This is a genomic window from Pseudomonas sp. DF11 (assembly GCF_058148565.1).
The window spans coordinates 1-56,649 of sequence record NZ_JBYVYN010000009.1; the positions used below are offsets into that span (position 1 = coordinate 1).

At 60.5% G+C, this 56,649-nt stretch carries 54 protein-coding genes and 2 pseudogenes; 30 read left to right on the forward strand and 26 right to left on the reverse strand.

The features are described 5' to 3' along the window. Positions 1-175 precede the first annotated feature (175 nt). From AC30D9_RS23390 to AC30D9_RS23405, 4 genes are all read left to right on the forward strand, one after another. Entirely contained in the window at positions 176-1,231 is a 1,056-nt protein-coding gene (locus AC30D9_RS23390; protein WP_134923855.1) for a DNA topoisomerase IB, read from the forward strand. Between the two features lie 116 nt (positions 1,232-1,347). Continuing rightward, positions 1,348-1,911: an ATP-dependent Clp protease proteolytic subunit gene (locus AC30D9_RS23395; protein WP_057450977.1), complete on the forward strand. Its 564-nt coding sequence runs from the start codon at positions 1,348-1,350 to the stop codon at positions 1,909-1,911. Positions 1,912-2,036: 125 nt separating this feature from the next. Further along, entirely contained in the window at positions 2,037-2,216 is a 180-nt protein-coding gene (locus AC30D9_RS23400) for a con-10 family general stress protein (protein ID WP_109755208.1), read from the forward strand. Between the two features lie 141 nt (positions 2,217-2,357). Further along, positions 2,358-2,828, forward strand: coding sequence for an arsenate reductase ArsC (locus tag AC30D9_RS23405; protein WP_134923854.1), 471 nt, complete (start codon positions 2,358-2,360; stop codon positions 2,826-2,828). Positions 2,829-2,832: 4 nt separating this feature from the next. Here the strand turns inward: AC30D9_RS23405 and AC30D9_RS23410 are convergent, their stop codons facing one another. Beyond that, complete coding sequence (locus tag AC30D9_RS23410) at positions 2,833-3,366, reverse strand: DUF3087 family protein (RefSeq protein WP_134923853.1); 534 nt, start codon at positions 3,364-3,366, stop codon at positions 2,833-2,835. 217 nt (positions 3,367-3,583) lie between these two features. Between AC30D9_RS23410 and ppnN the strand changes: the two genes are divergently transcribed. Then, entirely contained in the window at positions 3,584-4,957 is a 1,374-nt protein-coding gene (gene ppnN, locus AC30D9_RS23415; protein ID WP_025213122.1) for a nucleotide 5'-monophosphate nucleosidase PpnN, read from the forward strand. Positions 4,958-5,084: 127 nt separating this feature from the next. On the opposite strand, the gene AC30D9_RS23420 is transcribed toward ppnN, so the two are convergent. Together AC30D9_RS23420 and AC30D9_RS23425 are read right to left on the reverse strand one after the other, a co-directional pair. Next, the gene (locus AC30D9_RS23420) at positions 5,085-5,741 is read right to left on the reverse strand and encodes an HAD-IA family hydrolase (protein ID WP_490144945.1); all 657 of its coding nucleotides are present in this window, start codon (positions 5,739-5,741) and stop codon (positions 5,085-5,087) included. A 173-nt stretch (positions 5,742-5,914) separates the two neighbouring features. Continuing rightward, entirely contained in the window at positions 5,915-7,261 is a 1,347-nt protein-coding gene (locus AC30D9_RS23425; protein WP_490144946.1) for an MATE family efflux transporter, read from the reverse strand. 614 nt (positions 7,262-7,875) lie between these two features. Between AC30D9_RS23425 and AC30D9_RS23430 the strand changes: the two are divergent. The 14 genes and pseudogenes from AC30D9_RS23430 to AC30D9_RS23495 form a co-directional block, all read left to right on the forward strand. Beyond that, positions 7,876-8,814, forward strand: a pseudogene (locus AC30D9_RS23430) (methyl-accepting chemotaxis protein); the annotation flags it as partial. An 11-nt stretch (positions 8,815-8,825) separates the two neighbouring features. Continuing rightward, complete coding sequence (locus AC30D9_RS23435; RefSeq protein ID WP_003203044.1) at positions 8,826-9,194, forward strand: response regulator; 369 nt, start codon at positions 8,826-8,828, stop codon at positions 9,192-9,194. A 15-nt stretch (positions 9,195-9,209) separates the two neighbouring features. Beyond that, on the forward strand, positions 9,210-9,494 hold the full coding sequence (locus AC30D9_RS23440; RefSeq protein WP_490144947.1) for an STAS domain-containing protein: 285 nt from the start codon (positions 9,210-9,212) through the stop codon (positions 9,492-9,494). Positions 9,495-9,530: 36 nt separating this feature from the next. Next, entirely contained in the window at positions 9,531-11,633 is a 2,103-nt protein-coding gene (locus tag AC30D9_RS23445; RefSeq protein ID WP_490144948.1) for a chemotaxis protein CheA, read from the forward strand. Positions 11,634-11,666: 33 nt separating this feature from the next. Next, entirely contained in the window at positions 11,667-13,325 is a 1,659-nt protein-coding gene (locus tag AC30D9_RS23450; RefSeq protein ID WP_490144949.1) for a methyl-accepting chemotaxis protein, read from the forward strand. Between the two features lie 39 nt (positions 13,326-13,364). After that, positions 13,365-13,901, forward strand: coding sequence for a chemotaxis protein CheW (locus tag AC30D9_RS23455; RefSeq protein ID WP_134923847.1), 537 nt, complete (start codon positions 13,365-13,367; stop codon positions 13,899-13,901). Beyond that, on the forward strand, positions 13,898-14,734 hold the full coding sequence (locus AC30D9_RS23460; RefSeq protein WP_167659311.1) for a CheR family methyltransferase: 837 nt from the start codon (positions 13,898-13,900) through the stop codon (positions 14,732-14,734). The genes AC30D9_RS23455 and AC30D9_RS23460 overlap by 4 nt, the downstream gene beginning before the upstream one ends. Next, positions 14,731-15,228, forward strand: a complete 498-nt coding sequence (gene cheD, locus AC30D9_RS23465) for a chemoreceptor glutamine deamidase CheD (RefSeq protein ID WP_109755217.1) — start codon at positions 14,731-14,733, stop codon at positions 15,226-15,228. Before AC30D9_RS23460 ends, cheD begins: the two co-directional genes overlap by 4 nt. Positions 15,229-15,230: 2 nt before the next feature. Then, positions 15,231-16,304, forward strand: coding sequence for a protein-glutamate methylesterase/protein-glutamine glutaminase (locus tag AC30D9_RS23470; RefSeq protein WP_134923845.1), 1,074 nt, complete (start codon positions 15,231-15,233; stop codon positions 16,302-16,304). 836 nt (positions 16,305-17,140) lie between these two features. Further along, positions 17,141-18,889, forward strand: coding sequence for an ABC transporter permease (locus AC30D9_RS23475; RefSeq protein WP_490144950.1), 1,749 nt, complete (start codon positions 17,141-17,143; stop codon positions 18,887-18,889). Between the two features lie 10 nt (positions 18,890-18,899). Beyond that, entirely contained in the window at positions 18,900-20,204 is a 1,305-nt protein-coding gene (locus tag AC30D9_RS23480; protein WP_134923842.1) for an ABC transporter ATP-binding protein, read from the forward strand. A 77-nt stretch (positions 20,205-20,281) separates the two neighbouring features. Beyond that, complete coding sequence (locus AC30D9_RS23485) at positions 20,282-21,325, forward strand: sensor histidine kinase (protein WP_490144951.1); 1,044 nt, start codon at positions 20,282-20,284, stop codon at positions 21,323-21,325. Further along, complete coding sequence (locus tag AC30D9_RS23490) at positions 21,312-21,953, forward strand: response regulator transcription factor (protein WP_490144952.1); 642 nt, start codon at positions 21,312-21,314, stop codon at positions 21,951-21,953. Before AC30D9_RS23485 ends, AC30D9_RS23490 begins: the two co-directional genes overlap by 14 nt. 79 nt (positions 21,954-22,032) lie before the next feature. Beyond that, positions 22,033-22,575 carry a hypothetical protein gene (locus AC30D9_RS23495; RefSeq protein WP_307571103.1) on the forward strand — a complete coding sequence of 181 codons (543 nt, stop codon included), beginning with the start codon at positions 22,033-22,035 and terminating at the stop codon, positions 22,573-22,575. A gap of 229 nt (positions 22,576-22,804) precedes the next feature. Here AC30D9_RS23495 and AC30D9_RS23500 read toward each other — a convergent pair whose 3' ends face one another. Continuing rightward, positions 22,805-23,002 (reverse strand): antitoxin Xre/MbcA/ParS toxin-binding domain-containing protein, encoded by a 198-nt coding sequence (locus tag AC30D9_RS23500; protein ID WP_490144953.1) that lies wholly within the window; start codon positions 23,000-23,002, stop codon positions 22,805-22,807. 211 nt (positions 23,003-23,213) lie between these two features. Continuing rightward, positions 23,214-24,131, reverse strand: a complete 918-nt coding sequence (locus tag AC30D9_RS23505) for a DMT family transporter (protein WP_490144954.1) — start codon at positions 24,129-24,131, stop codon at positions 23,214-23,216. Between the two features lie 110 nt (positions 24,132-24,241). Between AC30D9_RS23505 and AC30D9_RS23510 the strand changes: the two genes are divergently transcribed. Together AC30D9_RS23510 and AC30D9_RS23515 are read left to right on the forward strand one after the other, a co-directional pair. After that, positions 24,242-25,108: a LysR family transcriptional regulator gene (locus tag AC30D9_RS23510; protein ID WP_307571105.1), complete on the forward strand. Its 867-nt coding sequence runs from the start codon at positions 24,242-24,244 to the stop codon at positions 25,106-25,108. A gap of 165 nt (positions 25,109-25,273) precedes the next feature. Then, on the forward strand, positions 25,274-25,825 hold the full coding sequence (locus AC30D9_RS23515; RefSeq protein WP_307571106.1) for an HIT family protein: 552 nt from the start codon (positions 25,274-25,276) through the stop codon (positions 25,823-25,825). Here the strand turns inward: AC30D9_RS23515 and AC30D9_RS23520 are convergent. After that, positions 25,779-26,654, reverse strand: coding sequence for a LysR family transcriptional regulator (locus tag AC30D9_RS23520; RefSeq protein ID WP_490144955.1), 876 nt, complete (start codon positions 26,652-26,654; stop codon positions 25,779-25,781). The two genes, AC30D9_RS23515 and AC30D9_RS23520, sit on opposite strands and share 47 nt — an antisense overlap. A 186-nt stretch (positions 26,655-26,840) precedes the next feature. Between AC30D9_RS23520 and AC30D9_RS23525 the strand changes: the two genes are divergently transcribed. Beyond that, entirely contained in the window at positions 26,841-27,710 is an 870-nt protein-coding gene (locus tag AC30D9_RS23525; protein ID WP_307571108.1) for an NmrA family NAD(P)-binding protein, read from the forward strand. Between the two features lie 55 nt (positions 27,711-27,765). Here the strand turns inward: AC30D9_RS23525 and AC30D9_RS23530 are convergent, their stop codons facing one another. After that, positions 27,766-28,398 (reverse strand): pyridoxamine 5'-phosphate oxidase family protein, encoded by a 633-nt coding sequence (locus tag AC30D9_RS23530; protein ID WP_490144956.1) that lies wholly within the window; start codon positions 28,396-28,398, stop codon positions 27,766-27,768. Positions 28,399-28,433: 35 nt separating this feature from the next. Then, on the reverse strand, positions 28,434-29,387 hold the full coding sequence (locus AC30D9_RS23535) for a hypothetical protein (protein ID WP_490144957.1): 954 nt from the start codon (positions 29,385-29,387) through the stop codon (positions 28,434-28,436). A 596-nt stretch (positions 29,388-29,983) separates the two neighbouring features. On the opposite strand from AC30D9_RS23535, the gene AC30D9_RS23540 reads away from it, so the two are divergent. Next, on the forward strand, positions 29,984-30,256 hold the full coding sequence (locus AC30D9_RS23540; RefSeq protein ID WP_107322763.1) for a hypothetical protein: 273 nt from the start codon (positions 29,984-29,986) through the stop codon (positions 30,254-30,256). An 11-nt stretch (positions 30,257-30,267) separates the two neighbouring features. After that, entirely contained in the window at positions 30,268-31,320 is a 1,053-nt protein-coding gene (locus tag AC30D9_RS23545; protein ID WP_245150916.1) for a GIY-YIG nuclease family protein, read from the forward strand. 340 nt (positions 31,321-31,660) lie between these two features. Here AC30D9_RS23545 and AC30D9_RS23550 read toward each other — a convergent pair whose 3' ends face one another. Together AC30D9_RS23550 and AC30D9_RS23555 are read right to left on the reverse strand one after the other, a co-directional pair. Further along, on the reverse strand, positions 31,661-32,131 hold the full coding sequence (locus AC30D9_RS23550) for a hypothetical protein (protein WP_134923820.1): 471 nt from the start codon (positions 32,129-32,131) through the stop codon (positions 31,661-31,663). 204 nt (positions 32,132-32,335) lie between these two features. Further along, the gene (locus AC30D9_RS23555; RefSeq protein WP_025569634.1) at positions 32,336-33,229 is read right to left on the reverse strand and encodes a LysR family transcriptional regulator; all 894 of its coding nucleotides are present in this window, start codon (positions 33,227-33,229) and stop codon (positions 32,336-32,338) included. A gap of 94 nt (positions 33,230-33,323) precedes the next feature. Between AC30D9_RS23555 and AC30D9_RS23560 the strand changes: the two genes are divergently transcribed. Continuing rightward, complete coding sequence (locus tag AC30D9_RS23560) at positions 33,324-34,490, forward strand: MFS transporter (protein ID WP_490144958.1); 1,167 nt, start codon at positions 33,324-33,326, stop codon at positions 34,488-34,490. 668 nt (positions 34,491-35,158) lie between these two features. On the opposite strand, the pseudogene AC30D9_RS23565 reads toward AC30D9_RS23560, so the two are convergent. The 4 genes and pseudogenes from AC30D9_RS23565 to AC30D9_RS23580 form a co-directional block, all read right to left on the reverse strand. Next, a pseudogene (locus AC30D9_RS23565) lies at positions 35,159-35,392 on the reverse strand (transposase); the annotation flags it as partial. Between the two features lie 73 nt (positions 35,393-35,465). Then, the gene (locus AC30D9_RS23570) at positions 35,466-36,083 is read right to left on the reverse strand and encodes a LysE family translocator (protein ID WP_116832070.1); all 618 of its coding nucleotides are present in this window, start codon (positions 36,081-36,083) and stop codon (positions 35,466-35,468) included. A gap of 221 nt (positions 36,084-36,304) precedes the next feature. Further along, on the reverse strand, positions 36,305-36,691 hold the full coding sequence (locus AC30D9_RS23575; RefSeq protein ID WP_490144959.1) for a hypothetical protein: 387 nt from the start codon (positions 36,689-36,691) through the stop codon (positions 36,305-36,307). Positions 36,692-36,936: 245 nt separating this feature from the next. After that, on the reverse strand, positions 36,937-37,812 hold the full coding sequence (locus AC30D9_RS23580; protein ID WP_490144960.1) for a LysR family transcriptional regulator: 876 nt from the start codon (positions 37,810-37,812) through the stop codon (positions 36,937-36,939). A 125-nt stretch (positions 37,813-37,937) separates the two neighbouring features. On the opposite strand from AC30D9_RS23580, the gene AC30D9_RS23585 reads away from it, so the two are divergent. Beyond that, the gene (locus AC30D9_RS23585) at positions 37,938-38,546 is read left to right on the forward strand and encodes a short chain dehydrogenase (protein ID WP_490144961.1); all 609 of its coding nucleotides are present in this window, start codon (positions 37,938-37,940) and stop codon (positions 38,544-38,546) included. A gap of 259 nt (positions 38,547-38,805) precedes the next feature. Here the strand turns inward: AC30D9_RS23585 and AC30D9_RS23590 are convergent, their stop codons facing one another. From AC30D9_RS23590 to AC30D9_RS23630, 9 genes are all read right to left on the reverse strand, one after another. Next, positions 38,806-40,224, reverse strand: a complete 1,419-nt coding sequence (locus AC30D9_RS23590) for an aldehyde dehydrogenase family protein (protein WP_490144962.1) — start codon at positions 40,222-40,224, stop codon at positions 38,806-38,808. Positions 40,225-40,238: 14 nt separating this feature from the next. Continuing rightward, the gene (aptA, locus tag AC30D9_RS23595; protein ID WP_490144963.1) at positions 40,239-41,564 is read right to left on the reverse strand and encodes an omega-aminotransferase AptA; all 1,326 of its coding nucleotides are present in this window, start codon (positions 41,562-41,564) and stop codon (positions 40,239-40,241) included. After that, complete coding sequence (locus AC30D9_RS23600) at positions 41,561-43,075, reverse strand: serine hydrolase domain-containing protein (RefSeq protein WP_490144964.1); 1,515 nt, start codon at positions 43,073-43,075, stop codon at positions 41,561-41,563. Before AC30D9_RS23600 ends, aptA begins: the two co-directional genes overlap by 4 nt. 67 nt (positions 43,076-43,142) lie before the next feature. Next, a complete protein-coding gene (locus tag AC30D9_RS23605) occupies positions 43,143-44,423 on the reverse strand; it encodes an OprD family porin (RefSeq protein WP_490144965.1) in 1,281 nt (426 codons plus the stop codon). Positions 44,424-44,552: 129 nt separating this feature from the next. Further along, complete coding sequence (locus AC30D9_RS23610) at positions 44,553-46,184, reverse strand: ABC transporter ATP-binding protein (protein ID WP_490144966.1); 1,632 nt, start codon at positions 46,182-46,184, stop codon at positions 44,553-44,555. Between the two features lie 2 nt (positions 46,185-46,186). Then, the gene (locus AC30D9_RS23615) at positions 46,187-47,056 is read right to left on the reverse strand and encodes an ABC transporter permease (protein WP_109755233.1); all 870 of its coding nucleotides are present in this window, start codon (positions 47,054-47,056) and stop codon (positions 46,187-46,189) included. Then, entirely contained in the window at positions 47,053-47,994 is a 942-nt protein-coding gene (locus tag AC30D9_RS23620) for an ABC transporter permease (RefSeq protein ID WP_116832059.1), read from the reverse strand. The genes AC30D9_RS23615 and AC30D9_RS23620 overlap by 4 nt, the downstream gene beginning before the upstream one ends. 11 nt (positions 47,995-48,005) lie before the next feature. Beyond that, on the reverse strand, positions 48,006-49,574 hold the full coding sequence (locus tag AC30D9_RS23625; protein ID WP_490144967.1) for an ABC transporter substrate-binding protein: 1,569 nt from the start codon (positions 49,572-49,574) through the stop codon (positions 48,006-48,008). A gap of 126 nt (positions 49,575-49,700) precedes the next feature. Continuing rightward, positions 49,701-50,567, reverse strand: a complete 867-nt coding sequence (locus AC30D9_RS23630; RefSeq protein ID WP_490144968.1) for an alpha/beta hydrolase — start codon at positions 50,565-50,567, stop codon at positions 49,701-49,703. 131 nt (positions 50,568-50,698) lie between these two features. On the opposite strand from AC30D9_RS23630, the gene AC30D9_RS23635 reads away from it, so the two are divergent. Beyond that, positions 50,699-51,577, forward strand: a complete 879-nt coding sequence (locus AC30D9_RS23635) for a LysR family transcriptional regulator (RefSeq protein ID WP_116832056.1) — start codon at positions 50,699-50,701, stop codon at positions 51,575-51,577. Between the two features lie 244 nt (positions 51,578-51,821). On the opposite strand, the gene AC30D9_RS23640 is transcribed toward AC30D9_RS23635, so the two are convergent. Continuing rightward, positions 51,822-52,586, reverse strand: a complete 765-nt coding sequence (locus tag AC30D9_RS23640; protein WP_134923818.1) for an SDR family oxidoreductase — start codon at positions 52,584-52,586, stop codon at positions 51,822-51,824. A 26-nt stretch (positions 52,587-52,612) separates the two neighbouring features. Beyond that, on the reverse strand, positions 52,613-53,413 hold the full coding sequence (locus AC30D9_RS23645; protein ID WP_490144969.1) for an SDR family NAD(P)-dependent oxidoreductase: 801 nt from the start codon (positions 53,411-53,413) through the stop codon (positions 52,613-52,615). Positions 53,414-53,522: 109 nt separating this feature from the next. Between AC30D9_RS23645 and AC30D9_RS23650 the strand changes: the two genes are divergently transcribed. Beyond that, entirely contained in the window at positions 53,523-54,473 is a 951-nt protein-coding gene (locus AC30D9_RS23650; protein ID WP_490144970.1) for a GlxA family transcriptional regulator, read from the forward strand. A gap of 81 nt (positions 54,474-54,554) precedes the next feature. On the opposite strand, the gene AC30D9_RS23655 is transcribed toward AC30D9_RS23650, so the two are convergent. After that, positions 54,555-55,115: a TetR/AcrR family transcriptional regulator gene (locus AC30D9_RS23655; protein ID WP_490144971.1), complete on the reverse strand. Its 561-nt coding sequence runs from the start codon at positions 55,113-55,115 to the stop codon at positions 54,555-54,557. A gap of 81 nt (positions 55,116-55,196) precedes the next feature. Here AC30D9_RS23655 and AC30D9_RS23660 point away from each other — a divergent pair, with 81 nt between their 5' ends. Next, on the forward strand, positions 55,197-55,862 hold the full coding sequence (locus AC30D9_RS23660) for a DJ-1/PfpI family protein (RefSeq protein ID WP_490144972.1): 666 nt from the start codon (positions 55,197-55,199) through the stop codon (positions 55,860-55,862). Between the two features lie 117 nt (positions 55,863-55,979). After that, positions 55,980-56,510, forward strand: coding sequence for a DUF2867 domain-containing protein (locus AC30D9_RS23665; protein ID WP_459160340.1), 531 nt, complete (start codon positions 55,980-55,982; stop codon positions 56,508-56,510). The last annotated feature ends 139 nt before the right edge of the window (positions 56,511-56,649 follow it).

Sequence of the window (56,649 nt, forward strand, 5' to 3'; positions counted from 1 at the left end):
AGCCTGCTCGCGATAGCGGTGGTTCAGTCAACATTGATGTGGGCTGGTCTGACGCCATCGCGAGCAGGCTCGCTCCCACAGGGGTTCCTGTCCCCTTCAGAAACTTGGCACGTCCGCAACAGCCTGCGGTCAATGAATTCACAGGCCACCGGATTCGCTGCCAAGGACTTTTTTCATGCCCGACACCCTGCCCCCGGACGCACTGCCGGCCGACCTGCATTACGTCGACGACACCGCCCCCGGCATCACCCGGCGCAAATTGCGCGGCAAGTTCTGCTACTTCGATCCGCAGGGCCAACGCATTACCGACGCCGCCGAAATCCAGCGCATCAACGCCTTGGCGGTACCGCCTGCCTACACCGATGTGTGGATCTGCACCGACCCGCGCGGCCATCTCCAGGCCACGGGTCGCGATGCCCGGGGCCGCAAGCAATACCGTTACCATGCGCGCTGGCGTGAAGTGCGCGATGCGGACAAATACTCGCGCATGCTCGAATTCGGCCGCACCCTGCCGCGCTTGCGCAAGCGCCTGGAAGAGATCCTGGCCCAGCCCGGTTTCAGCCGCGACAAGGTCATGGCCACGGTCATCACCTTGCTGGACGTGACCCTGATCCGCGTCGGCAACACCCAGTACGCCCGGGACAATCGCTCCTACGGCCTGACGACCCTGCGCAGCAAACATGTCGAGGTCAACGGCAGCGCCATCGCCTTCCAGTTCCGAGGCAAGAGCGGCGTCGAACACCAGATCACCGTGAAAGACCGGCGCCTGGCACGGATCATCAAGCGCTGCCAGGAGATCCCCGGGCAAAACCTGTTCCAGTATCTGGACGAACACGGCGAGCGTCACTCCATCAGCTCTTCGGACATCAACGCCTACCTCAAGACCCTCACCGGCGCGGACTTCACCGCCAAGGACTACCGCACCTGGGCCGGCAGTGCGGCGGCCTTGGCCGGGCTGCGGACGCTGCGTTGGGAAACCGAGACCGAGGCCAAGAAACACGTGGCCGAGATGGTCAGGCAGGTCGCCCGGCAACTGGGCAACACGCCGACCGTCTGTCGCAAGTGCTACATTCATCCTGCGGTGGTCGAGGGTTTCCTGCTCGGCGCCCTGGAGGAACTGCCCAAACCCCGGGCACGCAAAGGCCTCAGTGAGGAAGAAGCCGGGTTGACGCTGTTTCTACAGCGCATGACAGACGCTGCCCAGGCGTGCGAACAGCAGCAACCGGCTTGATGCGTCCATGGGCTGCGAGCCCTGGATGAGGAACATCCGCAGACCGCTGGACTCCCAACTGTACAGCGCCACCGTTGCGCAGGCACGTCAACGGATGAAGTCGACAGGAGTTTCAGATGTCCGAACACATTGTCCATTTCCATTGCCAGATCGATCAGGGCACCACGGAGCGCTTCCGGGACAATTGCCTGGAAGCCATCGAAAAAGGCGCCGACTCGCTGATGCTCAATCTCTCCACGGTCGGTGGCAGTACCAATTTCGGTTTCACCCTCTACACCTTCATCAAGTCCCTTCCAGTACCGGTACGTGCGGTGAACGCCGGCAACATAGAGTCGATGGGCATTGTCATGTACCTGGCCGCCAGCGACCGCACCACCACCCCTCACTCGCGTTTTCTGATCCATCCGATGAACTGGTACTTCGGCCAGAAATCGGTGGACCACTCACGCTTGCGCGAATACCTGTCCAGCCTGGACAACGACGTGGCGCGTTATGTGGAAATCTACGTCAAGGAGACCGCCGGCGCCGCGACACAGCTGGATATCTTCAAATGCCTGTGCGCCGAGGAACGGGTCATTCCGGCGGAGAACTCCCTGGCGTTCGGCATTGCCCATCGGGTCGAGCAGGTGGTTTTTCCGACAGACGCCAAGCATTGGAAAGTCAGCGGCGGCGAGGATTAGAAGTGCACACCGGCGGCTGACCATTCGTCGCCAGCCAGAGAGTTTTTTTAAACTTCCCCCGGCCATTTTCTTTCCCAAATAATGCGAGGCACGTTGCTCGCTCAACCAAAATGAGGATTCTCGAGATGGCCAGTAGCGGAAACAAAAACCCAGGCAACTTCGCAAACGATCGTGAAAAGGCATCTGAAGCCGGCAAGAAAGGCGGACAAGCGTCGGGCGGCAACGTTGCCAACGACCGGCAAAAAGGTACTGGCGCCGGTAACAAAGGCAGTGAACGCGGCCAAGGCGGCGGCAGAAAATCGTAACTCTCCCAACCGCTGGGGCGCAGGCATCCTGCGCCCTGGCGCTATCTGCTCACTCCCTCATCACAAATACGAAATTCCATATATTCGATTGTCCGCATATACTCCGGCGCAGCCCTACCTTGCGCTTATCGGAGCCGATCGATGAAAGTCCTCTTCATGTGCACAGCCAACAGCTGTCGCAGCATTCTCAGCGAAGCGATGTTCAACCACCTGGCTCCCGTCGGATTCGAAGCCGTCAGCGCCGGCAGCTTCCCCAAGGGCCAGGTGCTGCCGCGCAGTCTGAGTACCTTGCAGGAGGCCGGCATCAGCATCAACGGCTTGCGCAGCAAGGGCAACGACGCCTTCGAAAGTAACCCGCCGGACATCGTCATCACGGTGTGCGACAACGCCGCCAATGAAGCTTGCCCGGTGTACTTTGGCCCGGCGATCAAGACCCATTGGGGCCTGGCGGATCCGTCGGAAGTCAAAGGCAGCGACGACCAGATCGGCCAGGCGTTCCACAGCACGCTGGACCGTATCGAAACCCGCTGCCGGGCCTTTTTCGCCCTGCCCTTCGACCAGCTCGACGCCCAGGCCTTGAAAGCCGAGCTCGACCGCATCGGCACCCTCTGACCGATCAACCTGCGCGATAAGCCTGCTTCAGCGTCTCGATCCAGCTCGGGTCCAGGCGCGACTGCTCGGGGTCCAGGCCCAGCGCCTGCATCTGCGCCAAGTGCGCGTCGGCCTCTCGGGCCAGTGAGCCCTGGGCGCTGGAGTTGGCGTCCAGCTGATGCATCTGGGCCAGCCCCAGGTGGTAGAAGCGCAGCAACTTCATGGCAGTGGGGTCCTGGGCCTGCACGCCGGCGGTCACCTGGTGCATCACGTTGGTGATTTTCATCAGGCTGCGCTTGAGCTGCCAGCCGTACACCGCCGCGGCCATCCACGGTTGCGACCAGAAATACAGGCGCATCAGCGCCGCCATCGCCAGCACCGCGACCATCACCCCGCCGAGATTGAAACGAAAGTTATCGCCCCCCGGCGTACCGAACAGCATCACCGCCAGGCTGGACAGCAGCATCGCCAGGGCCAGGAACACCACCGCGATGATCAGGGTGCTGCGGCGGGTCTGCTTGCGGTAGGTGTCGCCATCCCACGGTTTGATCTCGAACATCGCAGTGCAATTTCCTTGTACGGCATCAAAAGAGTCCCGCATTATCGCCTGCCCGGTCGATTTAGCTATGCTGGGGCTCATTTTGTAGCGCAACCGACTCGCCGGGTCCGGATCAAAGTCCATGGCGATAGCGCAAGGATCGTGCGATCTTTCTGCGTGGACGTTTTTTTCAAGATGCCGTCGTTGTGTGCATGGCATCGTTTTCAAGGAAAGCTGAATGACTCAAAGACATGTAATCAACGCCTCGGTAAGCCCCAAGGGCAGCCTGGAGACCTTGTCCCAGCGCGAAGTCCAGCAACTGAGCGAAGCCGGTTCCGGCAGTATCTATACCCTCTTCCGCCAGTGCGCCCTGGCCATCCTCAATACCGGCGCCCATGTTGATAACGCCAAGACCATCCTGGAAGCCTACAAGGACTTCGAGATCCGTATCCACCAGCAGGACCGCGGCGTGCGCCTGGAACTGCTGAACGCGCCGGCCGATGCGTTCGTCGACGGCGAGATGATCGCCAGCACCCGCGAGATGCTGTTCAGTGCCCTGCGCGACATCGTCTACACCGAGAACGAACTGGACAGCCAGCGCATCGACCTGAGCTCGTCCCAGGGCATCAGCGACTACGTGTTCCACCTGTTGCGCAACGCCCGCACCTTGCGCCCCGGCGTGGAGCCGAAAATCGTCGTGTGCTGGGGCGGCCACTCGATCAACACCGAAGAATACAAATACACCAAGAAAGTCGGCCACGAACTGGGCTTGCGCAGCCTGGACATCTGCACCGGTTGCGGCCCCGGCGTGATGAAGGGGCCAATGAAAGGCGCCACCATTGCCCACGCCAAGCAACGCATCCATGGCGGTCGCTACCTGGGGCTGACGGAGCCGGGCATCATCGCCGCCGAGGCGCCGAACCCGATCGTCAATGAGCTGGTGATCCTGCCGGACATCGAGAAGCGCCTGGAAGCCTTCGTGCGCGTCGGCCACGGCATCATCATCTTCCCGGGCGGCGCCGGTACGGCGGAGGAATTCCTCTACCTGCTGGGCATCCTGATGCACCCAGCCAACCAGGACCTGCCCTTCCCGGTGGTCCTCACCGGGCCGAAAAGCGCCGCGCCGTACCTCGATCAGTTGCATGCGTTCGTCGGTGCGACCCTCGGCGAGGCGGCGCAGAAGCACTATCAGATCATCATCGACGACCCGGCCGAAGTGGCGCGGCAGATGACCCAGGGGCTCAAGGAGGTCAAGCAGTTCCGCCGCGAACGCAACGACGCCTTCCACTTCAACTGGCTGCTGAAGATCGACGAAGGCTTCCAGCGCCCGTTCGACCCGACCCACGCCAACATGGCCAGCCTGGGCCTGAGCCGCGACCTGCCCGCCCACGAACTGGCGGCCAACCTGCGCCGGGCGTTCTCGGGCATCGTGGCGGGTAACGTCAAGGACAAGGGCATCCGCCTGATCGAGGAACACGGCCCGTACGAAATCCACGGCGACGCCGCCATCATGGAACCCCTCGACCGCCTGCTCCAGGCCTTCGTCGCCCAGCACCGCATGAAACTGCCGGGCGGCGCGGCGTATGTACCGTGCTATCGCGTGGTGACCTGACCTTCAAAATCCTCGCTCCCCCTGTGGGAGCGAGCCTGCTCGCGAAGGCGTCGGCACATCCAGTATTGATGCAAGCTGACCCACCGCTATAGCGAGCAGGCTCGCTCCCACAGGGGTTCTGCTGCGGTCACAGAGTCGGGTTCAGTCGTATCAGGCCGGCTTCATTCATCTCAACAGCAAGCCCACGGTAATCCTCGATCTGCCGATGGCGGGTGTCCACCGGATGCGAATGCGTCGCCGTCACCACCATCACATCGGCCCCTGCTGCCTCGCCAGCGCGGATTCCCGCGTCGGCGTCTTCAAAGACCAGGCACTCCCGGGGTGCCACTTGCAACCGTTCGGCGGCCAGGCGATAGCAGGCGGGGTTGGGCTTGCCGTCGCTGACGTCTTCGGAAGTGACCATCACCAAAGGGCGTGGAATCCCGGCGGCTTCCATGCGGCGCAAGGCCAATGCCATCGGCGCCGAGGTGACGATCGCCCATTGGCCAGGCGGCAGGCTTTTCAGAAACGCAGCCGCACCGGCCACTTGCACCACGCCTTCGACATCCTCGATTTCCTCCCGGGTAATCTGCTCAGCCTCGGCCTGGGCATCCACCCCCGGCAGATGCTGGCGGGCGATGGTGTCGATGGCGCGCACGCCGTGAATCGTTGGCAGGAACGTCGCTACGTCCACGCCGTGGCGCAGGGCCCAGCGTGTCCAGATGCGCTCGGCGGCGGCGATGGAATTGAGCAGCGTGCCGTCCATGTCGAAGAGGAAGGCGTGGTAGGAACGGTTGGCTGACATCGGGATCCTCGGTGATGAAGGGGTGGATGACGGTCACTGTAACATCGCCATGCATCGATTCCCTGTGGGAGCGAGCCTGCTCGCGATAGCGATGGATCAGCTTGCATCAATGCTGAATGTTCCGACGCCATCGCGAGCAGGCTCGCTCCCACAGGGCTCGGTGGTGGGCCCGATTACACCAACCGCTCGATCCGCTGATGCCGCCACACCAGCTTGTAATAGAGCGTCTGCAACAGCAGCATGCTCAGGTAGGCCACGGGAAACGCTATCCACACCCCTTGCAAGCCGAAGTGGGCGTCCAGCAGATACGCCGCGGGCACCTGTACACCGACGATGCAGAAGATCGAAATGGCCACCGGCACCAGCACCGTGCCACTGGCGCGCATGATGCCGCCGACGATCGCCTGGAAGCCGAACACCAGCAGGCTCCAGAGCATGATATGCAGCAGATGTTCGGCCTGCACCCGTGCCGCCGGGTCGGTGATGAACAGTCCCAGCAGCCAGTGGGACAACAGGTAGCCCAACACCACCAGCCCACCCGTGAGCCAGAGGTTGATCAAAAGTCCCGTGCGCAGGATCGGCCCCAGGCGCTCCTGGCGTCCGCCGCCGATGGCCTGGGCACCGAGGATCGAGGCCGTGATGGCAATCGACAGCGCCGGGAACTGCACGTAGTTGACGATCTGCGTCACCGCACCGTAGGCCGCCGTGGCCTGGGAACCGTGGTGGTTGACCAGCGCCAGGATCACCAGCTCCGACAGCGAGATCACCACCATCTGCAACCCCGTGGGCAGGCCGATGCGCAGCACCTTGCCGAGGATATCCATGTCCAGGCGCATTGCCGCGAACAACGCACGATCCGGCGCCAAGGCGTGCACGCGACGGTTCAGTCGCCACGCCAGCATCAGCATCGCCGAGGTAGTCCCCACCAACCCCGCCAATGCCGCGCTCTGGACGCCCATCTGCGGCAGGCCCAGCCAGCCGCGAATAAATGCAGGTGTGAGTATCAGCCCGACACCGGTAGACACCAGCAACGCCAACATCGGTGACACCGTATCGCTCACCCCGCGCAGCAGTTGGGTGAACAGTACGAATACCAGCAACATTGGCAGAGTCCACATCATGACCCGGGCGTAGGAAACGGCGTCCTCCAGCACATCGGCCGGCGTGCCGAGCCCCTGCAACGCCTGACGCGCGAAGACACTGCCGAGCACCGCCGCCACCAGCCCGATGAGCGCTCCCAGCAACAGCGTCGAGCCGGCGATGGCTTTCACCGTACCGGTCTGCCCGGCACCGTAGGCTTGCCCGATCAACACGCCCGCCCCCGCCCCCAGGCCGATGACCAGGGCGATGAAGAAAAACAAAATGGGGAACATGCCCGATACCGACGCCAATGCCTGGGTGCCGAGCATCTGCCCGATATAGATGCTGTTGAGCGCGCCGGACATGGACTGCAGGAAGTTGGACAGGACCATGGGGGCCAGGAACAGGAGATAGGTTTTCCAGAGAGGCTGGGTGGGCATGAGAGCTCTAATGGCAGGTTCGAAATCCGATGCGGGGTAATCTAGCTTAATCCATGGATTCTGTTTCAGAAGATGTCCGTTTTCGCGGCGAGGGAGCGCACTCCCGCCAGACTGCGCGGTAGGAACTGCCGAACGAAACGAGCGCAAGCTTCCTGCCCATGGGATCTCCACAGGTCAGCTCATCTCGACAATTTTCCAATCTCGTCTATTCTTAGATAGCAATATGCCATTATTTTTATCGAAACCGGACGATTGGTCCTCAAGACCGTGTCGGTTTGGCAGATAACCAGTTATTCGCAAATTACTTGTTGGCAACACTGTTCAAGGACCGAACCATGACGTCGTATCCTCCCGGTCATCCCCTTTCCCAAACCCAACCTCGCATTCTCTGGAATGCCGTGCTGGTGGCCGTTGCCGCGAGCGTCGGTGTACTGGCGATCAACGGTGCGAATACACAAAACATCGGCTTGAGTGCGGTGCTCCTGGCCTTGGGTGTCGGTGCCGGGGTATGGGGTGCGCGTTCGCAACGTCAACACCTCGACAGCGCCATCGCAGCCGCCATGGCCCGCCACGACCTGCAAGCCACCGGGCACCTGGCCCATAAAGCCAGCGAGCAACTCAACGAAGTCATGCTCGGGGCCATGCCGATCTGGGCCAAGCAGGTCGAAAGCTCCCGGCAACAGACCGAAACCGCAATCGTCTCACTGACCAGCCGTTTCACCGGCATTTCCGCGCGCCTGGAAGACACCGTGCAAGCCTCGCAACTGGCCGCTGGCGAACTGGCCGGCAGCAGCAGTGGCGGCGCCGTGCAGGTGCTGGCCCAGAGCGAAAGTGAACTGGTCAAGGTCATCGACTCCCTGAAGGCCACCCAGGCCAGCCGCGATGAAACCCTGGCCCAGGTGCGCAACCTGACGGCCTATACCGGCGAGCTGCGGACCATGGCCGCCGATGTCGCGGCGATTGCCGCACAGACCAACCTGCTGGCGCTCAACGCCGCCATCGAAGCAGCCCGTGCCGGCGAAGCCGGGCGTGGCTTTGCCGTGGTGGCCGACGCCGTGCGCAGTCTGTCGAGCAAGTCCAGCGAGACCGGCCAGCAGATGTCGGCCAAGGTCGACATCATCAACACCGCCATCACCCAACTGGTCCATGCTGCGTCCAGCGGCGCCGACCAGGACAGCCATTCGGTCAGTGCCTCCGAGGAAAGCATCCAGCAGGTGCTGGAGCGCTTCAAGAGTGTCACCGGCCGGTTGGCCGATTCGGCCGACATGCTGCAACGGGAAAGCTTCGGCATCCGCGATGAACTCACCGAGGTGCTGGTCAGCCTGCAATTCCAGGATCGGGTCAGCCAGATCCTCAGCCACGTGCGCGACAACATCGAGGACCTGCACGTGCATATGCAGCAGGCCAGTCAGTCGCCCGAACAGGCCGCCTCCATCGACGCCCGCCAATGGCTGGCGCGCATGGAAACCACTTACGCCACCGACGAGCAACGCCGCAACCACCACGGCGACTCGGGTGCGCAACAGGCTTCACAGGAAATAACCTTCTTTTAGGAGAGCCTTTCATGGCTAAAAGTGTATTGGTTGTCGACGACTCCGCGAGCGTTCGGCAGGTGGTCGGCATCGCGTTGAAAAGTGCCGGCTATGACGTGATCGAGGCCAGCGATGGCAAGGATGCGCTGGGCAAGCTCAATGGCCAGAAAGTGCACCTGATCATCAGTGACGTGAACATGCCCAACATGGATGGCATCACCTTCGTCAAGGAGGTCAAGAAGCTGGCCAGCTACAAGTTCACGCCAATCATCATGCTGACCACCGAATCCCAGGAGTCGAAGAAACAGGAAGGCCAGGCCGCCGGGGCCAAGGCTTGGGTAGTCAAGCCGTTCCAGCCGGCGCAGATGCTGGCGGCGGTATCCAAGCTGATTCTTCCTTGATCACCGGAGGCTCCAATGCCGTTGCACTACGAAACACAGGATGACACCGCCCAGGTGCACATCGACGGCGAGCTGACGATCTACACCGCGGCCGAGCTGGCCGCGCAGTGGCTGCCGCACCTGGGCGCAACACCGCAAATGGCCCTCGATCTGTCGCAGATCACCGAGATGGATGGGGCCGGCCTGCAACTGCTGCTAATGGTGCAGCGCGAGGCCTCCCGGGCCGGGACCGAGCTGACACTGACCGGCCAAAGCAAGGCGGTCACGGAAACACTTGCCCTTTGCAACCTGGTTGCCTAGGACCGCAATACGTCGGACACGACAAAGGATATGAGCGTGAGCATCAATCTGGATCAGGCACAGCAGACCTTCATCGTCGAGGCACGGGAACAGTTGCAGGCGATGGAAGAGTCGCTGCTGCAACTGGAAACCGACCCTGGCGACGATGACGCCATCGGCGCGATCTTTCGGGCGGCCCACACCATCAAGGGCTCGGCCGGGCTGTTTGGCCTGGAACCGATCGTCAGCTTCACCCACATCGTCGAAGACGTGCTCGATCGCCTGCGCAACGGCAGCGTCGAGGTCGACGCCGGCCTGATCGCCGTGCTGCTCAAGTCCAGCGATCACATGCTGGAACTGATCAACGTGGTCGCCAACCAGGGGGGTGCGCTGCCGCCACCGGCCCTGCAACGGGAAATGGAACTGTGCCAGATCCTGCAGGAGTACCAGGCGCCCTCGCCGGCCACGGCCCCGACGCCTGCCCATGAAACCGAAACCAGCGAACCTGGCGAAACACGGCTCTGGCACATTTCCCTGCGCTTCGGCCAGGACGTGTTCCGCAACGGCATGGACCCGCTGTCATTCCTGCGTTATCTGCAAACCCTGGGTGAAATCGTCGACATCGTCACCTTGACCGACGCCCTGCCCGCCGCCGACGCCTGGGACGCCGAGTCCTGCTACCTGGGCTTCGACATCGAGTTTCGCTCGGCTGCCAGCCATGGGGCGATCAACGAAGTGTTCGACTTCGTCCGGGAAGACTGCGTGATCGAGATCGTTGCCCTGGACGACGACGTCGCCCCCCAAGCCAACACTGGCATGGTGACCACATCGCCGGAACAGGCCGAGGAAACCACCGCGCTGGTCGCCACTGGCGAGTTGTTGTCCGACCAGCGCAAGACCCCGCGCATGCCCGCCCAGATCGCCACCGACAAACAGGCGGTGACCAGCGACAGCAAGGCCAAGGACGGCACCTATGTGCGGGTCAATGCCGACAAGCTCGATGAGTTGATCAACCTGGTGGGCGAACTGGTCATCGCCAGCGCCGGCGCCAGCCTGCTGGCCCGCACCTGCCACAACGACCCGTTGCAGGAAGCCACCTCATCCGTGTCCGGGCTGGTGGAAGAAATTCTCGACGGTGCCCTGCGCCTGCGCATGATCCCCATTGGCGAAACCTTCAACCGCTTCCGTCGGGTGGTGCGCGATGTCAGCCAGGAACTGGGCAAGGACATCGACCTGATCATCAGCGGCGCGGAGACCGAGCTGGACAAGACCGTGGTGGAAAAAATCGGCGACCCGCTCATGCACCTGCTGCGCAATGCCATGGACCACGGCATCGAAACCGCCGAGGCGCGGCTGGCGGCGGGCAAACCGGCCAAGGGGCATCTACACCTCAACGCGTACCATGACTCGGGCAGTATCGTGCTGGAGATCGCTGACGACGGTGCCGGCCTGAACCGAGACCGGATCCTGGAAAAAGCCCAGGAGCGTGGCCTGGTGACGCCGGGCGCCAGCCCCACCGACCAGGAAATCTACAACCTGATCTTCGAGCCCGGCTTCTCCACCGCCCAGGCCGTCACCAACCTTTCGGGGCGCGGCGTGGGCATGGACGTGGTCAAGCGCAACATCACCCTGCTGCGCGGCACCGTCGACCTGGACAGCCAACCTGGCCAGGGCACCGTGGTGCGCATCCGCCTGCCGCTGACCCTGGCTATCATCAACGGTTTTCTGGTGGGCATCGGTCAGTCGACCTACGTCATTCCGCTGGACATGGTCCAGGAATGCATCGAGCTGAGCGAAGACGATGGGCTCGCCAGTCGCGAACAAGGCTACCTCGACCTGCGGGGCGAGGTGTTGCCGCTGGTTTACCTGCGCGATCACTTCAGCCATGAAGGCCCGGCCGCGCGCCGGCAGAACGTGGTGGTGGTGCGCTACGCCGAACTCAAGGCCGGGCTGGTGGTGGATGACTTACTGGGTGAATTCCAGACCGTGATCAAGCCGCTGGGCAAGCTGTTCGGCGCCCTTCGCGGCATCAGCGGCTCGACCATCCTGGGCAGCGGCGCCGTGGCGTTGATCCTTGACGTACCGGCGCTGCTCACCCAGATCGCCCAAGTGGAAAACCGCTACACCCCAACTCACTTACAACAAGCCAACGCTCGCTGACGCTTTAGCAATTCCATGGAGAGGTACTTCCCGATGAAATGGTTCTACGATCTTAGAATCGCCACCAAACTGATCACTTCATTTCTGGTGGTGCTGGCACTGACCGCTGTCATGGGGGTGTTCGCGATCATCCAACTGGGCGAGGTGAACGGCACCACTGTCGAGATCCGGGAAAACTGGATGCCGTCCATGCGCGCCGCCTCGGGCATGCGCTTCTACGGGGCAAACTATCGCCTCAAGGAAAACCGCCATATCACCGCCGACTCCGAGCAGGAACGCGTGACCATCGAGCATGAGGCGGAAGAAGCCAGGAAGGCCTTTGAAACGCGCATGGCGACCTATGAAAAGCTGCTCTCCAATGCTGAAGACCGCCAACTGTTCGAAACCACCCGCAACGACTGGAACGCTTACCTCGCGGTGAGCAAGGACCTGCTTGCGCTGTCCCGGCAAAACCTGACCGAGCAAGCCCATGCGCTACTCAAGGGCGAGTCCAAGCGTCAATTCGAGCTGGTGGTGGCCGACCTGCAAAAACTGGTTGAACTCAATGACGCTGGAGCCGGCGCCGCCAGCGAGCGTGGCGCAGCACTGTTTGAAAAATCGCGCCTGTCGATCATTGCCGTCCTGGTTGCCGCGCTACTGGTAGGCCTGGGCCTGGCGCTGTTCATTTCGCGGATCATCTCCCGTCCATTGAAACAGGCCGCGAACGTCGCCGAACAATTGGCCGAAGGCAACCTGAACGCAAAAATCGAAAGCGGCTCCAAGGACGAAACCGGCATGGTGCTCAACGCCATGCAGAACATGGTCGACAAGCTTTCGCACATTATCGGTGAAGTGCGCAACGCAGCGGACAACCTGGCCAGCGCCTCCGAAGAAGTCAGCGCCACCGCGCAATCGATGAGCCAGGCCACCAGTGAACAGGCGGCCAGCGTCGAGGAAACCAGTGCGTCCATCGAGCAGATGAGCGCCAGCATCAACCAGAACACCGAGAACGCCAAGGTCACCGACGGCATGGCCAGCAAGGCCGCCAAGGAAGCCACCGACGGCGGCGAATCGGTGCAGCAGACCGTGGTGGCGATGAAGAAAATCGCCCAGCGCATCAGCATCATCGACGACATCGCCTACCAGACCAACCTGCTGGCGCTCAACGCCGCCATCGAAGCGGCCCGCGCCGGCGAACACGGCAAAGGCTTCGCGGTGGTCGCAGCCGAAGTGCGCAAACTGGCCGAACGCAGCCAGATAGCGGCCCAGGAAATCGGCGAGCTGTCGTCCAGCAGCGTCGATATGGCGGAAAAGGCCGGGAACCTGCTCAACGAGATGGTCCCGTCGATCAACAAGACATCGGACCTGGTGCAGGAAATCAGCGCCGCCTCCGAAGAACAGGCCGCTGGCGTGGCGCAGATCAACACCGCCATGACCCAACTCAACCAGGTGACCCAGCAGAACGCCTCCAGCAGCGAAGAACTGGCCGCCACCGCCGAGGAAATGAGCAGCCAGGCCGAACAGCTGCAACAGGCCATGAGCTTCTTCACCCTGGACACGCCGCCGAAATCGGCCAGCCAGCCCTTGAAGGTGGACAACACGCCGGGGCCGTCCAGCCGCAAGCCGGCTCGAGCGGCCGTGCCTGCGCTCCCCAAGGCCTTTGCCTACAGCATGGCCAGCGCTCCGGACGAATCCGAATTCACCCGGTTCTGACGGTCCGTTCCCACAGGCTCGCTTAAAGGAGATAAAGGCATGGGCGCCATCGCGACCACACGTCAAACCGCCATCGCGGTCGAGGAAGAAGCGCAATACCTGACGTTTATGCTCGGCACGGAGATGTTTGCCATCGGCATCCTGTGCATCAAGGAAATCATCGAATACGGCAACCTCACCGTGGTGCCGATGATGCCCGCGTTCGTGCGTGGGGTGATCAACCTGCGGGGCGCGGTGGTGCCGGTGGTGGACCTGTCGGCCCGTTTCGGCCGGCCGAACTCGGCGATCAGCCGGCGCAGCTGCGTGGTGATCATCGAGGCGGCCAGCGCGGACGGCCAGGCCCAGGACATTGGCCTGCTGGTGGACACGGTATCGGCGGTGCTGGAAATCCCGGCCTCGCAGATCGAGCCACCACCGAGCTTCGGGGCGAAGATCCGCGCCGATTTCATCAGTGGCATGGCCAAGGTCGACGGCAAGTTCGTCATCGTGCTGGAGGTCGACCGCGTGCTGTCCATCGACGAAATGTCCCAACTCGCAGAAACCAGCCCGAGTGCGCTGGAAGTAGACGCCCAGTGAACGCCGATACCTGCAAGGAACGCACGGTGAATTCACTGGTGCTCAGTGACCGCGAGTTCGGCCAGTTCCAGTCCTGGCTGTACCAGGCCGCCGGCATCAGCCTGTCCGAAGCCAAGAAAGCCCTGGTGGCCGGGCGTTTGTTCAAGCGCCTCAAGCACTATGGGCTGGACAGCTACGGCGAGTATTTCAAGCTGATCATGAACGGTCAGCGTACCGATGAGTTGCAGGTGGCGCTGGACCTGCTCACCACCAACGAGACCTATTTTTTTCGCGAACCCAAGCATTTCGATTTCCTGCGTCAGCACGTGCTGCCCCACGCGACGCCGGGCAAGACCTTTCGCTTGTGGAGCGCGGCCAGTTCATCGGGAGAAGAACCCTACAGCCTGGCCATGACCCTGGCCGAAGGACTGGGCACCACGCCTTGGGAGGTCATCGGTTCGGACATCAGCAGCCAGGTGCTGGCCAAGGCACGCTCAGGGCACTACCCAATGGAGCGCGCCAGCAACCTGCCCCATCCGCTGCTGGTGAAATACTGCCTCAAGGGCACTGGCAGCCAGCAAGGCACGTTCCTCATCGACCGGGCGTTGCGCAACCGGGTCCATTTTATCCAGGTCAACCTCAACGACACCTTGCCGGATCTGGGGGAGTTCGACGTGATTTTCCTGCGCAATGTCATGATCTATTTCGACCAACCCACCAAGAGCAAAGTGGTTGCCCGATTGATCCCCCGGCTCAAACCCGGCGGGTATTTCATCGTGAGCCACTCGGAAAGCCTCAACGGCGTGTCCGACGCGTTGAAACTCGTATCGCCTTCGATTTATCGCAAGCCATGAGCGTCGCGATGAGGGAAGTGGCCGAGATGTACCTGGCGCCGGGGGAGTTTCGCTTCGCCACCTGCCCGACCCGGCTGCGTACCATCCTCGGTTCTTGCGTGGCGATCACGCTGTGGCATCCCGAACGCAGGATCGGCGGCATGTGCCACTTCATGTTGCCCAGTCGGATGCGCTGCTCCAAGGCGCTCAACGGCATGTACGCCGACGAAGCCATCGAACTGTTCCTGCGCCAGGCAAAGGCCCATCACACTGAACCTGAGGACTATCAGCTCAAGCTGTTCGGCGGCGGCGAAATGTTCCCTGAACTGCAACGCCACGTGCCCTACGGCGATGTGGCGCGGATGAACGTCAATGCCGCGCTGGAAATCGCCGCCCTCTATCGCCTGGATCTGATCGCCCAGGACATGGGTAGCACCGGTCACCGCAGCATCATCTTCGACCTTTGCAGTGGCGATGTATGGGTCAGGCACCAACCAATAAGGACCCGGCATTAACCATGTCAAAAAAGATAAACGTACTGCTGGTGGATGACTCAGCGGTGGTTCGCCAGGTGTTACTGGCGATCCTCAGCGACACGCCGGACATCCACGTCATGGGCGCGGCGTCCGACCCGATTTTCGCCATGGACAAATTGGCCAAGGAATGGCCCGACGTGATCGTGCTGGACGTGGAAATGCCGCGAATGGACGGCATCACCTTCCTGAAGAAAATCATGAGCGAGCGCCCGACACCGGTGGTGATCTGCTCGTCCCTGACGCCCCGGGGAGCGGAAACCACCTTGCAGGCGATGGCCGCCGGCGCGGTGGAAATCATCACCAAGCCCACCACCGGCCTGAAGAACTTTCTATTGGAATCAGCGCCGGAACTGGTGTCGGCGATCCGCGCCGCCGCCCAGGTCAATGTGCGCAACCTGGGCAAGCGCCCTGCCCCGACTGCACTGACGCCGGCCACCAAACTCACCGCTGACGCCATGCTGCCCGCCGCCAATGGTCATGCCATGGCGCAGACCACCGAACGCATCGTCGCCCTCGGCACTTCCACCGGCGGCACCCAGGCCCTGGAAGCGGTTCTGACCGCCCTGCCGCGGGTGTGCCCGGGCATCGTCATCGTCCAGCACATGCCGGAAAAATTCACCGCCTCGTTCGCCGCCAGGCTTAACAGCCTGTGCCAGATCGAAGTGCGCGAAGCCCGCAACAACGACCGCATTCATCCCGGCCTGGCACTCATCGCCCCCGGTGGCAAACACATGATGGTGACCCGCAGCGGGGCGTTCTACCACGTGCAGGTGGTAGACGGCCCACTGGTCAACCGCCACCGTCCTTCAGTGGATGTGCTGTTCCGCTCAGTGGCCAAATTCGCCGGCCGCAACGCCACCGGCATCATCATGACCGGCATGGGCGACGACGGCGCCCGTGGCCTGAAGGAAATGCTCGACGCCGGCAGCAGCACCGTGGCCCAGGACGAAGCCAGCTGCGTGGTCTTCGGCATGCCCAAGGAAGCGATCAAACTCAACGCCGTACAGCGGGTGATGGGGTTGCATGAGATTGCGCAGGTGATTTTGCATAAGTAAGGAGCTGAGGACTGTTCCCCCGATCCACACAGAACTCATTGTGGGAGCAAGGCTTGCCCGCGATGGCATTGGCACATTCAACATGAATGCAAGCTGACCCACCGCTATCGCGAGCAAGCTTTGCTCCCACAAACAAATCCCCTTGCCACAAAACCAGTTGAGTTCACATCCATTCGCCCGACACACCAATCACCTGTGGCGAGGGGATTTATCCCCGCTGGCTGCGAAGCAGCCCAAGAGGCTTGCAGCTGATCGACCGGTGGATCGGGGGATGAGCTTTAGGGCTGCTTCGCTGCCCAACGGGGATAAATCCCCTCGCCACAGGGTTCGCTTCAGTATTGGGTTGCCTTGTCTGTGGGCCGGTGGCTACACCGGCGAAATCGTCGCCAGCACGCCGATCAAAAGGGTCAGTGCCAAAAACCCACCTAGAAAAATCGCCATCTTCGCCATGAGCACTCCTGAAGCAAAAAATTGCAGTACACGGGCGGTCTGATAGGCCAGCCGCGTAGCCATTCTGGGGTGGGAGCTGGGTGCATTACAGAGGCAGCTGTAACAGGAAAATACGGATCAGATGAAAACGCAGCCCTCGGCGCGGCTGTTCATGAACCGTCGCAACGTCAAGCAATACGCAAGTACCGTTACAACCACAGGCACTGACCCTTCGATATACCAAAGTATATTTTCCTGTCCCAAGTCATCGTGGCCATCTTTGAAGGCAACACTTAGTCTTGCCAGGCATTTAACGCACCCGCTCAAGTGCAATTAACTTCATGACTTCCAACGACCGCTAGTGAGGTCGCAGCCCTGGCTTTCAATCGTGTACACCGAGGTGATCAATGCGCCCTTCTTTCTCTGCGCCGGCAATTACTTCCTTTCCAAACAGGGGACAAGCCGTCGCCACCTCCTGGTGGGCAGATATAGCGTTACTCAGCATTCTGCTGCTCTTGGCTGCGTTCATAGGGTATGGCCTGGATCAAATGAGCCAACCCCTCGGCGTCCTTGATTCCTCGCCGTTGTCCCTTGACCTGGCCCACCTGCCGGAATACACCCTGCGCACCACGCTGCGCATGTTCATCGCCTTGTTCGCCTCATTTATCTTTTCTGTGGTCGTTGCCACTTTAGCCGCCAAAAGCCGCAAGGCGGCAATCGTTATCCTGCCCGCACTGGATATTCTCCAGTCGGTGCCAGTACTTGGTTTCCTTACATTCACCGTCGTGTTCTTCATGGGGCTCTTCCCCGGCAGGGAAACGGGCGTGGAATGCGCGGCGATCTTCGCCATTTTCACCAGCCAGGTCTGGAACATGACCTTCAGTTTCTATCAATCACTGAGAACCGTGCCGCACGACCTTTATGAAGTCAGCCGACAGTTCTCGTTTTCCCCGTGGCAACGGTTCATCAAGCTCGAGTTGCCCTTCGCCACACCGGGCCTGGTGTGGAACATGATGATGTCGATGTCGGGCGGCTGGTTTTTCGTGGTCGCTTCCGAGGCCATCACCGTTGGCAACACCACCGTCAGCCTGCCGGGTATCGGTTCATGGCTGGCACTGGCGATCGAGCAGCAAAATATCGCTGCGATTGCCTGGGCAGTCCTGGCCATGGTCGGGGTGATCATTGCGTATGACCTGCTGTTTTTCCGGCCGATCGTCGCCTGGGCGGACAAGTTTCGCTTCGAACAGACCGCCTCCCAGAAGCGCCCACGGTCCAGGGTTTACGATCTGCTGCGTTCGACGCGTCTTGTGCCCTGGGTGCTGCAAGCACTGACTGGCATCAAGGCCGCGTTATTTCTGGACAAGCTTCCCCGGCTGCCTCGGCTCGGCTTCAAGCCCAGTGCCCGCTTCAGCCGTGCATCCGAGGTGGTCTGGATCGTCCTGGTCGTCGCGGCCTGCATGATCGGCATCCTGCAATTGTCGCGCTTCATTGGCAGCACCCTGGGTTTGGAGGACGTGATCAGCACCTTTGGCCTGGGCCTGGCCACCCTGCTGCGAGTCGCCGTGCTGATCGTCCTGGCCAGCGTGCTTTGGGTGCCCATCGGTGTCTGGATCGGCTTGAACCCGCGCTGGGCCGAGCGCTTGCAGCCCGTCGCACAGTTGCTGGCGGCGTTCCCGGCCAACGTCCTGTTTCCGTTCGCGGTGATCGCCATCGTCGCCTTGAAGCTCAACCCGGATGTCTGGCTGTCACCGCTGATGATCCTCGGCACCCAGTGGTACATCCTGTTCAACGTAATCGCCGGAGCCAGCGCGTTACCCACCGATTTGCGCGAGGCGGCGCGCAGCTTCCACGTGCGCGGCTGGCAGTGGTGGCGCCAATTCGCCCTGCCCGGCATTTTCCCCTACTACATCACCGGCGCCCTCACCGCAGCGGGCGGCTCGTGGAACGCCAGCATCGTCGCCGAGGCAGTTTCCTGGGGCAACGAGCATCTCTACGCCTCCGGGCTGGGGTCCTATATCGCCCAGGCCACCGCGGCGGGGGATCTGCAACGGGTGGCGCTGGGGGTTTCGGTCATGTCGATTTTCGTGGTGGGTTTCAACCGGTTGCTATGGCGTCCGCTGTACGGTTTTGCCGAGCGTCGGCTTCGAATTGATTGAGGGTCAAGCAATGGAAGTGATAGACAAGCGTTGCCTCGTCGACGTGCAGCAACTGGGACACGTCTATGGCACGGCGGGCGGTGCCGAGCGAGTAGTGTTGGACAACGTCTGCATGCGCCTGGACGACGGGGAAATCGTCGGCCTGCTGGGGCGTTCGGGGTCTGGGAAGTCGACCCTGCTGCGCTCCATCGCGGGCCTGATTTCACCCACCACCGGCATGGTTGATTTTCCGGCCAATGCCCAAGGGGTTTCGAGCTCGGTACGCATGGTATTCCAGAGTTTCGCCCTGTTCCCCTGGCTGACCGTGCTGCAGAACGTCGAGATCGGCCTCGAGGCCCTGGACGTGGCAGCCCCGGAGCGCCGACGTCGGGCCTTGGCCGCCATCGATATGATCGGCCTTGATGGTTTCGAAAGCGCCTTCCCGAAAGAACTGTCAGGCGGCATGCGCCAACGCGTCGGCCTGGCTCGGGCCCTGGTGGTCGCCCCGGATGTGCTGTTGATGGACGAGCCGTTCTCCGCGCTCGACGTCTTGACCGCCGAAACCCTGCGCACCGACCTGCTGGATTTGTGGGGCGAAGGACGGATGCCGATCAAATCGATATTGATGGTCACCCATAACATCGAAGAAGCCGTGCTGATGTGTGATCGAATCCTGATTTTTTCCTCCAACCCGGGACGGGTCATGCAAGAAATCAGCGTGGACCTGCGTCAGCCGCGCAATCGCACGGACCCGGCCTTCCAAGCCTTGGTCGAACACATCTATGTGCAAATGGCCGGGGGAACGAATGCCGGTTCACCACGCCAGGGCATGTTTGCCGGCACCGGCATGGGCATGGTCTTGCCGGCGATTTCCACCAATGCCCTGGCCGGGCTGATCGAGGCGGTGCAGGCTCAGCCGTTTGCCGGCCAGGCGGATCTGCGCGAGCTTGCCGGGGTGTTGCGCTACACCGCCAGTGATTTGTTACCGGTGGCCGAGGTCCTGCAACTCATGCGTTTGGCCGACATGCAGGACGGCCACATGACACTGCTGCCAGCCGGGCAACGCTACGCCGACTCCACGGTGGATGAGCGCAAGCACCTGTTCGCCCAACACTTGCTTAAATACGTGCCGCTGGTGGGGCATATCCGCAGGGTGCTGGACGACCGCCCTACCCGCACGGCACCGGCCAGGCGTTTCCGCGATCAGCTGGAAGATTTCATGTCCGAGCACGACGCCGCCAATACCCTGGATTGCGTCACCCAATGGGGACGCTACGCCGAGTTGTTCGCCTATGACGAAGTGGCCGATCTGTTCAGCCTGGACAACCCATCCTGAGTGGGCGGTATAAACTGCGTGGATCAGTCCCGAGCGTTGGAGCGATGCGAGATGAACACCCAATGAGAAGCACCCGGATGACGCTTCGCCTGCTGCTGTTACTGGGGTTGGCGCTGGGCATTGCCGCGATCGACACCGTCACCGATCTGGAAATTGCGGTCGGGGTGTTCCAGATCGCCGTGGTGCTGATCGCCGTGCGGATCCTGCCGGCGCGCGCAGTGGCCGGCGTCTCGATCGTCTGCATGATATTGACGGTCCTGAGTTATCGGTTCACCCGTTTTGGCGACACCGAGGCCGGGCTGATCAATGTCTTGATCAGCCTTGCGGCGATCGCCGGCACGACGTATCTGGCGCTGCGCCTGTCCGCCGCGATCCGTACGGTGCATCAGACCCGTGCCCACCTGGCGCACATCACCCGCATCAACATGCTCGGCGAACTCGCCGCCTCGATTGCCCACGAGGTCAACCAGCCATTGGCTGCGGTGGCCACCAGCAGCGGCGCCTGCCTGCGCTGGATGGCCACCGAGCCGCCCAACCTGGCCAAAGCCCAGCAAGCGCTGGAGCGGATCATCGCCGACACCCATCGGGCCAGCGACATCATTGCCCGATTGCGCGGTATGGCCCGGCATCAAGCGCCGAGCAAGCAATGGCTGAACGTCGCTGACACGCTCAACGCCGCGCTGCGGCTGTTGACGGGAGAGCTAAACGAACAGAACGTCACCTTGCGCGTGCATGTCGAGGAAGGCCTGCCACCGATGCTCGCGGATGAGGTGCAGATCCAACAAGTCATCCTCAACCTGGCGATGAACGCGGTCGAGGCGATGCGTCAGGTAGACGTCGAGCGCCGGATCCTGCAATTTGATGTGGCGCTGGAGTCACGCCAGCAACTGTTGTTTTCGGTTTCCGACCAGGGCAGCGGTCTATCGCCAAGCGACCGAGAGCGAGTGTTCGAGGCCTTCTACAGCACCAAGCAGGATGGCATGGGGATGGGGTTGGCGATCAGCCGCTCAATCATCGAAGCCCATGACGGTCGTCTCTGGGCCTCAAGCGACCCACAGACCGGCGCGACCTTCCACTTCACCCTGCCAGCCGTTACAAGGGAATCCGATGAGCCAAACTGACATTCATGACCTTGCCGAGTCGATGATCTACATCGTCGACGATGACAGCTCAGTGCGCGAATCGCTGCAAGACCTGCTGGCCTCGGTGGGCCTGACGAGCCTGGCCTTCGGCTCGGCCCGTGAGTTCATGGACGCCGACCTGCCGGATGTCCCGGCGTGCCTGGTCCTCGATGTGCGGATGCCGGGTTTGAGCGGGCTGGATTTCCAACAGGAAATGTCCCGATTGAATATTCGCGTCCCGGTTGTGTTCATCACCGCCCATGGCGACATCCCCATGTCGGTCAAAGCCATGAAGGCCGGGGCCCTCGAATTCTTGACCAAGCCATTCCGTGAACAGGACCTGCTCGATGCAATCAGCCTGGGCCTGGGCCGTGACCGGGAACGGCGCAAGACTGCGGCACTGGTGGACGACTTGAAACGCCGTTATGCCGGACTGACTGACGGGGAACGGGATGTGATGGAGCTGGTGGTATCGGGGCTGCTGAACAAGCAAGTGGCCGCCCAGTTGGGTTTGAGCGAGGTGACCGTGAAAGTGCGGCGCGGCGCCTTGATGCGCAAGATGGACGCGGACTCGTTGGCGGCGCTGGTGAAGATGTCGGAAAAACTCAAGGACGCCAGCGGCGCATAGCCACTGATCGCCGATCACAGCTATCATGCCGTTCGCCCTGCCGATGGGCGATGTTGCAGCCCACCTCAAGGACTCAGGTATGAATCTTCTGCCGTCACGCGCCACCCTCCTCGTCTCCAGTCTCTTGTTCAGTTCGCTGTGCCTGGCCGAAGGCGAGCCAACCGACGGCAGCCTTATCAAGGACTCGACCAAGTCCGCCGTGTCTACGTTCATTACCGCCGGCAAGAACCTCTTGGGCGGTGTCAGCGAAGGCGTGCTCGATGGTCGCGAGTCGGTCCAGGGCACCGATGGCGCCGCGATCGTGGCCTCTGGTGAGCAAATGAAAGACCGCATCGCCATCGAGGTACTGAAACTGGAGCCCGGCGACGAAAACGTCACCGTCACCCTCGGCTTCAAGAACAGCACCGACACCCAACTGCGCCTGATCAACCTCGGCCAGACCGGCGTGCTGCTGGCCATCGACCAGGCGGGCTACGCCAACCGCCTCACCGGCCTGGACAACCCGGACGAAGTCACCATTCCGCCGAAGACCGCCGTGCGGCAGAAGTTCGTGTTTGAAGGCATGAACGAGGCGGTCAGCACCGTACGGGTGTGGGGGCAGGATTACTCGGTCAAGAAATAATGCACCCGCTCGTTCGGATGATCGTTCCTACGCTCCCGCGTGGGAATGCATCCCGTGACGCTCTGCGTCACCCTCCAGAAGCGGAACGCGGAGCGTCCCTGGCGGCATTCCCACGCAGAGCGTGAGGAACGATCGTTCGAAGTTGTAGGCATAACGCAACCTGTGGCGAGGGAATTTATCCCCGCTGGGCTGCGCAGCTGACCCAAAAACCGCGCAGCAGAACAAGGACTCATTGATAAACCCCCAGCTCAATCCGGACCAGATAATCCTCTACTACCTGAAAGCCCGGCGGGTTATCGATCAGCGCCAATGGCACCTGATCGTCCAGGTACGTGCAGGGCTTCCTCAACCAGTCTTCAGCCAACTGCTGGCAGCCGAAAACATTGGCGGCGTGCTCCAAGGCCTTGGCATATGGGATTTCAGGCATCGATCTGTCCTCACGATATAAAACAAAACTGAGCGTGCCGGATGCCACACGGAGCACCGAGACAACGCCAGATCGTAAGACCGGTGTTTCCGAAGGCCAACCCTAAAAAGTTGTCAGAGACTTCTGCGTTTTATCCCAAAACGGTCGCCTGTCCGTAGGACGCTGCTCCGTGGTCCCTCATCCAACGTCATTGCCTACATCCACGACAGAATCAACCGACTTTTGCCCCACTCCCCGGCTCAAGCCTCAACGCCAGCACACTCATCAACACAATCACCGCCCCAACAATAACCATCATTGACGGCCGCTCGGCCAGCACCAAAGAAGCCATCAACATCGCCGTCGGCGGTATCAGGTAAAGCGCCATGGAGGCGCGGCTCACGTTGCTGTGTGCCAACACGTAGGCCCAAGCAAGGTACGCCAGCGCGCTGGGAAAAATACCCAGGATCAACACCGCCAGATTCACCGAAGCCGAAGCCTGTCGCGCCGCGCTCAATATCCCCGGCGCGGAAATGAACAACAGGAGTGTGCCCGACCAGACGGTGTAACAAACCACGGTCAAACCGTCGTAGCGATGGGAATGGCGCTTTTGCAAAGAGAAATACAAACTCCAGGACAGCGCCGCCAGCAGGATCAATAGTCCATGGGCGTCCATGTCACCCACGCCACGATCCCCCGCGACGACCACGCCAGCGCCAAGCAAGCCGCACAGTACACAACCCCACTGCCAACCACTGACTCTATCCTTGAAGACAAAATGCGCCAGTAAGGTGCTGAACAAAGGCGTGGACTGGGCCAGCACACTGGCCGCCCCGGCACTGACGCCCCGCTGGCCGTAATTGAGGGCGATGTGATGCAGACTGACGGCAAAGAAACCCAACACCGCCAGCCATGGCAGATCCCTGAGACGCGGCAGGGAAATGCCCTTCACCATCGCGACAAGAGCCATGAACGCCGAAGCAATGAGAAACCGCATCAACGCCAGTTGACCGGGTTCGTAAGCCTGCAAGCCGATGCGAATGCCAATCGGCGAATAGGCCCAGCAAAGAATCACGAACATCGTCGCCAGGAAAATTTTCGCACCAGGTTTGCTGGAAGAATGTTCAAACGGCACACAACGCATTTCCATCGAGAGTTCCTGCTCACTGAGCGTCTGGCTGATTTGTCCCGAAGTATCGAAACCACCTCCAATCAGTACAAGTGACTTAAACTCAGCAAATCATTCACTTTTGGTGAGCTATGGAACTGTCCCAACTGCGCATGCTCAAGACGGTCTGCGACACCGGCAGCATCGCCCGTGCCGCGGAAGTGCTGCACTGCGTGCCGTCCAACATCACCGCCCGCCTCAAATCCCTGGAACGGGAGCTCGGCACGCCGTTGTTTTTCCGTGAAGGTCGCGGGCTGCGGGTCAGCCCGGCGGGCGAAGTGTTCCTGGAATACGCGACAAAAATACTGAACCTGACCGAAGAGGCCCGCCGCGCGGTAGCCCCTACCCGCGCGCCGAGCGGCCCGTTGCGCATTGGCGCGATCGAGTCCAGCGCCACGGGGCGCCTGCCTCAGTTGCTGGCCAGATACCACGCGCAATACCCGCAAGTGTCACTGGAGCTGAGCACGGGAACCTGGGCGCAGTTGCTGGACGATATCCAGCATCACCGGCTCGACGGCGCGATCGTGGCGGTAGACATAGAACGGCCTGGACTCAAGCGAGCCGTGATGTACCGTGAAGACCTGATGCTCATCGCCTCCGAATCTCACGGCCCATTGCGCAGCGCCGCAGATTTGCGAGGCAAGGCGATCTTCATGTGGCCCACGGGCTGCCCATACCGCTTGGCGCTGGAGCAATGGCTGCTGCGTCATGACCAAGTGCAACCGATCATCAGCATCGCCAGTTACGGCGCCATCGTTGGTTGCGTCAGTGCGGGTGCAGGTGTCTCGCTGGTGCCTCGGGGGATCTATGAGCAATACCGCCAGGGAGCGGGTTGGACGGGGTATGCATTCCCTGAGCTGGCGGGGATCGACAACCTGTTTTACTGGCATGAAAACGCTGGCCGGCATCCCGCCAGAGAGGCGTTTTTGACGATGTTGCAGACGGAGTTCGAAGGCTAGCCGCACCGACCTGCCCCGTGGCGAGGGGATTTAGCGAAACGTCGCACCACCGCCCCGCTGGACTGCGAAGCAGTCCCAAGATGCTTGCAGGTGATCGACTGGTAAATCGAGGTGTAAGCTTTAGTCGCATGCAAGCCCAAACCGCAGGATGACAGGGAGTCTATTTTGGAATTGGCACCACAGTTCGTCGTCCATGAAACCACCCATTGGCTAGTCAACCACCACTTGGTATCCACCCTGCCCGGCTATCTCATGCTCGGTTCCAAGACTCACGTAAACTCATTGGCACAATTGCCCGACGCTGCGCTCGCAGAGCTGGGTGGTCTGATGGCAAACATCCAGCGCACTCTCGAAACACAACTGAACCCCAAATGGCTTTACATCAGCCGATTCGGCCACGATCCCCGCTACCCCATCCACTTCCATTTCATCCCGGTGTACGACTGGGTCGAGCAGTTGTTTTGGAAAGATTCGCGATACAGGCTGCTGGAAACCTTTGCGACACAAGAGAACGCCCAGGCACTAACCGACGGCGCAGAGCTGACATTATTCATTTGGCGTGAATTCGGTGAGAGCCCTACGCCACCGACGATCCAAGGGCCCTCTATCAGCCAGGTGATTGAAAGTCTGCGCGAGTCGTTCAAGACTCCTGAAACCCCTGAAGACTGCTCTATCCGCTCAAAACCAGAGACAGGTCCGGGTATCTGGCGCAGATGAAGTCCACGAATGCGCGAACCTTTGGAGGCGCAAGGCGCCTGGAGGTATGCAGAACCCAGAGCGCGGGTTCTGCGCCCGACACCGTGCCCCACTGGACCAACTCGCCACGGGCAAGCTGACTCCCGGCGATGGATTGTGGAATCAGGGCAGCACCGCCACCGGCGACAGCGGCATCGCGAACCATCAGCAACGAGGAAAATCGCAGCTTCGGGATCGGCTCCAGAACCAGTTGTCCGTCATCGAGACGCCATTGAGTGGGCTGGAACGTCGACGTCACGATGGCGGGAACGGCACTGACCGCGCCGGGCATGGGCTTGGGTATGTGAGGCGCTGCCACGACGACCAACCGGTCCTTGGCAAAACACCGGCCGACCAGATTGCTGTCCGGGCTCGGGTTGATCCGAATCGCGACGTCGAACTGTTCCTCCACCAGATCCACCATGCGATCTTCCGCCACGACTTCAATTTCGACCTCCGGGTAGGCCGCGCAGAATTCGGCCCCGATGCGACCCATCGCGAGTTGGGAGAACAGGACCGGGGCAGCCACTCGCAAGCGACCACGAGGTGTCGAAACACCCTCGCGGGCCGCCGTCATGGCTTCGGCGACTTCACTCAGCGGGCCTTCAGTTCGAGACACCAGTCTCTCGCCAGCTTCGGTGAGTTTCAGACCGCGGGCGCTGCGCTCGATCAGCCTCACACCCAGTTGCTCCTCCAGGTCGGACATTCGGCGCGACAGGGTGGCTTTGGAAATACCGCTGGCGCGGCTGGCCTTCCCCAGCCCCTCGTTGGAGGCGACGAGGAGGAAATCGATCAGCGCGTTCAGATTCATGGTGTTCCATTTTTGAAACGATGTGTCTGGATTCTGGCGTCTTCGTTTTCCAAGTGCAACGGAATACCGTCTCGACATCGAAGCTTGATCCGATGAACACCGTTAACACGCTGTACTGATCCGCCTCCACGACGGCACTGACGCATGTCGTCGCGAACCCCAAAATCCCATGCAGGAGTTTCAAAAATGAGCATTCTCGTCATCGGTGCCACGGGCACTATTGGTTCACTCGTCACCCAAGGCCTGGCTGACGCGGCCGCCGAGGTCAAGGCGCTCGTACGCCAGGCAGGCAAGCGGGAGTTTCCGGCCGGCGTCACTGAAGTTGTCGCGGACCTCACCGATGTCACCTCGATGCGCGCTGCGCTGTCGTCGGTGCGTACGCTGTTCCTGCTCAATGCCGTCACGCCCGATGAGGTCACCCAGGCCCTCATCACCTTGAACCTCGCTCGCGAGGCTGGCATCGAGCGCATCGTTTATCTGTCGGTGATCCATGCCGATACGTTCACCAACGTTCCGCACTTCACCGGCAAGCATACGGTCGAGCGCATGATCGAAAGCCTCGACCTCCCCGCCACCATCCTGCGCCCGGCGTATTTCATGCAGAACGACCGCATGGTCCAACAGACGATCCAGGATTACTCGGTCTACCCGATGCCAATCGGTTCGGCGGGCGTCTCGATGATTGATGCACGCGATATCGCTGACGTCGCCGTGGCCGAGTTGTTGCGACGCGACAGGAGCTCTTGCGCGCTGGATCGGATCACGCTGGAGTTGATCGGGCCGCAAGCGCTGACCGGTGTCTCCGTGGCGAAGATCTGGAGCGCAGCCCTGGGTCGCGAAATCGCCTATGGGGGTGATGACGTAGTCGCTTTCGAAGGGCAACTAGCTGCGTACGGTCCCGCCTGGCTGGCGTATGACATGCGCTTGATGATGACGGGGATTCAAGCCTTCGGCATGCAGGCCGCCGAAGGGACGGTGGAACGACTCCAGACCCTCATTGGCCACCCGCTACGCACCTATGAAGACTTCGTGCGCGAGGCCGTTGCCGGAGTTTGAATAGCCATGGCAAAGGGGGCGGATTAGCCAACTGCCCCCTGCCTCGGCGAAACCGTCAGTAAAGCGTGCTCGCAATGCGCCCTGGCAAGGCCTTGTCGTAAGCGTCGCCATCTACTTTCGAGGGGCAGATGCGTTTGAACACCTCGCCCGCTGTGGGCAGTGCGCTGCGTTCGATCTGCCGCGTCGCATCCCACAGCCCCGCCCGGATCACAGCCCTGCTGCACTGGAAGTAAACGCTGGCTACGGTGATCTCCAGCACCGTTCGAGGGAGTTGCCCATTCACCGCGAACCGAGCCAACAGTGCTGGCTCGACCGATATCCTGGCCGTGCCGTTCACGCGCAAGGTTTCCCCTACGCCAGGCACGAGAAAGAGCAGCGCAACCCGGGGATCCTCAACGATGTTGCGCAGCGAATCGATGCGGTTGTTGCCACGGCGGTCGGGCAAATACAACGTCTTGCTGTCGTGGACATGAACGAACCCGGCCGCGTCGCCCCGCGGGGAGGCATCCAGCCCTCCGGGGCCTGAGGAAGCGAGGATCACAAAGGAAGCAGCCTCTATGAAGGGCTGGTAAACCGGATGGATATGGTCGACTTCCTTGAGAATCGAGGGCGCCGCGACGGGGCCGTAAAGGCTTTCCAGCGCTTGTGCGGTGGTGATGTAGGCGCTGCTGTCGTTGTCGCGCTCCATGCTCATCTCCTCTGTAGATGTCTGAAAAATCGCATTCAGGGATTGGATTTCATCCGGCCCTGGATCGCCGTGCGCAGGCAACCCCAGGCGATGACGCCGACGATCAACACCTCGGCGATGCCCACAAACAGGTTGAGTGAAAAGCTCAACGGTTGCTCGGTCCAGTAGAAGGTCGTCGAGCGATAGCCACCGACACGCAGCCGCCCGGCAAACAGAGCCGGCACCAATGCGATGACCTGGCTCAGCTCCAGCACAGCCAGAAAGGTGCCCACCAGCATGAGCAAGGCGCGCGCGGGAATGCCGAACTTCTCGGTCGGCTCAGGCGCTGGCGTGGCCCTCTTTCCTCGTCGCTGCCTGGCTTCCCTCACCGCCTTACCGCTAGTGGGCGCTGGGGCAGGCCTATAGGGTGCCTTCACATCAGGCGCCACCCCCTCGACGACCTCGGTGGGCACCGCCACGTTCAGGTAGTCGGCCAGCTCACGCAGCCATAAGTCGGTGCGTTGACTTCCCGGCACGACCGGAACGTTGTCGCTGGTCAAGCGGTGCGCGGTGCCGTCGCGCAGCATCAACCACAACTGGGCGTGGGCTCGCTCAGCCTGTGGACGGCGGCGAAGTTCGAGGTATTTGGCGGCATCGATCCGAAAGACCGACTGCACCCGCTCGCGGCGTCCGAAAAAGTTTCGAGTGAGACGCTTGCCCTCGCCGTCGACTCGCGACAACACCAAGGTCTCGCGGATGCCGGTGTAAACCAGCAGTAAAAGGCCAAGGGCAGGAATCAGCAGCAGCCCGAGAACAATCAGCAGAGAGGATAGCGGATCCGCGTCAGCCAACGGCGAGAGACCATCAGCCATCGCAAACACGGCGAACGCCACCGGCAAGATGAAGGCCAACGCGCCCGTCAGCAGCACGAATATGCTCTGCACCCGATTGCGCGAGTGGATGTGCAGGTCATCCTGCGCGGTGCGCTCGAACCGATATCCAATCAACATGCAAGCCTCCTGGTGCGCCGCTTTTCAGACCGTTCGAGGGGCTGAGACAGGCGATTTGCATGCCGCAAGCCGGGATGGTGTTTGAGGGCGGAGAATACCTGATGTCGGGAGGCTTGGGGGTTGGGGCTGAGTTCGAAGGCTAGCCACACCACCCTCCCCTGTGGCGAGGGAATTTAGCGAAACGTCGCACCGCCCTCTGGCCGGCGAAGCCGACCGCAAACCAACACCACGGTCGATCTGTCGATGGTTTGAATAAGTCGATTCGACCCTGTCAGATCCCTCCGGCAAAAAACGATCGCAGCTCCTACGAAGCTTTAGGAACACGTCACCTTCCCCGCCCAATCCGACAAAACCTATAGTGATGCCTATCGCTCAATGGCGATCAGGTTTGGCGACCTGAGGATCGAGTGCGAAAGTACTGCGTTTTTTGCAGAGGCTTTGGCACACTTGCACGGCTGCCCGTTACGGCAGTTGTGCGTGGGAGACCTTCGGGTCTGCCGGTTTCCGATCCCGGTTCGCCAACCTGCGTACAACTGCCACCTAATTGTTTGGCGACGATTGAGTGGTTAAAACCTCATTAGATCGGAGTTTTGAACATGGAAAGATACGTCCCTATCACCGGCATCGACTGCACTCCCGCCTCCCTCCTCATTGATACTCAAGCCCCGCTGGACGTCCTGCATGCAACCGCTGATTACCGCATCCGAGTAGTGACTCAGGTATTGGAGAACATTGCGTTTCGCTCTGAAATTGCCAGTGATACGGTGGTGCTTTCGGACTTTGCACAGCTTTTGGTGATTCCGTTGCGTGATGGGTGTGATTTGCTGGAGGTGATTGGTCGGCGGCTTCAGGCGCAGGTTGAAAGCTAAGAGAACTACGGGTGCCTAAAAAGCACCCGTTTTTGCTTCTTCGAGTAAGTGGTTCGAGCCTTTGGACTTTGCCTTCGGGAGTTAGCTTTTTTCAGTTTCTGCCAGCAATTACGGGCAGCGGTCGGCCAGAGCAGGCGCTCGTAGTCTACTCAAACTATATGAAAGACAATCTGGACGGCTCACGCACCGACATGGAATCCTTGGCTCACGCAATCCTTCTTTTAGCAGAGTCAACCTCCATGCTTATGCAGCTTCTGACTAGCCTCCTGCCTTCCATCACAACCCAAAATACAAAGGTTCATCTTGCGCAGCACAATGGGCATGAACACCCCATGGAAGTATACCTTGCAGGCAATTTCGACGATTGGCAGTCGTGGCAGTCCCGAAGGAATTTCCAATGCGAGTACGTGATAGGTCTGGTCGAGCTACCCGGCACCAAAAGATGGTTACTGGCGGGCGTTTACGACTCACTCAAAGTCAACGAGTCGAAGGGAGGTAAAGAGAATCGTGATTTCGTGTACGACTACCGTCGTGTACCTGAGTTTGTCGAGCTGGAAGGACGCTTGATACTCGACTACACGAAGCCGCGAGGGAACTACCTCTGGCTGGAAACATGCCTGAAAAGCATGGTTGTATCCTCGATACTGGAAAAACCTATGACGGTTGGCCCATTCCCCGGCTTCAAGGAAGTAGATATATCCCATCGGGAACTCAAACTCATCGTCAAGCAAGGTCTAGAGTCATGGCAGACAGCGCTTTCCAGCGTTGCAGGCGTGTACCTCATCTCTGACCGTACCGAAGGCGAGTATCAGCTCTACGTAGGCTCCGCGACCGGAACAGGCGGTTTGTGGGACCGCTGGGTTAACTACTCCAACAACGGGCACGGTGGCAACACCCGCATACGAGACCTGCACACTAAGCGTGGCGACAATTTCGCGGAGAATTTCAGGTTCAGCATCCTCGAAATCGCCGACAAGCACACAGGGAAGGATGAAATGATGCAGAAGGAAATCCACTGGAAACGCCGCCTTCTGACCCGCGACAGCGGTTTGAACGGAAACTGAGGGGGCGGAAGCTTCTGTCTGTAGCGGACGGCTTGGGGTATCTCATGAGTATCTGGGTACATCACGAAATTGGAGAACCCATCTATCGGAGAGATTGCCGGACAGTGCAGCTTCTGTAACGGGCGCCTCGTTCAATCACAAATCGGGGATCGCTGGGCCGTAATATCAAGGGACCGAAAAGGGGATTTATTTATAGGGCATGTCCGCTCTTGGCCGAATTCCGCCGGTCATAATGGGCTTATACCGACTCATAGCTACCGGTCACCCAAGGTAATTTCAGGTCAGCGATGGCCGTCGCAGCCTTTCAATACCCGCTCCTGCGCGAGTACCGTCTAGCCAGTTATAGCTTTTTCTTAATAGCTTCGATAGCTGCCACATAAGCATCATTGCCGATCCCGACTTGGCCCCACACCTCACGCTCTTCTCCGCCTTGACGGTCATATTGTTCATCAGCATCCCAAAGCGTGAGAATCTGGTTCGGAAAGCAGTACTCGTACCGGTCGAACTCATGAGGGCCGGAATCGTCCGAGGCAGCCATTAGCGAAAACAATTCAGTCGCAGATATAGCAAAAACATCCACCCCTCTAAACGTGAAGTTGAGCTGAGAGTTTCCAGAGACGCCTATAAACTGGACTTCATCGCCAGGGCCGTACTCAAGCTGGATGGAAGCTTCGCAGAAATAATCGACGCGGCCGTAGGATCGTTCAAGCGGGAATCCATTCACAGACATTGCTTCCCTTGCTGCTGCGCGTGAAGCGCCAAGCCGTGCGGGGCCGATTGCTTCCAGCGGCAAAATTTCGAAAACAGGCATCCACAGTGCTTCCTGAAAATGAACAACGTAATCATTAATCGGGAGCGATTTCAACCTGCTAAAGCGTTGTTCCCGAAGACCGCTTCTGGCCGAAATCGGCTATGGCTCCCGATTGCTCCAATGACGCAGCCCACCCACCGATAGCACATGACTACTTGCTTAATGCGACCTGCCTCACCACATCGCAAGAATCAACTGCCCCTCTCACATCCGATGATGCTCCAGCAAAAAATCCACAAACAGCCGCACCCGCGCCGGCATTGCCGAGCCCCCTACGAACACCGCATGAATCGGTTCCCGGTCGCCGGGGTTCCAGGCTTCCAGCAGCGGTATCAGGTCGCCGCGCTGCAGGTCCTCGCTCACGGTGAACTCGCCAATACGCGCAATGCCGGCACCTACTCGCGCGAGTTGTGCCAGGGCTTCGCCACTGCTGCATTCGATGTTGCCGCTGACCTTCAGGGAGAACTCTCGTCCGTCGCGAATGAACGGCCAGTTGGGTTCGGCACGTCGGAAGTTGAAGCGTAGGCAGTTGTGCCGTAGCAGGTCTTCCGGTTCCTGGGGGGTGCCGTGGCGCTGCAGATATTCGGGCGATGCCACCACTACCTGGCCGGTGTCGCCGATCCTGCGCGCGGTCAGTGGGCTGTCGGGCAGATGGCCGAAGCGTACCGCCACGTCGGCCTGGCCGCCGAGAATGTCGACCACTTCGTCGCCGAGGGTGAGGTCGACGACGATGTTCGGGTAACGGGCGCTGAATGCTGCCACCAAGGGAACGATGGCCAGCCGTCCATGACCAAGGGCGGCGCTGACCCGCAAACGGCCCCTGGGTACGCCCTGGTCGGCGATGGCTTCTTCGACCTCGGCCATGTCGGCCAGGATACGTCGGGCGCCGCGCAGGAACGCCTCACCCTCGGCGGTGAAAGTGATCGCTCGGGTGGTGCGCAACAGCAGGCGGGTGCCAAGACGCTGTTCGGTCCGGGCGATGATCCGGCTGACCGCCGAGGGCGTCAGCCCCAGTGCACGCGCGGCGGCCGACAGGCTGCCCTCCCGTGCCACGGTGACGAACACGTCCATTTCACCTGACCTGCCGTTGAAGTCCATTTGTGCCTCTTACGCAAAGGTTATTGCCAAAAACGCTATCTACCGCCTGAAAAGGTTGGATCGTAGCATTGACGGCATAGATAAGGAGCCTTCCATGCGTATCAATCCACCACTTGTCGCACTCGCCATTGGTGCCTTTGGCATCGGCGTTACTGAGTTCGCCCCCATGGGCATGTTGCCGGGCATCGCTGCCGATCTCGGCGTTTCCATTCCCGCCGCAGGTCTGTTGGTCAGTGCTTACGCCCTGGGCGTACTGCTTGGCGCGCCGCTGATGACCCTGACCACCGGCAGGATTCCACGGCGCTATCTGCTGATCGGACTCATGGCGATTTTCACCCTGGGTAATCTGATGTCAGCCTTGGCTACCGATTACTACAGCCTCATGGTCGCCAGGGTGGTGACCTCACTGAACCACGGTGCCTTCTTTGGCGTTGGCTCCATCGTCGCCGCCAGCGTGGTCGCCCCAGAGAAACGTGCCGGGGCGGTTGCGGCCATGTTCATGGGCCTGACCCTGGCGACCATCGGCGGTGTGCCGCTGGCCGCCTGGTTTGGCGAACTGTTCGGCTGGCGCACCGCATTCTGGGGGATTACCGGCCTCGGCGTGTTGACCATGGCCGCATTGTGGTTCGCCCTGCCCAACCTGCCGGCGCCGCAAAGCGTCGGTGTACTGGCCGAAATTCGGGTACTGGGCCGTGGCCCGGTGCTGGGGGCGCTGGCCCTGACCGTAGTCGGCTCCGGTGCGATGTTTACTGTCTTCACCTACATCGCGCCGATCCTCAGCAGCGAGACCCATGCGTCCACCGCGTACATCACCGCCATGCTGGTGCTGTTCGGTGTGGGGTTGACGCTGGGCAACATGTGGGGCGGCAAGGCCGCCGATCGCTCGATAGACCGCACTCTGATCGTTTCACTGAGCGTGCTGATTCTCGTCTTGCTGGCGTTCACCGCACTGATGCGTTGGCCGCTGCCGGCTGCCGTTGCCATCCTGATATGGGGTATCGCCAGCTTCGCCCTGGTGCCGCCGCTACAGATGCGCGTCATGGAAGCGGCCAAGGACGCGCCCAACCTGGCCTCGGCGGTGAACATCGGCGCCTTCAACCTCGGCAACGCGATTGGTGCGGCGCTGGGCGGAGCGGTGATCAAAGCGGGGTTGGGTTATCCGGCGATTTCCCTGGCCGGGGCGGCAATGGCGGGGTTGGGGCTGCTGATGGTGTTGGCCTTTGCTTGGCGCTCCAGAACGATTGCAACTGCGGTGGTATGACGATGATGTGAGGGGGGCTGTTAGTCGCCATTGAGGTCGCTACCCGAGCCATTCAACCAGCCCTTTTGAAAGGACAATCGAGCGCTCCCATCTCGGTGCAAGCGGCTGCGGGAAGCCCGCTTGCACGTATCCCCTCTTAGGAGAGAGCTCCAGATGAAGCTCCCGGGAGAGCAAGCCGCCGATCAGCGCTGCCCGGGCGCGGATACCTGCACACGGGAGCGCCACTCACACGAAAAAGGGGCGGATTTATTTAGAGCAGCCAGTCCGCTCTCGGCCGAGAGTGTGTAAAAACGTCAGATTGGGTTTTCTATATCGACGCCAGGAGACCGTGCTCACGTTTCGCAAACGGATCAAGGTCACGACGTATCCAGGAACAGTTAAAACGGCTCAGCAACCTCTTAAAGTCTTTTGGATGGGGTAAAAAAGACCGGTTTTCACGCCGTTAACGCTTTCATCAAGCCAGTGGTGCCGATGATTTTCATAACCCTTTTCAGATTGTAAGCGAGCACATTCACGCTCATCTCTGCACTCACCCCGTTAAGCTTTCCTGCGAGACCTGCTGCGATGATCCGCATCGACTTCATCTGGCTCGCCACCGAGCCCATGGACATGCGCGCCGGCACTGAAACCGCTCTGGCGCGAGTTGTCGCGCCAATCGCATGAAAGTGCTGGATGCGGTTGAGATAACCGTAGATGTAGATCTTCAGCAAGACCGAAGGATGGTAAGCAGGCCGGCCAGCATCGGCAGGGATGACACCTTCAAAACGCAGATTGACCAGGTCGAGTTCATCGACAAAGACGTCGACTACGCGCACCGGGTTGGTATCGCTGATTTAGTCGTCGAGACTCTCGGAAAATAAGGTGCCTTGGCCTCGCTGTTCGCCTTGAATAAAGCGCTTCATGGGCGATCCTTGCGATGAAATCCTCAGAAATCATAGCAAGGGTTTCGGGCTGGATGGATACTCAATCGTAGACTTATTGAACCAGCTGCCGGATCCCTAGAGACAAAATCAAACCACCGCATAATCGATCAATAGCTTTTTTCCTCTTTCGATACGCTGAAGCAATCTCAGGTAGCGAAAGAGCGATTGCGACCACCCCATACCAAGTCATCGAAACCACCACTACGACTGCCAGCATCGACAAAAACGTGCTTGGTGAAACGTGGGTGGGGGCTGCTGCTGAGAAAATAGCGGCATAGAAGGCCATGGATTTAGGGTTGCCAATGTTCGTAACAACCCCCTGAATGAATGACTGCCGAAAGTTTCCGACGACAGAATTATTGCAGGGGGCAAGCGCGCTCTTCCCGGCCTTGAGCAGCAGTCGGAATCCAAACCACATCAGATAGGCAGCCCCCAGAACTTTTACGATCAGCGCCGCCCAAGGGAACGCAGCAAATACAACGCCGATACCTGCGATTGCACAGGTGGCCCAGAACAAATTGACCAATACGATGCCTGCTACCAAGGCCAAAGCTTCTGACCGCGTAGCAGCTACCGCTTTGTGGACTACTGCAACGAAATTTGGCCCTGGAATAACGACACCGGCCAGGTAAACCAAAAAGACTGTCAAAACGGCGGAACCATCGATCATGTGCATTCCTTTGCGAGTGTTGTGGCCGGGGACGGTCATCATTCAGTTCAAAGCCGTCCGCGGCTTCAACGTACAACGAAATAAAAATTCGATACAGGGCTTTTGAGCGTAGTTGTGTTTTTACACACTCTGGGCCAGAAGCGGCCCCTCAATTCAGGGGCGTATTCGTCCGAAAAAGCACGATTCAGAAATGGCTGAAAGAAGACCTGCTGGCACCGACCTCAAGGACGATGCAGCCCTGTCGTATCCCGCCAGTACAAGGTTTCTTCGAACTGAAAGCTAATAAGAAAGAAGGCCGAACACGACTGAGATATGGACCGAGCGATTCTATCCAAATCTTCCATAGGCGACTCCCCCTCTGGATAGGGCCCTTTAATTCTGATGGTACAACGCACAGCGACAGGAAAGTCGACACCCTTTGTATTCTCAGCATAGATCTTAGGGTCATCTAACACATCACCGCCGCTCAACCTAAGCCCCGAGGCAAATTCAGCGGACAAGCCATTACCCGCTACCTCTATTTCCCCAGCGCCAGCATTCTCAAGGGCGCTTTTCAGCGCTGAAATAGTGAGCGCACTATCAGCTTCCAAGCACAGATCAAGACTCATCATTAATCCCTTTTTCCGTCTAAACACATACACAAAATTTTGAGTGCGATCATCACGAAAGTGTATTTGGTTAGTGGTTTGGATGTCTGCATTTGGCCGTTTTCTGCCTGTCACGACTGACCGGCGTTCAGGCGAGCGTCCGTCGTGTCTGAGTAAGCATATGCCTACGCTGTCGTCCAAAGGGGCTCCCACACCTGAAGCGGCAACAACACCTTTTGTGGGCGCCAGAATCCGGGGGAAGCGCGCTAGGACGACTCCTGCTCCGCCACATGCGCGAGCAAATGCGCAATAAAATGGGTGAGTTTTGGCAGCGGTCGCCGATCGTGTCGATGCACGATATGGATAGGGTGTGGCTCGGGCAAGTAGGCTTGCAGGACAGGCACCAACGTCCCGCTTGCCAGATCATGGGCCACCAGAACTTCGGGCTGCAGCAACAATCCCGCACCGGCGATCGCTGCGATGCGCAATCCGTTGCCATCATTGCATGTGAAGACTGGGTCCATCGGCAGTTGCACCCCATCCCAGCCTCTGAGTTTCCAGCCGTTGCGGCTGTTCCACACTGTGTGAGAAAGGCAGTGATGCGCGCTCAGGTCCTGTGGTGTCTCTGGGCGGCCACGTCGCGCGAGGTAGTCCGGTGACGCACAGATCACCATGCGATACATGGTTAGCGGCCTTGCTATCAGGTCGGCATCGCCCAGATCACCAATGCGGATAGCCAGATCAAAACCCTCGTCAATGAGGTCAACGACGCGATTGCTCAATTCCAGTTCAATGCGCACGAGCGGATATAGCTGCTGGAAAGTCGCAGCCAGAGGAGCGATGACACACGAGCCAAAGGTGATTGGAGCGCTAATGCGCAACGTGCCGGATGGCGAAGCGCGCAACCGTTCGATCGAGGTTTCGGCCATACGTACGTGTTCAAGCGCACGCTTGGCGTCTTCGTAAAAAACGCGACCAGCATCAGTCAGGCTCTGGCGTCGCGTGGTGCGCTCAAGCAAGCGCGCACCAAGGCGTCCTTCCAGTTCGCGCACATACTTTCCAACCATTACCGACGACATTTCAAGTCTCTGCGCCGCCTCGGTGAAGTTGCCACCCTCCACGACGGCAACGAAGGTTTCCATGGCTCGCAGTTTGTCCATATTGCTAACTATAGGTTCGTAGAGTTTGAATTTAGAGCACATTTATCACCTTAATGGTTCGATACACAATAGCGGCGTTCCAACCTGAATTCGAAAAGGAGTGCTCTATGAAGATTGTGATAATTGGCGCCAGTGGTGATGTAGGTCGTTCCGTGGCAGATGAACTTGCACGTGGCGGCAAACACGAAATCATCCGCGTCGGTCGCACCCAAGGTGACTATCAGGTCGACATCGCCAGTGATGACAGCGTGGGTGCGTTGTTCAAGAAGATCGGACAAATCGACGCCATCATTGCTACCGCAGGCAATGTAATCCTCGCTCCAATCGAAAAGATGACGGCGGCCGACTTCAACAAAGGCTTGCAGGACAAGCTGCTAAGTCAGGTGCGCGTCGCGCTGGTTGGCCAGCATTACCTGAACGACGGCGGGTCGATCACGCTGACCTCAGGCATCGCTGTCGACGATCCGATTGCGCAGGGTTCCAATGCCGCAGCGTCGAACGCTGGGATTGAAGGGTTCGTGCGCGCAGCTGCGTGCGATCTGTCACGAGGCATCCGCATCAACGCAGTTAGTCCGACAGTGCTGACGGAATCGATGGACCGGTTTGGTCCGTACTTTCCTGGCTACGAAAGCGTGCCGGCGACGCGTGTAGCAATGGCCTATCGACGCAGCGTTGAAGGCGTGCAGAGCGGTCGCGTATATCGGGTTGGGCATTGAATTAGAGGGCTCGCCGCACTCTGCGTATGCCCCAACTACCGCGATCGATAACAGAACAACAGGACATTGACCATCTGCGCCTGAAGCGGGCTGCTAACGAAGATATTCGCGAAAAGGGGGACGGATTTATTTATAGGGCAGTCCGCTCTTGACCGAAAGCAGCCTATCCACAGCTCGATTATGGCCTCATATGAGCACCAACCAGCGCGCAAAGGGGCCGTTGATTTATCGGTCGTCCCGTCGCGCAGCTCTGAAGCCGTCAATACCCAAACAGCGACTTGCTCTCCAGGTATTCTTCAAACCCCATCTCCCCCCACTCGCGCCCATTACCCGACTGCTTATAGCCGCCAAACGGCGCGGCCTGGTCGGCCCGGGCGCCATTGAGATGGACCATGCCGGTGCGCAATTGCCGCGCAACCCTGCGGCTGCGTTCGAGGCTGGTCGAGGTGACGTAACCTGACAAGCCGTAAGGGCTGTCGTTCGCGATGGCTATCGCCTCGGCCTCGCTGTCGTACGGCATGATCGCCAGGACCGGGCCGAAGATTTCTTCCCGCGCCACCAACATGTCCGGGGTGACGTCGGCAAACACCGTAGGTTGCACGTAGTAGCCGCGCTCAATCCCTTGTGGTCGTCCCAGCCCTCCGGCGATCAATCGCGAGCCCTCGGCGATGGCTTGGGCGATCATGGCCTGTACCCGCTCGAATTGCAGGGCATTCGCCACGGGACCGATGGCGCAGATCGGGTTACTGTCGTCGAAGCACACCTGCGCCAGCACTTCCCGGACGATATCAATCACCGCCGGTTGTTGCGCGCGCGGTACTAGCAGGCGCGTTGGCGCATTGCACGACTGGCCGCTGTTACGGATACACGCCTGTACCCCGTGGCGCACCGCGCTAGGCAAGTAGGCATCGTCGAGCAGGATATTCGCGGATTTGCCGCCCAGTTCCTGGGACACACGCTTCACCGTATCGGCCGCCGCCTTGGCCACTGCGATGCCGGCGCGGGTCGAGCCGGTAAACGACACCATGTCCACCTCGGCATGGCTGGCCAGCGCAGCGCCAACTTCCGGTCCATTACCGTTGACCAGGTTGAACACCCCCTTCGGCACTCCGGCCTCATGCAGGATTTGCGCGACGATATACGCCGACAACGGCGCACACTCACTTGGCTTGAGTACGACCGTGCAGCCCACCGCCAGGGCGGGTGCGAGCTTGCAGGTGAGTTGATTGAGTGGCCAGTTCCAGGGGGTGATCAGGGCGCACACGCCGATAGGCTCACGCAGTACCAGCGTCTGGCCCAGGCGCCGTTCGAAGCGGTACTCGCGCAGCACTTCCAGCGCCTGCGCCAGATGACCCAGGCCTGCCGGGACATGAGCGCTTCGGGCCAGGGACAGCGGCGCGCCCATCTCCAGATGAACCGCCTCGATCAACGCCTCGCTATGGCGTTTGTAGGCTTCGATGATGCGCTGCAGCAAGTCGATACGTGCCTGGAGCGAACTCGCGGCGAACGCCGGAAAAGCCTGCCGCGCGGCGCCGAGCGCACGGTCTACATCGCGAGCATCGCCCAGGATGATCCGCGCAACCTCCTGCTCGGTGGACGGGTTTACCACGGTCTCGACGGTTTCGCCGTGGGGTTTGACCCAGGCGCCGTCAATGTAGAACTCAAACAAATCGTACATACCATCGACTCCCTTCAGGCAACCTGATTCAAGGCACCCGCCAAGGTGTCGAACACCTGGGCGATCTCCTGCTGGCTGATGACCAACGGCGGCGAAATCACGATGGTGTCGCCCGAACCGCGTACCAGTACGCCGTGCTCAAAGCACCACTGCGCAACTTCACTGCCACGCGCGCCGACGGCACCGGGGCGCGGCTCGAGTTCGACGGCGCAAAGCAAACCGATGGCGCGTACGTCCAGCACCGGCCCCACACCCTGCAGCGCCAGCGCGGCCGACTGCCAGGGCCCGCTGACCGCGTTGACGTGTTGATTGATGCCCAGTTCGCGATGCACTTCGATGGTCGCCAACCCGGCCGCACACGCCAACGGATGCGCCGAATAGGTATAGCCGTGCATCAGCTCGATGACGTTCGCCGGCCCGGCCATGAACGCTTCGTACACCGCACCGCTTACCAGCACGCCGCCCATGGGCACGGCGCCGTTGGTCAGGCCTTTAGCGGTGGTGATCAAGTCTGGCGTCACGCCGAAGGCCTGGGCGGCGAAGCTGGCGCCGACGCGGCCAAAACCGGTGATCACTTCGTCGAAAATCAGCAGCACGCCATGCCGGGTACAGATCTCGCGCAAGCGTTGCAGGTAACCCTGGGGCGGCGGGTACACCCCGCCAGAGCCTGTCACCGGCTCCACGATCACCGCGGCCACAGTGCTCGGATCCTGAATGTCCAACAGTTGTGTCAGCGCGTCGGCGTAATGTTCGCCCTGCTTCGGTTGCCCGGCGCTGAAACGCATACCCGCGTCGTACGGCAGCGGCAGGTGTGACACTTCGCCCAACAACGGACCGAAGTCACGCTTCTGCCGGCCGATACCCGACACCGACAGCCCACCGAAACCCATGCCGTGATAGCCCTTGGCACGCCCGATAAACTTGGTACGGCGACTGTCGCCGCGGGCCTGGTGATACGCCCGGGCAATCTTCAACGCGGTGTCGACGGCCTCGGAACCCGAGTTGGTAAAGAACACCTGCGCCATGCCGGCCGGGCTGATGTCGATCAGGCGCTCGGCCATCTCCAGGGCGTGGGGGTGGCTCATCTTGAATGACGAGACAAAATCCAGGCGCCCCGCCGCCTCGCGAATGGCCTCGACGATTTTCGGCTGGCCATGCCCGGCGTTGACGCACCAGAGCCCCGCCATTGCATCGAGTACGCGACGCCCATCGGTGGTGGTGTAGTACATGCCGTCAGCACTGGCGAACATCATCGGTTGTTGCTGGAACTGGCGCATCGGGGTAAACGGTGCCCAGAACGCGCCACACTTGGAAGCTGTCGGGTTGGAAATATCGTTCATAGCGACTCCTGCAAAGCGGTTCTTGGATGGCCGATCAGCGTCGGGCGCTGCAACGGGCCGGCGTTAACGTTGACGCTGCGGTCCACGTACAACTTGCCGCGCTCAATACGGCAACTGACACGGTCACAAAACGCCATCTCGACAAACTGCCAGGTCATGCTTAATACCCCGTCGTCGGTCCAGCGTGCCTGCGCCACCACCGGGGTGAGTTCCGGCTGGTATTGGTGATGCAGATAATGGCCGGTCATGCTGGTCTGGCTTTCGATGCCGTTGGTAATCCCGGCGCGAATGCAGTGGGTGCCACGGGAGTCGGTGAGGTAGAAGTCGCAGTGGTCAGGGCCAAGCACCAAACGTATTTCGCTGACTTGATCTTCGTTGGCCTCCACCACAAACGTGCCGTTGAACTCGGCGTGACGCGGCGAGGTCGACGCCCCCGAGAGAGACGGCCGCCGCTGGCGTGCCAACAGCGCCGCCAACTCGGCATCCGCCGCGCCGTCGGTGGGTACACCCAGCGCCGGCAACAGATGTTCCCAGAGCAGGCTGTGCAAGCGCCGCTCGCCCAAGGGCAGCCCGGCGGTAAACGCAATCACCGCGTCATGGCGGGGCAAGACGATACACTGCTGGCCAAATACTCCAGAGGCGTAGTAGCCACCGTGCAGGGTCATCCACCACTGGTAGCCGTAGCCTTCGCGGCGCGTGACACCTGCGTCGCTCGAGTCGCGGCCCTGGTAGCGCTTGCCGTCGAAGGCCCCCATCCATACATCATCGACATGCCCACGGGTGGCTTCGGCCACCCATTCCCGGGATAACAGCTGCTGCCCTTCCCAGTTGCCTTGTTGCAAGTGCAGCACACCGAACTTGAGCAAGTCCTCAGTGCTGCAACTCAGGCCATTGCCGCCGGTGTTGAAGCCACCAGGTGCCAGATCCCACTCGATGGGCCCCATGGCCATGGGTTGGAAGATACGTGCGTTGCACAATTCAAAGGCCGTCTGACCGCTGACCACGCTGACAATCGCCGAGAGCATGAAGCTCGAGGCGCTGCTGTAGATAAAGTGCTGCCCGGGTGGGTCTTCAACCGGTTCATCGAGGAACAGCTTAACCCAGCTTTCACTGCGCCCACGCCAGGCCCCGCCGGAAATGCCCTGGCGGTGGCCGGTGCGCATGGTCAGCAAATCGCGCACGGTCATGGCTGCCAGGTTTGCGCTGATAGCTACCGGGCAATCGGCGGAAAAAAAGTCCACCACCTTGGCGTCCAGCGACAGCACGCCGTCATCCACCAACAGCCCGACGGCCATGGATACCCAGCTTTTGGTGACCGAATGCTGAACATGCAACCGCTCGGCGCGATAAGGCGCCCAAAACGCTTCGGCCACCACCGCACCGTCGCGGTACAGCATGAAACTGTGCAACTCCAGGCCCGCAGCGTTCACCGCATCAATGAAATCACTCACGCCACGCGCCGATACGCGTTGTTGGCTGGGCAGTGCCCGCCGCAACGGCAAACTCGTCATCTGATCTATCCCCTCATTTCCACTGCCTTGGCGTGCAACAGGCTGCCCCTGTTGCACGCCGTTACCGCTACCAGAGCGCCACGGTGTAACCCAGGATCACTCGGTTTTCGTTGGTGTCACGGGTGAAGTTGCTGGTGGCGCTGGCGTTCTGCCAACGCACAGACACATCCTTGAACGTGCCGCTCTGCACGACGTAGCCGAAGCTGAAATCACGCTCCCACTCGCGCCCTTCGCCCTTGAAGCCGATGACCTTGGCGTTGTCACCCATGGCGTAACGCGTCGAGAACAGCAGGCCCGGCAGGCCCAGCGAGGCGAAGTCATAGTCGTAGCGGGCATGCCACACGCGCTCGTCGGTCTGGGAGAAGTTGGCCAGTTGGTACTCGGTGAACAAGTAGGTGTTAGTGCCGTCCACGTAGGTGAACGGCGTCGAGCCGTACTGTTCCTGGTAACCGCCGCTGAGGCTGTGGCCATAGAGGCTGTAGCCGATACGGGTACTCAACGCACGGTTATCCACCTTGCCGGCCAGGGCCGCAGCGTCTTCACTGGCGTTGAAGTAACGGATGTCGGTCTTGAACGTGCCGGGGCCCCACTTGAAGCTGTTTTTCAAACCCAGGTAGTGCTGTTGGTAGAGGCTTTCCAGTTGCGCGTACTGATAGGTAACGACCGTGGTGGGCGTGAGCTTGTACTCGCCGCCGGCGTAGCGGAACTCATCACTTTTGGCGCTGCTTTTGTAGGCGCCGTACTGGCTGGTAAGGCCCATGTCCTCGTAGTCAGTCGAGTCGCGTTGCTTGACCTGGTCCAGTTGGCCCACGGTCAGGGTCAGGTTGTCGATGTCCTTGGAGGTGAGTGCCGTGCCACTGAAACTCTGCGGAAACAGACGGCTGAGGTTGGGTTGCAGGGTGGGCAGGTCTGGCACCATATAGCCCACACGCAGCTCGCTTTGGGCCATGCGCGCCTTACCGGTGATGCCGAGTTTGGAGTAATTGTCATGGGCACGGCGTGCATAGCTGGGAGAGCCCGGTTCAGCCACGCTTGAACGCGCCAGCAGCCCGGTGCCGGAGTTATCCGGGCTCGAATCGAGCTTCACGCCCAGCATGCCGACCGCGTCCAGGCCAAAACCCAGCGTGCCGTCGGTAAAGCCCGATTGGAGGTTGAGAATAAACCCCTGCGCCCATTCGGCGCGCTTGTTCTGTCCGCTGGACTCGCGGTAGTCGCGGTTGAAGTAATAGTTCTTCAATTCAAGCGAGGCCTTGCTGTCGGCGACAAAGTCGGCCTGGGCAAACAAGGGCATGAAACCGACGCCCATGACGCTGGCACTGCTGACAACTTTGTTGATGCGGTTATTCATGTGTAGCTTCCTGGCAGACAGGTTGAGTGGGGTTGTTTTTGTTTTCTTCGGCCATGGCTTCGCCTGCCTCGCCAATCACCGATTGACGAAGGGTTGGGTTTCAAAACATGGCCTGGGGTGCAGCAGTACCTAAATCACACCGGCACGGAGGCGGTAACTGCCATCCGCACGTTTCTCCAAGGGGCTGGCCGCTGCGAGCAGCCGGCGGGTATAGGGATGTTGTGGGGTGTCGAAAATGGCGTCACGCGGCCCCATTTCAACCACCTCGCCCTGGTTCATCACCGCCACGCGATGAGCGATGCGCTCCACTGCCGACAAGTCGTGGGAGATGAACAGGCAGGCGAACCCGTATTGGCGTTGCAAGCGCTCGAACAATTCAAGAATCTGCTTTTGAATGGTCATGTCCAACGCCGAAATCGGCTCATCGGCAATCACCAGCTTGGGCCGCCGGACCAGCGCCCGGCCAATCGCCACGCGCTGGCGCTGGCCACCGGAGAGTTGATGGGCAAAGCGCTCACGGAACTGCTCGGGCAATCCGACGTCGGCCAGGGTCTCGGTGACCCGCTGACGTTTTTGCGCGGCCGTCAGCCCCGGCTCATGGCGTAGCGGCTCGGCAATGATCTGGCCGACGGTCATGCGTGGATCGAGGGACGAATACGGGTCCTGGAAAATCATCTGGCATTGCAGGCGGTGTGCACGGTTGGCGGCCTTGAGAATATCCACGCCCTGGAACAGGATGGCCCCGGCGCAGGGCGTGACCAACCCGACCACTGCACGCCCGAGGGTGGTTTTGCCCGAACCGCTGCCACCGACCAAGGCCAAGGTCTCGCCCGGTGCAATGCTCAGGTTCACCGAATGCACCACGCGCTTGGGTACGCTGCGCCCCCAGAAACTGCGCGGCCCCGGGTGTTCGATGCACACATCCCGGACCTGCAGCAACGCGTTGTCGGTGGCCGGCAATGGCACCAGCTCGCCGCGCCGTGGCAACGCTTCAAGCAACTGCCGGGTGTAGTCGGCCTTCGGTGCGAACAGGATGTCTTCGATACGCCCCTGCTCCACCGCCTTGCCCGCACGCATCACCACTACCTTGTGGGCATAACGCGCCACCAGGGACAAGTCGTGGCTGATGAACAGAATCGCGGTGCCCTGCTCGCGCGTCAGCTCCAGCATCAACTCGATCACGTCCAGTTGTGCCAGGCAATCGAGCGCCGTGGTTGGCTCGTCAGCGATCAGCAGCGCCGGACGCAGCAACATCACTGAAGCCAGCATGATGCGTTGGCGCATGCCGCCAGAAAATTGGTGCGGATAGGACTCCAGGCATTTCTCGGCATCCTTGATACCGATGCGTTGCAGCATGGCACTGCAGCGCTCGCGGATCGTCACCGCATCCAGCGCGGTATGCAATTTGAGCGCCTCGCTCATTTGCCGGCCAATCGTCAGCGCGGGGTTGAGCGAGACCATCGGTTCCTGGAACACCATGCCGATCCTTGCTCCGCGCACTTTACGCATCGCCTTGGCATTGCCGCTGTCCAGCGGTTCGCCCTGGAAGGTGATGCGCCCACCACACACCCGCATCGGTGCCGGCAACAAGCCAATGACAGCGCGTGCGGCCATGGTCTTGCCGCTGCCCGATTCGCCGACCAGCGCGACGATCTCGCCGGGGGCCATGGTGAAGCTGAAATCATCGACGGCCAGCGGACCGTCTGCACCGACGCGAATCTGTAGATTTTCGACGGCCAGTAATGGGATTGGAACGCTCATGCTCATTTCCTCATGCGCGGGTCGAGACGATCACGCAAGGCATCGCCGAACAGATTGATAGCCAGCAGCGTCAGGCTGATAAAAATGCCCGGGAAGATCCCCAGCCACGGCGCCGTCGAGATGTAGGTGCGGCTCGCCGAGAGCATGCTGCCCCAGGTCGCGGCCGGCGGCGGAACGCCCAGCCCCAGGAAACTCAGCGCACTCTCCGAGAGCAATGCCCAGCCGAACATGCTCGTGCCCAGCACACACAGCGGCGCCAGGCAGTTGGGGGTGATATGGCGGAACATGGTGTACAGCTCGGAGTTGCCGATCACCCGAGAGGCCTCGATGAACTCCAGCTCGCGCAACGACAACACACTGCCCCGCACTACCCGCACCACGGACGGGGTATAGGCAATGCCCAGGGCGAGGACGATGCCGTACTGGCTTGCGCCAATGATTGCCATGATGCCCAGGGCCATGAGAATGCCCGGAAACGCCAGCAGAGCATCGTTGAACATCATCAGCACACGGTCGGTCCAGCCGCGCAGGTAACCGGCAAGCATACCGATTACCGTGCCGCAGATAACCGCCACGCTCACCGAGAGCAGGCTGATCCACAGGCTGGTGCGTGCACCAATGATCAATCGACTGAACACGTCACGGCCGAATTCGTCGGTGCCCAGCCAGTGCGCAGCATTTGGCGCGTGCAGGCGCGACAACAGGTCCAGCTTGAGCGGGTCATAAGGTGTCCACACCACGCCGAGCAGCGCCAGCAATACCAGTGCCGCGAGTAAGCCGCCGCCGATCAACACATTCAATGGCGGATAACGCCAGGTACGTCGAGGCTGGGTATCCAGCCCTGTCGGCAAGGCAGGAGTCTTGAGGTTCATAGCTTCACCCTTGGATCGAACAGCGGATACAACAGATCCACCAACAGGTTGACCAACACGTAGATGCAGGTGACCAGCAGCAGGCAACCCTGCAGCACCGGGTAGTCACGGGAGAAGATCGCATCGACCATCAAGCGGCCAATACCGGGCAAGGTGAATACGGTTTCCAGTACCGCAATGCCGCCGAGCAGATTGCCGAGAATCAGGCCAATCAAGGTCCAGGTGGGCGCAAACGCATTGCGCAAAGCGTGTTTCCACAACACCGCCCCCTCCGACAACCCCTTGGCGCGGGCATGGGCGATGTACTCCAGGCGCAGTACTTCGATGGTGCTGGCCCGCGCCATCCGCGCAATGGCGCCGAACTCCACCAGGGTCAGGGTGATGATCGGCAGTACCACATAGGTCAACGCCTTCATCGGGTCGCTGGCAAAGCCGACGTAACCGATCACCGGCAACCAGCCGAGCTGGATGCCAAACACATAGAGCAACAACAAGCCCAACCAGAAACTCGGCACCGACAGCAGCAACGTCGCCGTAGCCACCAGGCCCAAGTCCAGCACACTGTTTTGCTTCCAGGCCGCGAGCAAACCCACCGGCACCGCGAGCAGGGTCGCCAGTAACACCGCGACGAGCACCACTGTGGCACTGACGCTGAATCGTTCGATCAGCAACTCCAATACCGGCTGGCGGCTGCTGATGGACATCCCGAGATCGCCACTGAGCACCGACTTGATCCAGATCAGGTACTGGGTCACCACCGAGTGGTCCAACCCAAGACTGCTGCGCATGTCGGCAAGGCTTTTTGGGTCGGCCATGTCGCCCAGCATCAACAACGCCGGGTCTCCGGGGATCAGGCGAATCAAGGCAAATACAATCACCGAGATCAACAGAAGGGTCGGCACCGCCATGCCGAGCCTGTGCAATATGAATCGAAACATAGCGGTACGCCTTACTTGGAATTGTCGGCCAGCTTCACGCCCCACAGGCGCGGTTTGGCAACGGGCCAGGAGCGATAACCTTCAACGCGCTTGCCCATCGCGCCGATGGCGGTACCGTTGTAGATGACCACCATCGGTACATCCTTGAGCATCAAGGTGTGTAGCTTGTCGAACAGCGGCTGGCGCTTGGCGGGGTCAACCTCACGCTGGGCCTCGCGCAATATCGCCAAGGCTTCGGGGTTGTCCCAGACCTTGCGCGGCTCCTTCTGTTTGTCGCCGATCACTGATTCGTAGCTCTGCGCCGCATCGAAACGCCCCGAATAGGAGAACGACATCATCTGGTAGCTGCCGGTCTGGTAGCGCTCCAGCTGCGTGCCCCACTCCAGGGTTTCCATCTCGATATTCAGCCCCGCCGCCTGAGTCATCGCCTGGCTGAGCAAACCCAGGTCGAACATCTGCGGGTAGCGCTTGTTGACCAGCATGCGGATTTTTTCGCCGCCGTAACCGGCCTCTTTCAACAGGCGCCGGGCCTCGTCGAGGTTGTAGGTGTAGCCCTGGCGCGCAGTGTCGTCGTAGTACGGGCTGGCGGTGGGGATGACCGAGTTGTTGACCACCGACAAGCCATCGGACAAGGCCGCCACCATCTGTGCGTAATCCAGGGACAACGCCACCGCGCGACGAATGCGCACGTCCTTGAGCAACGGGTCACGGGTCTGGAACAGCAGGCCGCTGATGGTCATGATCGGGCTGACCTGGATCTGCAGATTCTTGTCCTGCTTGAGTTGTGCGGCGTCCATTGCCGTCACGTCCGGCAGCAGGTCGACACCACCCGAGAGCAGCGCGGCCTTGGCCGAGGCCGAATCGGGGATCACTTGGAAACGCACCTTGTCGACAAACGCCTGCTTGTTGCCGGTGTACCCGTCCGCCTCGGCCTCGGCACGCGGCGTGTATTCCTTGAAGCGATCCAGTTCGACGTACTGGCCCTTCTGCCATTTGCCCAGGGTGAACGGCCCGGTGCCAATCGGTGCACGCCAACTGCCATCGGCGGCCAGGGAGTCCGGGTGCAGGATGCCGCTGCCGGCACAATCCGGGCGAGCCATCGCGGCGAGAAACAAGCCGTTGGCCTGGTCCAGCGTGAACACCACGGTTTTCGGGTCAGGGGTGGCGACGTCGACAATCTTGGCTGCGCCACGCCCGTCGAACTCCGCCAGGCAACGCCACTGGGTTTTGGGGTCCAGGTAGCGCTGCCAGGTCCATTGCACATCCTTGGCCGTCAACAATTGGCCATTCTGGAAGTGCACGCCGTCTCGCAGGCTGAAGGTGTAGCGCAAGCCGTCCGGCGAGACAGCGACTGCACTGGCCAGCATCGGCGCGATGCTGGTGTCTTCGCGATACGCCACCAGCCCTTCGACGATATGCATCATCACCGCATCGGTATTGTCGTCGCGGTTGACGCCCGGGTCGGTGCTGCGGATATCACCATTGAGACCAACGCTGATGACCTTGTCTTGCGCGACGGCCATGGAAAAGGTGCACGCCGACATCGCGACGGCCAGTGCCGTCTTTACGTAACTATTCACGGGAGAAAGACTCCTTGAAGAAATTTTCCGGTCAGTGGCGGGAGCCAAGGCAGGACCGGCATCAGAATGAGTGAATCCTTGATTATTGTTGTACGGCCTGTTCTGAGTGCATCTACCAGCGGTGTATCAGCCAAGGCTGCGCTTGCGGCGCAACACCTTGGCGAAAAAGTCCTGGGCAGCCGGCATGGCCTTGATGCCCTGGTGCGCGACGTTGGGTAACAGATCGAAGTGCACTTGCACGCCGGCGGCTTCGAAACTCGCCTTCAAGCTGGCCAGGCGCTCCGGGCGCGTGCGTCCGGCAGCGTTGGCACCGGCCATGTAGTGTTTGCCCCCTTCGCGATGGGTGATTTCCCAGGTTTCGAGGTCTGAATCGCCGACCACCATGTGCACCGGCAGTTGCTGCAAGGCTTGCAGGTTCAACGGTTTGCCGAAGCGCGTCGCAAAGTCCCGCACGCCGACCCACCAGTCCTGCTCGAAATCCAGCAAGGTCACCGAGCCCGGCGCACCGATGGACGCCGCCCAGAGTTTCTCGGGGTGCAGGTAGCAGAACCGGTGGGTGAATTGCCCGCCGCCGGAATAGCCGAACAGTGCAAAGGTATCGAAGCGACGACCGTAGCGCTTGCCGACGCTGGCGATCATGTCGAGCAATACTTGGTCGTAACGGATATCGCCCTCGACCAGTTGCTTGTAGCCATCGCCGTTGCTGTCACCCAGCACGCCGACGGGGAACAGTGGCGAGAGGATCACACAATCGTTCCAGCGGCCAAACTCCGCGAAGCCATTGCGATAAATCTCCATCGCACGGGTCGAGCCGTGCAGCGACACCACCAGATCCACGGTCCGGGAGCTGTCTTCAATGGTTTCGGGCACATAGAGGGTGTAGGCAAAACGGCTGTCCTCGTGGTGCGAGTACACCGTGGTAGCGCCGAGGTGATACACGTTTTTGGCCGCACGCAAGGCCACGTCGATGGGGTTGGTATCTGGATTGCTCATCTGGAAAGTTCGCCGAGTCAGTTCGGACTTGAGTATTGGCCGGGCGCTATAAAAAGAAAAACTAATTAAACTTTATCCAGGACAAACAAAACCTTTACGATCAAGCTCTACCCATGGCTGCGAGTTGACCCATGAGCAACATTCGTTTTTTCAAGACGTTTATCGCCGTCGCCGAGTACGGCAGCTTTGCCGCCGCTGCCGACCGCGTGGCACTGACCAACGCCGCCGTCGGCCAACAAATGCGCGCACTCGAAGAGGAAATGCGCCGGCCGCTGTTCGACCGCAGCCAGCGGCAAATCAAGCTGAGCCGCGATGGTGTGTTATTGCTGCCCAAGGCCAAGCGTCTGCTGGCGGACTACGAGCAAATGATCGCCGAAGCCCCCGATGGTGAAGCCATGGAGGGCGAAGTGTCGATCGGCGGCATTACCTCTGGCATGGGCCTGCTCGCCAATTGCCTGGTGCAACTGAAAAAACTGCACCCCAGGATATCGGTCAACCTGATGACCGCCCGTTCCGACGAAGTGGTCAACCTGGTACAGGCCGCCAAACTCGACGCCGCGCTGCTGATCGAGACTGCGCGGCAAAACTTCGATGGCATGAGTTGGACCCTGCTCTACAACGAACCGATCGTCATGCTCGCCAATGCCACCCAGACCGCCGGCATCGACGACGCCGTGGAGTTGCTGAGAACCCAGCCGTTTATTCGCTACGACAGGTCCACGGCAGTGGGTCGCAAGGTGCAGTCGATCATCAAGAGTGAATCGGTCGAACCGCTGGAGATCCTGGAACTGAACTCGATCATCGGAATCGCCGACCTGGTGCGCCAGCAAGTCGGGGTGGCGATTGTGCCGCTGCTGAAAAACTTCGACTGGCACAAAGACCCAAGCCTGCGCGTGTTGCCGTTGCCGGGCGACCTGGCGGTACGCCGGGTGGGAATATTGGAACAAGGCACCAAAAGTGCGATTACAGGGGAAATTCGCAAGTTGCTCATGTCGGCGGTGGCAACGTAATCCTTCCCTTAGCGCGGCTCATGGACGTCTGTCATCGGGAAAGGCCGTGAACTGCGCCCCTGGCGGCCGCTCTTTGGCAGAGTATGGCGTGCGAGATTACCAGTGTAAGAGGCAGCCGCTGATCAGCGCAGCCCGGGCGCGGGTACCTGCACACGGGCGCGCCACTCGGAGAAGCGCAGGCTGACGAAGGCAAGCAGCAGAAACATCAAAATGCCCGACCTCCCAGTGAGGTCGGGCGCAGGGCTCAGGCAACGGGGATGGGATTGTCGATGATCGACTGGTTGAACTGTTCCACCAGGGCGTACTCATTCGGCCCGACATTGGCGCGCAGCGCGGCGATGCCATCGACGATCACCTCGGTGGTCGCCGTCTCCAGCTTGGCCAGGGTCTCGGCGATGAAGGCATCCAGCGGCATGGCGCGCGGGTCGCCACTCTTGTGGATCAGATCGGTGTCGACCCATGGCGGTGCGATTTCCAGCACCTTGACGCTGGTGTCGCGCAACATGAAGCGCTGCGACAGGCTGTAGGAGTGAATGGCCGCCTTGGTCGCCGAGTACAGCGCGGTGACGGCAATCGGAATGAACGCCAGCACCGAGCTGTTGTTGATGATGGTGGCATCCGGCTGACGCTTGAGGTGCTCGACGAAGGCCGCGCTGACGCGCACCGGGCCGAGCAGGTTGGTGGCCAGCAGGCCAACCGCCTGCTCGTCGTCGAGATCGCCCGAGGCTGCGTTGTCGAACGGCATGATGCCGGCGTTGTTGATCACCACGTTGAGGTCGGGGTGACGCTCGATCACCTGCCGCGCCACCTGCTTGATCTGCTGCGGATCGTTGATGTCCAGCACCACCGTGTCGATACCGGGATTGGCGCGAGCGATCTCGTCCAGCAGGGCCTGACGGCGGCCGGCAATGATCACCTTGTTGCCACGTTGATGGAAGGCTTCGGCCAGGCCGCGACCAATACCCGAGGTGCCGCCAGTGATGAAGATGGTATTGCCGTTGAGTTTCATGCTGTCTCTCCTGATGAGGGGGTTGATCAACGCTCGGCGCTGTAGCGCGGCGCGGGTTGGTTGCTGGAAAGCTTGCTGAACATGGCCTTGCGCGCCGACTCGTAGGCCTGCCACTGGCTGGCGTCATGCAACGAGGGAATGGAGATCAATTCGCCGCGATCGAAGTCGATCAGCGCGGCGTCGACCAGGGCGCTGGCCGGCATCACAATGGCGGGGTCGAGGTGCTCCAGCGGCAGGCCGCCGTTGTCCCAGAACTCGGTGGCGGTCGCCCCTGGCAACACGGCCTGGATGCGCACGCCCTTGTCGGCCAGCTCGTGATGCAGCGATTGGCTGAAAGCGGTGACGAAAGCCTTGCTGCCGCCGTACACGCCGTTGAGCAACTCCGGGGCGATGCTGACGATGGAGGAAATGTTGATGATGGCGCCGTTGCCACGCTCGACAAATCCGGTGATGGCGGCGTAGCTCAAACGCATCAGTGCAGTCACGTTGAGGCTGATCATCCGGGTCATCAGGCCGACGTCGCTGTCGAGCAGCGGCGTGTGGGTGCCGATGCCGGCGTTGTTGACCAGCAGGGTGATGCTCGCGTCTTCCTTGAGCTTGGCCTCGACACTGGCCAGGCTCTGGGCATCGCCCAGGTCGGCCTGCAGCACCTCGACCACGCGCTGGGTGTCATCGGTGATGCGGCGAGCCAGGTCGTTCAGGAGTTCGCGGTTACGGGCGACCAGGATCAGGTCGTAACCACGTTGGGCCAGGCGCTCGGCGTAGAGGGCGCCGATACCCGACGATGCACCAGTGACCAGTGCGGTGCCTTTGGATGCGTTGCTCATGTTGTGTCTCCAAGTGGGGTGGCTTGGGACACATCATGGCGAGGATTGGACAAGACCTAAATGACGTATACAGTCATGTTTTAGGACACGACCAACATGAGATCCGACCATGCACAGAATCGGCTACCTGCTCTCCGACGACTTCCAGGTGCTGTCGCTGGCCACCCAGACCGTCTTCGAGTACGCCAACATCGTGGCCGAGGCGCCCTTCTATTCCATAGAGTTCTTCTCCGTCGCCGGCGGTATCGTGCGCTCGTCCCTGGGCCTGGGTATCGAAACCCGCGCTCTGAACACCCCTGGCCTGGCGGACACCTGGATGATTGTCGGGGTCAACAAGCCCTTGGAAACGCCGCCGAGCGAGGCAGCCCTGGCATTCGTACACCAGGCCGGGCAGCAGGCGCGCCGCGTCGCCGGTATCTGCACTGGAGGCTTCGTGCTGGCCCAGGCCGGCCTGCTCGATGGCCGTCGCGCGACTACTCACTGGGCTTATGGCGCGGCACTGCGTCGTCTGTATCCACAGATCAGCGTCGAGGATGACCGCATCTTCATAATCGATGGCAACGTCTGGACGTCCGCCGGCATGACTGCCGGCCTGGATCTGGCCCTCGGGATGGTGGAGAAGGATCTGGGCCCGGAAGTGGCACGTTCGGTGGCGCACAAGCTGGTCATGCACCAGCGTCGTTCGGGCGGGCAATCGCAGCACTCGGAGATGCTCACCCTCGCTCCGAAATCCGACCGTATCCAGAACGCACTGAACTACGCCCGGCAGAACCTGCACAAGCCACTCAGCGTTGAGGGTCTGGCCGAGGCCGTGCACCTCAGCCCGCGGCAGTTCACTCGCGTGTTCACGACGGAAACCGGGCAATCTCCGGCCAAGGCCATCGAGCGTCTGCGCCTGGAGGCCGCACGGGTGATGATCGAACAGAGCCGCCATTCACTGGACGTGGTCGCCAAGGAAACCGGTTTTCGTGATCGACGCCATATGCGCGAAGTGTTCATTCGCGGCTTTGGCGTTCCTCCCCAGGCGATACGTCGAGATGTTCGCGGAGTGAACATTTGATCTGTCCGAAGCCAGACTTCACGCTTCTTTCAGTTGCATCCACTCACTCGACAGCTTCCAACCTTGTGGCGGAATTTCAGCTCACGACTTAGGCCGCCACGGTGCAAGAACGCCTTCGAAAAGTGAAAAGGCTCCATGCAGGAAACTGTTGAAGCGCGCGGCATCACGCCGCAGCCCTGCCTGTTGACCACCAATCAGGCACAGATGGGCCACCTGGCCAATCACTTCTGCCTGGCCTGGCATAGGGACCAGGCGGCGGCATGTCCGTATCGCGAAGTCCAGTCGTCTTGTGTCAACACGCTGCTGAAACTCGCCTACCAATGGATCGTGCAACGACCAGGCGCGGATGGAAACTTCCCGCCCAGGTTGTTTCTCCGCGGCAATACTCAAGTAGCGTTGCAAGGTTTCGCCCGCGCTACGCCCCTGCGCCGCATAAGCGAGCATGCGCTCGGTGTAGTCTTCTTCCCAAGCGGCCAGCAAGGTGCGGACAAAATCTTCGCGATTGCGGAAATGGTGATAGAACGATCCGCGGGTCACATTCAACCGGCGCGATAGACTCTCGGCCGAAACACCGATATACCCTATTTGGTCGAGGGCCTCAAAACCTGCCGCGATCCAATGGTGACGCGTTAGTTTTCTCACCCGTTATTTCGCTCCAGATCTGGGGCCATACAGACTGTGTATGGTGCACAACCGATTGATACGCTGCGAACACCAGCAAAGATGGCCGTTGCGTTTTGCACGCCAGCACTTTTCATGGAGCTCGCCTTGAAGAAAATCGTTCTGGTTGCTTTCGACCAATTCACCGATATCGACCTATTCCTGATGTGGGACATTCTAGGCCGCAACACGCAGGACTGGCACGTCCGAATATTGGGTTCTAGCGCTATCGTGCGATCGGTGCATGGCCTGCCTGTTTCGGTGCACGGTCCGCTTTGCGAAGCCAATAGTGCCGACGCGGTATTGTTCGTCAGCGGCAAGGAAGGGATACCCGCTGCACTTGCCGCGCCGGATTTCCTGCCGTCATTTGAACTTGACCCCAGGCGCCAGCGAATCGGCTCCATATGCGCCGGGGCTTTCATTCTCGAACGGCTTGGGCTGCTCAACGGCCAGGCAACCACACACCCGGATGCGCGATCGAGCTTGCAGGCTCTGGGGCTTGAGCCCATGGACCAGCCACTTGTATGCCAAGGGAACGTGGCAACCGCTGGCGGATGCCTTTCGGCACTCTATCTGGTGGGATGGTTGGTTGAGTCCTGGTTCGGTGTCGACAAGCGCCGTGCGACGTTGCTCCCTGTTCTACCAGCCGGGCAGCAAGCGCTCTATGATGCCTTGATCGGGCTCAGTCTCCGACAAGGAGAAGTTCGCGCCTCAACAACATCCAGTTAATCCACGCTCACTCAGCGAGGCCCTGGGCCTCAAGGCGTGGACATCGATAAACCACCGCAAAGGAACGCGACATGGCATGTCGTCCAATCAGTAGTTGGAACTCAGGAGAGATCACCGATGCCCCGGGAATTTGAGCTCATCATGTCTGTGCCAGTCCCCTCGAGGTCCGGCATCACCCACCTTTACAAGTCGCTGAACCTGGCGGACGCTTTTGCGATTCGGCTCCCTGCGGGCACCTCCAGCGATCCGGATTTGCTGGCTCGATTCATCCTTTCCCACCAGCCAGCCTGGATCGGATGGCTCATGAACGTCCGAGACACTATCGTTGCCTGTTTTGGTCTCAAGACAGCCAGGCATTTGGCAACACTGGCTAATCGGATTGAAATCTTCAAGGTCTACAGCACGAACCAGACTGAAATCGTGTTGGGAGAGGATGACAAGCACCTCGACTTCCGGATATCGATCCTCTGTTCTGAGGAGGCAGAGCCAGAAGGCAGTCGCCAACTCGTTTTTTCAACCGTGGTCCACTGCCACAACCGTCTAGGCCGGGCCTACATCTTCGTTATTGCCCCCTTTCACCGCTTGGTTGTTAAGGCCAGCCTCCTGCGTGCAGCGCGCGTTGGTTGGCCGCTGGCTACCTGCCCCTAAGGAGTAAGGGGCCATACCGCCCGCTTTTGGCCGAGTTCCACCCGTCGCGAACAGCAGAGGTTGATCCCACAACGCCCTGCTGAACGGCCCACATTAATGAATTGGACACACGCACGGAAGAGTACCCAATGGACTGTAT

Coding starts and splice junctions, on each gene's coding strand:
- AC30D9_RS23390 (WP_134923855.1), top strand. CDS start 176: ATGCCCGACACCCTGCCCCCGGACGCACTGCCGGCCGACCTGCATTAC.
- AC30D9_RS23395 (WP_057450977.1), top strand. CDS start 1,348: ATGTCCGAACACATTGTCCATTTCCATTGCCAGATCGATCAGGGCACC.
- AC30D9_RS23400 (WP_109755208.1), top strand. CDS start 2,037: ATGGCCAGTAGCGGAAACAAAAACCCAGGCAACTTCGCAAACGATCGT.
- AC30D9_RS23405 (WP_134923854.1), top strand. CDS start 2,358: ATGAAAGTCCTCTTCATGTGCACAGCCAACAGCTGTCGCAGCATTCTC.
- AC30D9_RS23410 (WP_134923853.1), bottom strand. CDS start 3,366: ATGTTCGAGATCAAACCGTGGGATGGCGACACCTACCGCAAGCAGACC.
- ppnN (WP_025213122.1), top strand. CDS start 3,584: ATGACTCAAAGACATGTAATCAACGCCTCGGTAAGCCCCAAGGGCAGC.
- AC30D9_RS23420 (WP_490144945.1), bottom strand. CDS start 5,741: ATGTCAGCCAACCGTTCCTACCACGCCTTCCTCTTCGACATGGACGGC.
- AC30D9_RS23425 (WP_490144946.1), bottom strand. CDS start 7,261: ATGCCCACCCAGCCTCTCTGGAAAACCTATCTCCTGTTCCTGGCCCCC.
- AC30D9_RS23435 (WP_003203044.1), top strand. CDS start 8,826: ATGGCTAAAAGTGTATTGGTTGTCGACGACTCCGCGAGCGTTCGGCAG.
- AC30D9_RS23440 (WP_490144947.1), top strand. CDS start 9,210: ATGCCGTTGCACTACGAAACACAGGATGACACCGCCCAGGTGCACATC.
- AC30D9_RS23450 (WP_490144949.1), top strand. CDS start 11,667: ATGAAATGGTTCTACGATCTTAGAATCGCCACCAAACTGATCACTTCA.
- AC30D9_RS23455 (WP_134923847.1), top strand. CDS start 13,365: ATGGGCGCCATCGCGACCACACGTCAAACCGCCATCGCGGTCGAGGAA.
- cheD (WP_109755217.1), top strand. CDS start 14,731: ATGAGCGTCGCGATGAGGGAAGTGGCCGAGATGTACCTGGCGCCGGGG.
- AC30D9_RS23470 (WP_134923845.1), top strand. CDS start 15,231: ATGTCAAAAAAGATAAACGTACTGCTGGTGGATGACTCAGCGGTGGTT.
- AC30D9_RS23475 (WP_490144950.1), top strand. CDS start 17,141: ATGCGCCCTTCTTTCTCTGCGCCGGCAATTACTTCCTTTCCAAACAGG.
- AC30D9_RS23480 (WP_134923842.1), top strand. CDS start 18,900: ATGGAAGTGATAGACAAGCGTTGCCTCGTCGACGTGCAGCAACTGGGA.
- AC30D9_RS23485 (WP_490144951.1), top strand. CDS start 20,282: ATGACGCTTCGCCTGCTGCTGTTACTGGGGTTGGCGCTGGGCATTGCC.
- AC30D9_RS23490 (WP_490144952.1), top strand. CDS start 21,312: ATGAGCCAAACTGACATTCATGACCTTGCCGAGTCGATGATCTACATC.
- AC30D9_RS23495 (WP_307571103.1), top strand. CDS start 22,033: ATGAATCTTCTGCCGTCACGCGCCACCCTCCTCGTCTCCAGTCTCTTG.
- AC30D9_RS23500 (WP_490144953.1), bottom strand. CDS start 23,002: ATGCCTGAAATCCCATATGCCAAGGCCTTGGAGCACGCCGCCAATGTT.
- AC30D9_RS23505 (WP_490144954.1), bottom strand. CDS start 24,131: ATGGAAATGCGTTGTGTGCCGTTTGAACATTCTTCCAGCAAACCTGGT.
- AC30D9_RS23510 (WP_307571105.1), top strand. CDS start 24,242: ATGGAACTGTCCCAACTGCGCATGCTCAAGACGGTCTGCGACACCGGC.
- AC30D9_RS23520 (WP_490144955.1), bottom strand. CDS start 26,654: ATGAATCTGAACGCGCTGATCGATTTCCTCCTCGTCGCCTCCAACGAG.
- AC30D9_RS23525 (WP_307571108.1), top strand. CDS start 26,841: ATGAGCATTCTCGTCATCGGTGCCACGGGCACTATTGGTTCACTCGTC.
- AC30D9_RS23530 (WP_490144956.1), bottom strand. CDS start 28,398: ATGGAGCGCGACAACGACAGCAGCGCCTACATCACCACCGCACAAGCG.
- AC30D9_RS23535 (WP_490144957.1), bottom strand. CDS start 29,387: ATGTTGATTGGATATCGGTTCGAGCGCACCGCGCAGGATGACCTGCAC.
- AC30D9_RS23540 (WP_107322763.1), top strand. CDS start 29,984: ATGGAAAGATACGTCCCTATCACCGGCATCGACTGCACTCCCGCCTCC.
- AC30D9_RS23550 (WP_134923820.1), bottom strand. CDS start 32,131: ATGCCTGTTTTCGAAATTTTGCCGCTGGAAGCAATCGGCCCCGCACGG.
- AC30D9_RS23555 (WP_025569634.1), bottom strand. CDS start 33,229: ATGGACTTCAACGGCAGGTCAGGTGAAATGGACGTGTTCGTCACCGTG.
- AC30D9_RS23560 (WP_490144958.1), top strand. CDS start 33,324: ATGCGTATCAATCCACCACTTGTCGCACTCGCCATTGGTGCCTTTGGC.
- AC30D9_RS23570 (WP_116832070.1), bottom strand. CDS start 36,083: ATGATCGATGGTTCCGCCGTTTTGACAGTCTTTTTGGTTTACCTGGCC.
- AC30D9_RS23575 (WP_490144959.1), bottom strand. CDS start 36,691: ATGAGTCTTGATCTGTGCTTGGAAGCTGATAGTGCGCTCACTATTTCA.
- AC30D9_RS23580 (WP_490144960.1), bottom strand. CDS start 37,812: ATGGAAACCTTCGTTGCCGTCGTGGAGGGTGGCAACTTCACCGAGGCG.
- AC30D9_RS23585 (WP_490144961.1), top strand. CDS start 37,938: ATGAAGATTGTGATAATTGGCGCCAGTGGTGATGTAGGTCGTTCCGTG.
- AC30D9_RS23590 (WP_490144962.1), bottom strand. CDS start 40,224: ATGTACGATTTGTTTGAGTTCTACATTGACGGCGCCTGGGTCAAACCC.
- aptA (WP_490144963.1), bottom strand. CDS start 41,564: ATGAACGATATTTCCAACCCGACAGCTTCCAAGTGTGGCGCGTTCTGG.
- AC30D9_RS23600 (WP_490144964.1), bottom strand. CDS start 43,075: ATGACGAGTTTGCCGTTGCGGCGGGCACTGCCCAGCCAACAACGCGTA.
- AC30D9_RS23605 (WP_490144965.1), bottom strand. CDS start 44,423: ATGAATAACCGCATCAACAAAGTTGTCAGCAGTGCCAGCGTCATGGGC.
- AC30D9_RS23610 (WP_490144966.1), bottom strand. CDS start 46,184: ATGAGCGTTCCAATCCCATTACTGGCCGTCGAAAATCTACAGATTCGC.
- AC30D9_RS23615 (WP_109755233.1), bottom strand. CDS start 47,056: ATGAACCTCAAGACTCCTGCCTTGCCGACAGGGCTGGATACCCAGCCT.
- AC30D9_RS23620 (WP_116832059.1), bottom strand. CDS start 47,994: ATGTTTCGATTCATATTGCACAGGCTCGGCATGGCGGTGCCGACCCTT.
- AC30D9_RS23630 (WP_490144968.1), bottom strand. CDS start 50,567: ATGAGCAATCCAGATACCAACCCCATCGACGTGGCCTTGCGTGCGGCC.
- AC30D9_RS23635 (WP_116832056.1), top strand. CDS start 50,699: ATGAGCAACATTCGTTTTTTCAAGACGTTTATCGCCGTCGCCGAGTAC.
- AC30D9_RS23640 (WP_134923818.1), bottom strand. CDS start 52,586: ATGAAACTCAACGGCAATACCATCTTCATCACTGGCGGCACCTCGGGT.
- AC30D9_RS23645 (WP_490144969.1), bottom strand. CDS start 53,413: ATGAGCAACGCATCCAAAGGCACCGCACTGGTCACTGGTGCATCGTCG.
- AC30D9_RS23650 (WP_490144970.1), top strand. CDS start 53,523: ATGCACAGAATCGGCTACCTGCTCTCCGACGACTTCCAGGTGCTGTCG.
- AC30D9_RS23660 (WP_490144972.1), top strand. CDS start 55,197: ATGGCCGTTGCGTTTTGCACGCCAGCACTTTTCATGGAGCTCGCCTTG.
- AC30D9_RS23665 (WP_459160340.1), top strand. CDS start 55,980: ATGCCCCGGGAATTTGAGCTCATCATGTCTGTGCCAGTCCCCTCGAGG.